We start from the raw sequence: 57,671 nt of genomic DNA, 5'->3' as shown, positions 1-57,671 counted from the left end.
GGATCTCACCGGAATTTTTGTCCAAGGTGCGCAAGCGGTTGGCCGGAGGATGATTTTTAGCCGATGTGCAACGATTCAGAAATGGCAATTATAATCTCTTTACGAAAATATTGGTGGATGGTGGCGATCGCATTCGTGACGGCCTGCGAGAAAAAACCATATATTGTGGTGAACAAAGTCGTTTTCCATACTTCTGGCTGTTTTGGAAAATGCCCGACATATCATCTGGAAATAAACCGACACCTCACGGTAAGCGTGCATGCCGAAAGGTGTATAAAGAATCTGGAAATATGGAAACCGATTCTTCACGCACAGGTTATTTTGTAGGGAAATTGCGACCGGAAACATTCAGGAAACTGAGCAGGCAACTTTATATGGCCGACCTTGACAATATTACAGCGGATGATAAACTGTGCTGCGACGGATCGGTAAAAACGCTGATCGTATATTACAACGGAAAAAAGAAATACATAAAATCAATGTTTCCGCCAGACGAGCTGCGCGATTTGCTGGCCACCTTATACGGGATTTGCGAAGATGAGAATCTGTTAAGGACAGATAAGCATTTCCGTTTGGAACACTGACGGTAAGGAATCATGCCACCATGCCGGCCCGATCTCGCAACGCGGAACTAGCCCGGATGGAAGCGGATAGCCCGCAGCGGTAAACGCTTCCATTTTTATGCGTGGCGCGGCGACCGAAGGAAGCCGGCGCGACGCATAAAAAAATGGGCGTTGACCGCGAGGACTATTAGCGAACAGCCGGAACAGCTTCAAACCACCTCCATCCCTCGCCTAATTGACCAGTCATCTAATTGACTACCCATCTCATCGACTAATCATCTAATTGACTAATCATCTCATCGACTAATCATCTAATTGACTATCCATCTCATCGAATAATCCTCTCATCGACTAATCATCTCATCAACTAATCATCTCATCGACTAATCATCTAATTGACAAATTCGCTAATTCGCTAATTCGCTAATTAATTTCTTGTCCTAGTTCAATGCCCACGACCCAAATCTGCCGCAACTTTGCCTTGTAAATAAAACGCAACGCAATGGACAGAAAAGATTTTATAAAGAAAGGGCTGATGAGAACCGGAATGTTCGTAGCATCGGCCGCGATGGGCGAAGTGCTCAAGAACGACATCGATGAAATCAAGGAACTCGAACCTGTCGGCTTCAATCATCTGCCGAATACCGAATCTAAAGTCCTTGAAAATACGGTGCTCCACAAAGCCAATACGAGAGGTCACGCAAGCCATGGCTGGCTCGATTCCCATCACACGTTCAGTTTCGCGAATTATCACAATCCCGAGAGAATGCACTTTGGCGTCCTGAGGGTTTTGAACGATGACCGCGTCGATGCCGGGATGGGCTTCGGACGCCATCCTCACGACAACATGGAAATTATTTCAATTCCGCTCGAAGGCGACTTGGAACACCAGGATTCAATGGGCAACACTGCCGTGATCCGCAAAGGTGACATCCAGGTGATGAGCGCCGGGACAGGAATTTTCCACAGCGAATACAATAAGAACAAGGACCGGCTGACGAAGTTTCTTCAGATTTGGGTTTATCCGAACAAGCGCAACGTTACGCCTCGATACGACCAGATCACGCTGAACCAGAGCGACCGTCACAACAAACTCCAGCAAATACTGTCGCCCAATTCCGACGATGAGGGTGTTTGGATCAATCAGGATGCCTGGTTCCATTTGGGCACTTTCGACAAGGACGCTAATGCGGAATATTCGCTCAAAAAATCCGGAAACGGCATTTATGCGTTCGTGATCAAAGGCGATTTTTCGATCGGCAACATTGCGCTCAACGAACGCGACGGGCTCGGCATTTGGGACACTTCGGCGATCGACATCACCGCCAACTCCCAAGACGCCGAAATCCTGCTCATGGAAGTTCCGATGTCGCTCAAATAAACACTAAACAAGTAAATTCAAAAATTCGCCAATTCGCCAATTCGCTAATTCGCTAATTCGCTAATTGACTAATTATCTAATCATCTAATTCAAATATTATGTCAACAACAAAATGGGTCCTCGACCCTACACATTCAGAAATCGGATTTAAAGTAAAACACATGATGTTTACCAACGTATCCGGAAAATTTGACAATGTCGAAGCTACCATAGAGACGGATGGAGACGATTTCACCACGGCTCAAATCGCATTCTCGGCAGAAACCGCTTCGATCAACACCGGCAACGCAGACCGCGATACTCATTTGCGCAGCGCTGATTTTTTTGACGCCGAACAATTCCCTAAACTTTCATTCAAGGCCGGCGGATTTGTGAAAAAATCGGGTGACGATTATACCCTTACCGGCGATCTGACGTTGCACGGCCTCACGAAGCCCGTCACCCTCGACGCGGAATACGGCGGATTGTTGCAGGATCCGTGGGGAAATACGAAGGCTGCGTTTTCGATCACGGGAAAAGTGAATCGCAAAGACTGGGGATTGACCTGGAACGCCGCGTTGGAATCGGGCGGACTTTTGGTAAGCGAGGAAGTTCGCTTTGCGATCGAGCTGCAGTTCGTTAAGCAATAATACTTTCCGGGCAATCCGGAGATTTGATTGATTGGTGCTTTTAGGCCCGGCATATGCGAATTTGTCGGGTCTAAATTTTTAAGGAAATAAAATTGGAAACTATGATCAAGATATTGTATGTCGGCCGCCACGCGGAAATCACCGAAACCGTACTGCGCCTGATCAACGCCAGGGAAAACTGGCTCGGGCTCGGCGCCGCAACCGACTTTGACGCCGTGTCATTGTTCGCCCAAAACGATTTTGACATCGTGCTGCTGGGCTGCGGTTTGCCCGATGAAAGCGAACGAGACTTAAGCGGAATATTTCGCGCGCAAAAGCCGGAAATCATTATCATTCCGCACTACGGAGGCGGAAGCGGACTTTTGGCCAACGAAATCCTCTCGGCGTTAAGCCAATAAAAAAGCCCGTCGAACAACGGGCCTTTTGCAGAAACATAGTATATGAGAAATCTAGTCTTCGTCGGCAATTGCAGTGTTGTCTCTCTCAACCTTGAGCGTAGTGGCAACACCTTGCTCGTTGAGCATCGTCATGTGTAGCGTGTCCAGTTGGGCGAGTTTGCGGGAAACCAGTCCGTTGAACATATTATAGGAAATATTGAGTTCTTTGAGGTTTCTCAACTTCTCAAGATCGAAGGGCACTTGTCCGTCAAATTTATTCTCGAAAAGGCTAAGGTTTTCAAGTGCCGCCAATTTACCCATTTCCGGGCTCAACTTCCCGTTGAGTTTATTGCTGCTCAGCAAAAGCACTTTCAGTGATGTCATCGCATAGAGGCTTGTCGGCAATTCCCCTTCCAATTCATTGTTGTACAGTGAAAGCGTTTGCAGTTTGGACAATTGCCCGATCTCGGCTGGAATCGTTCCGCTAAAACGGTTCATGTACATTTCAAGGCTTTGCAATTGCGAGAGTTGTCCGATGGACGTCGGGATCGCACCCTCGAATTTATTGAAAGCAAGATTCAGGAATTGCAGGTTTTGCAACTGGCCGATCCTGGCCGGAACCTGTCCCGTAAGATTGTTCTTGAACAAGTTAAGTTTTACCAATCCGGTAAGGTTTCCGAGCTCGACCGGCAACGTACCGTTCAAATTATTGTTCGACAGGTCGATCGCTACAACCTGATTGTTCTTAATCGATATGCCGTACCATTGCGTTTCGGGCTTTTTCAAATCCCATTTATTGGTCCACTGGGCGCCGTTCGTGTTTTTGTAAAGTCGGATGAGGGCAATTTTTTCAGCTGCGGGAATGGCTGCCAAAAGCGTCGATGCGGCGAGGATTAGTGCAAGAGTAAATATTTTTTTCATCAGATAATGATTTTGGGAATTTTTGACGTCGTAAAACTAATCGAAACATCGATAATCGACAAATAAAATCGATGAAATGCATAATATTAAGTTATTTTATAAATTTAGTCTTACAAAAACACTACTAAATGCAATCTTTTATCCGCCATTAACGATTGTCTTATTTCCGTACATTTGAGTCTACCAACCAATACATAACATTATGGAAGATTTCAATTTTTGGCCGCTGCTCGTGGCGCCGTTCGCCTCACTTGCGGTAGGCATGATCTGGTACAATCCAAAAGTGTTCGGAACCGTCTGGATGAAAGAAGCGGGCATCACGTTCGACCCTGAGGAAAAGTTCAACATGGTAAAAGTGTTCGGGCTTTGCCTGCTCTATTCGTTTTTCATCTGCTGGATTTTGTACAGCCTGGTTGTCCACCAGGCAGGCGCTTATGGCGCGACTATGGACATCCAGGGCGTGGATCCTTCGGTTTTGGACAATTACATGCAAGCCTACGGCGAGACGTATCGCACTTTCAAACACGGCGCGCTTCATGGCTCGATGGCCGGATTGTTCTTTGCGCTTCCCGTTGTCGGGACGAGCGCGCTTTACGAGAAGCGGAGTTTTAAGTATGTGCTCGTCGCCGGCGGATACTGGGTCGTAACCTGTGCTATCATGGGAGGCATCTTATGTGCCTGGAAATAAGGTCCGAAATCAAATCGTCGAAATCCCGCCAATTTACCCAGCGGGATTTTTTTATTTCCGACGTTAAATTTTTGCTTAAGCCGACTCACGCCATAAGCCGAAACTTTACATTTGGAGTCTCAATTCCGGATGTTGGAAAAAGAATATTCGTTTGCACTTTACGACCGCGTTGACCAGTTGCCCGCCGCTTGGGACGAATTGGCGGCTGCGAATATCTTTCTTTCTTGCGGATATCTCTCGGTTCTTGAGACGTCCGCTCCCCAAAACATGGAATGCCATTTCATCGGAGTTTTCGACGGTAGCGAACTCGTTGCGGCCGCGCTGAGCCAATTCCTCGACTTGAACTCGCTCGAATCTTTCGGCGAACGCGACCGCTGCATCAAAACTTCGGTACGCAACTTTGTCTTCAAGCGGTTCAGCTCCCATGTCATGTTTATCGGAAACAACATGCTTACGGGCCAGAACGCGTTCGTATCGGGCAAAACCGCAGATTATTCGTCGGTTCTCTTCGCGTTGAAGGCCGCTTCAGTCACGTTGGCATCGCAATATCGCAAACGAGGCAAGCCCATACATTTGGTGACGTTCAAGGATTTTTCCGAGTCGAAAGCCGATCGGTTCAAGACTGCCGGATTTTCCGATTATTTTCAATTTTCGACACAGCCCAATATGGTGCTTGAGATCCGCCCCGACTGGAATTCGTTCGATGACTACATCGCTTCCCTTCTCAAAAAATACCGCGACCAGTTCAAACGCGCGCGAAAAAAATCCGATGGGCTTGAGAAACGAAAGATGCATCTCGAGGACATCCTTCAACATGAAAAAACCATAAACGAGCTTTACCATCACGTCGCCCGAAATGCCCCGTTCAATACGTTTTTCCTTGCCGAAAACCATTTCAGGACGCTCAAGGAAAAATTAGGCGGAAACTTCCTTTTTTACGGCTATTTCGACGACGGAAAACTTGTTGGCTTCAGCACGCTGATAAAAAACGGCGATGTTCTCGATACCTATTTTCTCGGCTACGACGAAAGCGTCCAACGCGAAAAAATGCTTTACCTGAACATGCTATACGACATGATCGCATTCGGGATCAATAAAGGATTTCGGGAAATCGTGTTCGCCCGGACCGCTCTTGAGATAAAAAGTTCGGTTGGGGCGCAACCTGTAGAAATGATAGGGTTCATGAAGCACCGCAACCGGCTCATCAACAAAAAACTCGACCGTGTCTTCGATTACCTCGAGCCCAAAACCGAGTGGCAGCAACGGCATCCGTTCAAGTAATCACTTCGGGATCGCAACTTTCATTTGCTTGGGAAGAATAGACATTTCGAGGTTGGATTCTTCTCCGAAATATTCCCCGTCGATCTGGAAATGAACAGGGACACTCGTGGTCACCTTGGCCTTTTCTGTAGAAAATATCTCGACTTCGCCCGTGTCCAACGGCATATTCCCCGTGACGATCTTGCTGATGAGGACGAGATCAAGATTTTTCAGTATGACAATTTCGAACTTGCCGTCGTCCATCTTTCCGACCGGATTTATGGTCACTCCGGTGCCGTATTTTTGTGAATTGGCGAACACGATCATGCGGGCTTCGGTTTCGACGGTTTGCCCGTTGACCTCAATCGTGGCCGAAAAAGGATCATCCTGTTCCTGTAAAGTGGCGATGCTTTGGAGCGCATATCCGATCTTGCCCCTGACGGAACTGTTCTCATAGTTCTTCACCAGGTTCGCATTTAGCCCGATGTCGCTCAGGTGCAGGCTTTTTTCGCCGTTGATGCACACCATGTCGATTTCCATGGCCTCGTTGTGGAAGGCAATATTGAGAATTTCGTCGATATCGGTCGGAAAATTGAGATCTACCGATAGCCCGTTGGCCGATCCCGCCGGCAAAATACCCAGGATCACGTCTTGGTGCTCGACGGCTTCCGCCACCATTTTGATCGTGCCATCGCCTCCGGCCACTAGAATGCGGTCAGGTTTGTGTTGTTCGTATAACGCGAGCACTGCTTTTTCGTCCTCATTCCCGGTAGTTTCGTAAGTGGTGATGGCGATGCCTTCGGATTTGGCGAACGTTTCTACCTGCGAAAGGATTTCGGCTTTGTCGAGGTCGCCCGATATCGGGTTTACGACGAAAAGGTAAGTCTTGGTAGTTTCCATAACCTAAAATTGCGTGATTTTTCGTAATTTGAAATAAGGTTTAACAAGGAATTCGCTTTCCCGACATTTCGAGTCGGATGAACACGGTTTCCCACCCAAATTTATAGATTTTCATGAAGCCGATTTTGAAATTGTACCGAGGTTATGCAAACGAAGAAGAACTCATCGTAATGGGCCATGTCTTTCGTCCGACAACAAAAGAAGAATACAACTTTCAGAAAAAACGCTTCCGCAACGCAAAATGGGTCATCCGGATGTTTCGCATTAAAACGCAAAAGAACGCCGACGTCTATCTGCATTGGAACGACCAGAAAATCCATACCAAGACCCTTGACGACGGTTATTTCAAATTTTCCATCCCGTTAAAGAAAGAAACCGAATACGGTTGGATGGACTACCGTGTGAGTATCGTACACGAAGGAGAAGAAATCGTGACCAAGAGCAGTTTCGTGCGGCCGCATGAAGGAAACCTGGGTTTTATCTCTGATATCGACGACACCTTTTTAGTTTCCCACACCAGGAACGCATTCAAAAAGTTGTACATCCTCCTGTTCCGCAACGTCAACGATAGAAAAGTTTTCGAAGGCGTCGTACCGCATTATCAGGCGCTGAGCACGGCCGGACGCAACAAAAAGAACGAACAGAACGCCTTTTTTTACGTATCGAGCAGCGAGTGGAACCTCTATCGTTTCATCGTCGATTTTACGCAATTGCACGAACTGCCGCGCGCCGTCTTGCTGTTAAAGGATATCAAGACGAGCCTGATGGACTTCTTTATAACAGGAAGGGGCGATCACAACCATAAGTTTGAAAAAATCAAGCACATTTTGGAATTCTACCCGCATTTGCAATACACGCTGTTGGGCGACGATTCCCAACACGACCCTTATCTGTATGAGGCCATCTGCAAAATATTTCCCGTTACCGTGAAGGCGGTGTACATTCGCCAGACGGGAAGAGAGAAAAAACCGAAAGCCGACGCCGCCGTGAAGAATATGGAAGCGATGAATGTGGCGTGCTGTTATTTTCGCGATAGCGAGGAGGCGATCGCGCATTCCAAAAGAATCGGGCTCATTTCGTGAGAGAATACTTTAACAAAAAAGGAATAAAAACTGTAAGTGCGCGAAAAAAATGTTGCCGAACTTTGCCAGACCTAACAGATTTTAAAAATCTGTTAGGTCTCCGATCGCCAATCGCAATTTATAAGTTTCGGTATCACCAAGCTTTCGCCAAAACTTCAAAAAAATTGCCGCCAAAACTAATGGTTGTACGATCGTCAAGCCTCCAACTCTTCCTGTATCTGCTCCCAATTTGCCATTAATTTCTCCAATTCTTCTTTTTTGCGGTTGTAGGCTACGAAAAAATTGGCATCTTCAATGTGCTTGTCATAGTTGGATTCCAATGCCTTGTCATCTTTTCGGATATCTTCTTCGAGCTGTTGTATCTGGCTTTCCACTTTTGAAAGCTTGTTCTGCAACTGTTTGCTTTTCTTTTGGTCTTCGGACGATTTCGGAGCCTCTTTCGCCTCTTTTTTGGCAACATCCCTTTTTTCGACCTCACGCATATTTTCGACATTGCGCTGTTCGAGGAAGAAATTGATGTCGCCCAGATATTCCTTGATCTTATGGTCGCGGAACTCGTAAACGACATTCGATAACCCTTGCAAAAAGTCACGGTCGTGGGAAACCAGCAATAATGTGCCTTCGTATTTTTGCAAAGCAGCCTTCAAAACATTCTTGGATTTGATGTCGAGGTGATTCGTCGGTTCGTCCATGAGCAAGACGTTGATAGGCTGCAGCAACAGTTTACACAACGCAAGGCGGTTTCGCTCGCCTCCCGAAAGCACTTTGACTTTTTTCTCGACATCGTCCCCACGAAACAGGAATGCGCCAAGCATGTCGCGCACTTTCGATCGATTGGAGTCGGTGGCGGCATTGGTCATGGTTTCGAGAAGCGTAATTTCCCCATCGAGATACTCGGCCTGGTTCTGGGCGAAGTAACCCAGTTCAACGTTGTGTCCGAGCTTGATCGTTCCCGTGTAGTCGATATCGTTCACGATTGCTTTTATGAACGTCGATTTCCCTTGCCCGTTCTGGCCGACGAACGCCATTTTGGAACCGCGCTCAACAAGTAACGAAACGTCCCTGAAGATATTCTTATCGCCGTAATCCTTTGTGACGTTTTCCGCCTCGATTACGACGCGTCCGGGCGTTTTGGACACCGGAAAGGAAATATTCATGACCGAGGTATCCTCCTCGTCAACTTCTATGCGTTCGACTTTGTCCAATTTCTTGATGAGCGACTGCGCCATCGATGCCTTTGAAGCCTTCGCGCGAAATTTCTCGATGAGTTTTTCGGTCTCTTCGATCTTCTTTTGCTGATTCTTTTGGGTAGCTAATTGCTTTTCCCGTATTTCCTGCCGAAGTTCGAGATATTGTGAATACGGCTTTGCGAAATCATAAGCCTTTCCCAATGATATTTCGATGGTGCGATTCGTCACGTTATCGAGGAACATTTTATCGTGGGAAACAATGACGACGACGCCGGGAAACGTCCTTAGAAAACTTTCGAGCCAAATGATGGACTCGATGTCGAGGTGGTTCGTCGGCTCATCGAGGAGCAAAATATCGTTGTTTTGAAGGAGCAGTTTGGCGAGTTCGATACGCATTCTCCATCCGCCGGAAAACGTGTCGGTTTGATTGTTGAATTCCTCTCGTTTAAAACCAAGCCCAAGCAGGATTTTTTCGGTATTCCCGATGTAGTCGTACCCGCCGAGCAATTCGTACCGATGCGTAAAGTCCGACAAGTCTTCGATGAGTTTGGAGTAACCGTCCGATTCGTAATCGGTTCGCGTCGCCAGATCGTGGTTGATTTTTTCTAGCTTTCGCTCCACGTCCTGGATCTCCTCAAACGCCTGATATGCCTCTTCAAGAACGGTTCGGCCCTGTTCGAAGTCGATGTCCTGACGCAAAAACCCGATGCTGACTTCCTTTTCGGTGGCGATCACGCCAGAATCCGGTGCGAAATCCCTTGCCAAAATCTTTAGCATGGTCGATTTTCCTGCACCATTTTTACCGACGAGACCTACGCGGTCGCCGGCCCCGAGACGGAACGTTACTTCTTCAAACAGATACGTGCCGCCGAACGACACCGAGAGATTGTGGATATTGAGCATTTTGTGCGATTTTTTACGGAACCGAATCCGTAATTTTGCAGTGAATCGCGAGTTCGGAATGCTCCCGCGAAAATTTTTGCAAATGTTAAAAAAAGGTAGCAAACTCTATAGCATTTTAACAGGAACTTGTCCGAAATGCAACAGCGACAAAATGTTCGTGAATCCGAACCCGTACAATATCGGGCAAAACCTGAAAATGCACACGAGGTGTCGCAAATGCGGATTCGTATACAAAATGGAAACTTCCTTCTTTTTTGGGGCGATGTACGTCAGTTACGGTTTGGCCGTATTCCTGGGAATGGTGATTTTTGGGATCGCATATGCACTTGGCGCCGGTTTGCTTACGGCTTTCGGTTGGATTTTCTTCTTGCTGTTTGCACTGATGCCGGTCATAACAAGGGTTTCCCGCGCAATTTACATCAACCTTTTCGTCAACTACGACGCAAATGCCGTCAAGCGATACGAGGAAAACGCGTGATGTTCACATTTGACGGAATCTGCGCTCCGTTTTCGATGTTCTCATAGAGCAGTTTCGCCATTGTCGGGCCAAGCATGACGCCTCGCGTTCCAAGTCCGTTGAGGATATGGAGATTTGGATAAGTCGGATGTGTTCCGACCATTGGTTTGCGATCTTTTACCGTCGGGCGGATTCCGGCCCTGTGGTCGATGATTTCAAAATCTACACTGACGATTTCCTTTAGTTTCTCAATCAACTCCTGCTTGCCGGATTCAGAAGGGATTTCAGTTTTGTCATGCCATTCGTAGGTCGCGCCGACTTTGTACGTGCCGCCTCCAATGGGCAGTATGAAAACGCCTCCTTTTACGATCGCCTCAATGTCCAAAGCGGCCTTGATCACGATAACCTCGCCTTTCGTTCCTTCGAGCGGCAAATAGTTGAAATATGGATTGGACTTAATTCCGAAGCCTTCGCAAAAGACAACGTGCCTGGCTTGAACATCTCCAAATTGCACAAAACCGTCTTTCTGATCCAATCTCGAATAGTCGAAACTTTGTTCGCGATAAAACCCGCATGCCTTTAGAAATTGCCTGAAATCGGCCAGGAACGCCTGTGTGTCGACGAATCCGGTTTGTTGGACAAGCCCGAAGTCGAATGGCGAATCAATTCCCGGGAATTTGTCGCGGACGAGCTTGGTGGATAGAAATGGAGAAAGCCCATCTTTCTCGGATGCGATGAACCAATTGTTTTGCTCTTCGACAGATGCAAAACGGCGTAATATCGGCATATCGATATTGTACTTTTTGCCGATACGCGATGCTATGTCGGTATAAAACTCCCTTACCGAATCAAGTTGTTGCTGCGCATCCTGCAAGCTACTGAAGCGCTTTAGGATAACCGGATTGTAAACTCCGGCGGCCGTTTGGGACGAATGCTGGGAATCGTTTTCAAAAACGACAATGGACTTGTCATGCTTTAACGCGGTTTGTGCGAAAGCAAGCCCGGCGAGCCCGGCACCAACGATGATATAATCTGTCATGGTGTAAAAGTACGGATTGTGCGTGAGGGATGGAAGTGGCAGCCCGCAGATGGGCAAGCTGGTTTTTGGAGGTTTTGGGGCGACCGGAGGGAGCCCGCAAAACATCCAAAAAAAACCGCTTGCACAGCGAGGACTATAACGGACAGCCCGACGGCGGCGATTGCGTATTCCGCATTACACCAGATAGTTTTCGCCGCCGGCACGCCCAAAATAAAAAAACCCTCACGAAAAGCGAGGGTTTCTATTGATTCGAGGATTTTAGTAATTCCACATATCTTGTTCGAAATCGCGGATCTTGTCTTTGATGCGCTCCGACTCCAAAAGTTGCATTTGAGCGTTGTCCTTCATATAGTCTGCAATTTGGCGGTCACCGTAAACGTTTTCTTCTTTGTAGATTTCTCCGCTGAAACGGCGGGAGTTCAACAAGTGGTCAAACGAAATTGGCATGGCCGAGTTGCGCTCGTTGAATGCTTTGTGCTCGTGCAATACTTCGCGAATCGAAGGGAAATACACCCAGAAAAGCTCGATTGGCTCAGCCTTTTCCTTTCCGATGTCACGTGCCTCGATAGCCGTAGGACAGATCGCCAACATTCGATATTTCATCTCGCCTTGACGCTTGTCGAAATACCAATATCCTTTGATCTTATATCCTTTGACATCTTGAGGTGTCAACTCGGTTTTGTTGATGTACTGCGGATCCAATTGCCTTTGGGCAGGAACAGTTCCACCTGGAGTAGACGAAATGACGCGTCCTTTCTTATCTTTTTTTACCACCGCTTTCGTTTCGCGTGGAAAATAAAGATCGCGGTTGTTGTTCAATTCGTCACGTCCTGAATCAAGAGTGTCGATGTATGTGAAAACGGATTCCATGTCTTTCAACGTCTTTTTGGTGTTGAAATACTCGTCTGCATAGACTTCGGTAATCCTACCGCTTTGGATATTCGCCAACAAAACATTGAACAAAGAACGTCTGTCTTTACCGATGTTGGCCGTGTCGACCGGATAATACATCGGAAAGTTCACACGCTGATCGAGATCGACGTATTCCCAGACCGTTTTTCCCATCAGTACGTCGCGATCGTGCACATATCCGTATGGCAATGGTTTGTCATTATCGGAAATCATCTGTGCAGGCGTCTTTTTGCCGATTTCGTCCGGAGTCTTCGCATTGAGCAAATTGGACTGCGCAAACGATTGGCTTGCAGCCGCTGCACACACTATTACTATAAGGTTTCTAAGTTTCATGTTTTAACTGTTAAGTTATGTAGGTTAACGAATAACTTAAATTCTTATTGTATTTCGTAAAGGACAGGTGAACATTTCTTTGTCGTGATGTTCGGAGCTCCCTCGATTACTGTTTTAATATCAGAGATAGTAACGACGTCTCCACGAGTAGCACGAGCCAAGGCCGCTTTACAACGTGAGTCAACGCGATCACCATTTACAACTACCGCAGCCTGTCCAGGAACTTTAAAAGTAAACTGGGTAACGCGGAAGTTCAAGTCGTAAAGGAAGTCATCGAGTTTCGCAGATACCTGAGAAACCTCAAGACGGGATTTCGCTCCTTTTGTGTCTCCGATTACACCACCGATCGCACCTTGAGGTCCAGGGATGTTCTTGATACGGAACACTTTTTTGTCAGTCACAGATTTTCCATCAGGCAACTTTCCGTTCACACTGACAACAACTTCAGTTCCACCACCCGGATTCAGGTTGTATTTTCCTTTGCCTGAGCTTGACAAACCTGGAGCAGATGCCTTGACATCGCTGTCAGCAATACCTGCGATAGAGATCGTCATAGGGTTAGGAAGACCACGGTAAACCACGTTCATCTTATCTGCAGAGATGTTAGCTCCTGAAGGACGTGGAACAACCACGTATTTTCCTTCGAAAGGAAGTGGTACAGTCTTACCATCTTCAAGGAAGGTAAACTTACCAGCAATCTTCTGCTCACCAACAGCACCAGCCGTCATATCAATGACCGCCTGACCGCTTGCAGGGTCGATTCTACCAGGACCAGCAAAAGATGTCGGCTTCGTGTTAGAGTCGTAACGACCCAGAACAACTTTACCCGTAACTTTCTCTCCTTGGAAATACGCGTTTTTATCAAGCACCACAATCGCGGTGTACTTGTTCATCGAAGTAGCTTCAAGAGCCGCTTTTCCAAGGGCGATGTTGTAGATATTCGCTTCAAGTACTTTGACATTGTTTTGCATTGCTGACAATTTTGTCAATGACGCAATCGACGGAAAGCCTTTGTAATGATAATCAAGATACTTCTTGGTTACGCCTTCACCATCTTTAACATCTGCAGTACTAAACTTGTTGTCGATCTCGGCAGCTACAGTTTTGTATTTCACATCGTTACCCAAAGCCGCTTTCATATCAGCTTTATACTTCTCGATTGCAGCTACGATTTCTTTCCCTTTCGGAGAATAACCGTCGCCTTCAAACCAATTTTCATCGATCTTATCACCCTTATCCATTGCTTCGTAAGGAAGTTTCCCACTTTCTTCTTTTTCAATGTCTTTCGTGATATCGCCTTTCAACGTTTCGATGTAGGCATAGAATTGAGACGAAATAGCTTTCGCTTTATCTGAAACTTGTTTTGCAGCAGCAAACGTCGGACTTTCAGCAGCCTTAGCCGTTATCGCCAAATGCATTTGATCATTCGTTTTGGAAGCGTCAACGTTAGACGACTCAAATTGTTCGTTCATCAAACCAAAGGCCGATAGAACTTCTTTTGACATATTCAATGCCAACATCGCGATGAAAACCAAATACATCAGGTTAATCATCTTCTGTCTAGGGGTTAATTTTCCTCCTGCCATTTTTTTGTATTAGCTAGTTAAAATTAAAAAAATGATCAGGAATTAGTTTCTTCCCATTGCAGACAACATTCCTCCGTAAACATTGTTCAATGAAGACAAGTTCGAAGTAAGCGATTGCATTTGATCTTTAAGTTTAAGGTTGTTTTCAGCAACTTCCTGGTTGATTTGAGCGTTACGTGAAGCGCTTTCCAACTGTACTTTGTACAAGCTGTTCAACGACTCAAGTTGTGCGGCAGCCATAGTAAGCTCCTCGCTGTATTTCTTTTGTGAAGAGATTGCATCAACTGTAGGGGAAATTCCTTTAGCGGCAGATTCGAAATTTTTGATGCTGTTGCCCAAGCTAGCCATAAGCTCGCCATCGATTTTAGCCTCTTTAAGCAAGTTGTCCAACTTTTGGGAAAGCAAACCTTGTGCTTCAGCCGGGTTTTCAGCTTTTTTGTCTCTAGCTTTAGCTTCTCCTCCAGCCAATTCCGGATATACCAAAGACCAGTCAAGCTCTTTAGCAACAGGATCGAATGCAGACAGACCGAAAATCAACGCCTCAGTTCCAAGACCGATGATCAACATCGCGCTCGCAAAAGGCCAGTGCATAAGCTTGAAAAGTGCTCCGATGATTACAACAGCCGCTCCCATACCGTAGCAGAAATTCATTACTTTAGGACTCAATAATGCCATAATAATAATTTTTAGTTAGTTAAGTTAATTTAAAATAATAGTGGTTAATAATTAAGGTTCTTATCTTTTTGGAGCTTTGCCGGTTACTTGCAAGCCCATGTAATCCTGAACTGTACGGAAGCCGATATAACTTCTTGCAGTGTCAGCATATTCAAAGTCACGGGTAGAATTCTGAAGGAAATAGGCCACATCCTTCCAAGACCCTCCACGGACCACTTTACGCATATTACCCAAGTCACCGACAGTAGGGTTCATCGTAGAAACATATTCGTAAGCAGCAGGATCGTAAGACGAATCCGTCCACTCAGCTACGTTACCGGCCATGTTGTAAAGATTGAATCCGTTCGGCTCGTAAGATTTAGCCTCGACGGTATACAATGCCTGGTCAGCTGCGTAATCCCCACGGTTCGGCTTAAAGTTAGCCAAATAACATCCGCGGTCGTTTTTCGTATAAGGGCCGCCCCAAGGGTAGCTTCCTGATTCAAGACCACCTCTGGCAGAATATTCCCACTCCGCTTCCGTCGGCAAACGGAACGAGTTGATCAAATCCCTGCCTTTTTTCGTCTTGATGTAAGCGTTTTTGTTCAAAGTTCTCCATGCGCAGAATGCCTTGGCCTGTTTCCAGGTAACACCTACAACCGGATATTGGCTATACGCCTGGTGCCAGAAATAGTCGTTGTGCATAGGCTCGTTGTAAGAGTAAGCAAAATCCTTGATCCACACAGTCGTATCAGGATATACCTTTACCTTTTCAGTCTTGATGAACTGGCTGCGTTTCCCGACTTTAGCCTTGGCAGCAGCCTGGATGTCCATCCAAGAGTAACGGAACTGCAACTTGTTGACATCAATCGTACGCAAACCATTGTACGATTCCGCAACGGGCAGATACATACTGTCCATGACTTCCGTGTAATATTCATCAGGATACTTGCTCGTATCGTTGATCAACTTTACCTTTTTGTTAAGACGTCTTCCCGCATAAGGATCATCAGTCGTACCGACACTATAGTAATTCTCGTACATATACTTGTCGTAAGGCGTCATTTTCTCAGGATTCACATCGTTAAAGGCAAAATCGCTGATGCCTTTTCCGTTGCTCTTCCCGCCACCGCCACCGGCCGTGCTTCCGCCACCGACTTCATCGGCAAGGATAGCCAAGCGAACACGGATCGTAGAGTCTTTTACCCATTCGACGAACTGGCGATATTCGCTGTTGGTGATCTCAGTTTCATCCATATAGAACGAACGAACCGTCACCGTTTTAGTAGGCGCGTCCTGAATATTCGCCAAATCATCATCTGATTTACCCATGATGAATGACCCTCCAGGAATCAAAACCATTCCGTAAGGTTTCTCCGGATGCCACTTCTTCCCTTTCACTCCTACAAGCTCACCTTTGCCGTTATTCGAACCGCAGCTGGCCAAAAGAGCGAAAAATGCTGTGAATGCAACGAATTTCTTCATATAAATTTGGGTTATGTGTGTTTTCTTTTTTAAGGGCGTAAACCTATTTATAATTTTTTAAAAAAACAATAAATAATTCTAAAATTTAAACCCGGGTTCAAATGTAGAATTAATGTTCAAAACAAAAAAATATTTCATCGATAAAATGCATAAAAATACCGATAAAATACACTAAAACGTTATATCTGTAAAAATATTCCTACGAAAGATGCAAAAATAAGGCTAAACTGACTTTTTATTCCTTACACAATGTTTCGACGTTGCGCTTTCCACCACCTTTCGGGCATTTCCTGGTTGCAGGCACACAGGTATTCCTCATACGAACACGGTAATAACGTGCTTCTCCTTAATTTATTGTTAAGAGTTGCAACAAATGGAATTTCGATCCACCAGCGATCGGTTTTGTCGCTTTTGTAGAAAACGATTTCCTCTCCTTCTGATGCAACAGTGTATTTCAGGTAGCTTTCCCTGCTTCCGAACGGATACTCGTTCGAACGATATTGCACGCCCTCGATGAAATACCAAATCACCTGGGCCATCAGCGGCGCTTCATGACGCGAGCCATGATGTCCGAACAGTCCGAACGAACTCACCTTGTCGCTGATCCCGGCATAACGTGCCAGTGCACAAATCTCTTTTCCGTCGAAACCGTTCGGGACGAAGTGCGCCATATTACCGGACGCCGACGACTTTACCGCCATGAGATCCAGGCTCACGAGATCCGTGTCGCGCAGCACCGGTTCCGCAAGGGCGATATGGTTCGAAATTTCTCCCAGGCGGTAGGCCTCGAAGAACAATTTGTCGATCAGGTCGATTTCCTCCTGGGAATTGTAATAGGTTTGATAACCCAAATTGCCGTAGTTGAAAAGATTGTTCGGTTCGTCCACGATGATTTTGCTCAGATACGAATGAGCCGGAGCCGCGTCCTGGTCGCCTTTGCCAAAATCAAAACGGCTGTCGATCGCGGTCAGGTTCACCATTTGCTCGAGCTCGTCATAAGCGCGATACATCGGATAGGTCAAATCCTGGCTGCCTCCGATGACGATCGGCATGATGCGGCGCTTGAGCAAACCGGCGCACGCCTTCTGCAACGCATAATAGGTGTCGCTTGCCGATTCTCCGGCGTGGATATTTCCCAAATCGGCAATAGAAACGCCCCAGTTTCCGGGAAACAAACTGTAGAGTTCTTTCCTGAAATGAAAAAGGTCCGTTTCAGCTTGTACCGAACCGGACCCTCGATTTTCGTAAACGCCTATGATGGCGATCCGAATTTTGTCGAGGTCAGGAAAATCCTTACGCGAATGAAACGTCACCTTGCTTCCCAAATGCTGGCTCGAAAATTTCCCTACGAAGTCCAGCACCTCCTCCTCAACGGGAGACAGAAAATCAAATTCCATATATTATTTCTTTTTTACCGTAGCTTTTTTGGCGGCCGGCTTTTTTGCAGCTGTTTTGGCCGCAGCCGGTTTCGATGCCGGTTTTTTTGCCGCCGTTTTCTTTGCAGGCGTTTTGGCCGCGATCATTTCCTTGGCCTGGTCAAGCGTCAATGCCTCAACGTCGAAATCCTTTCCGAATTCAATTTTGATTTTGCCCTTGGTCATTACCGATCTTCCCCAACGTGCCTTTTCCACCTTGATGCCTTCGTCTTCCCAATTGTGGATGACCTTGTCGACGTCTTTCTGGAGTTTTTCGACAATCAGGCTTTCGACGTCGGATTGTGACAGCTTGTCGAAGTTGTATTTCTTGTTCACGTTGATGAACATGTTGTTCCATTTGATGAATGGCCCGAATCGACCGACACCTTTCTGCACAGGCAACCCGTCGAACATGGCGATAGGTGCATCGGCTTTGTTCTTCTCGTCGATGAGTTCCGTGGCGCGTTCAAAAGTCACGTCAAGCGGATTTTCACCTTTCGGAAGCGAAATGAACGTCTTGCCGAATCGCACATAAGGACCGAAGCGGCCGTTGTTGACTTCGACTTCTTCTTCTTTGTAATGCCCGAGGCTTTTCGGAAGCAGGAAAAGATCCAATGCTTCTTCAAGCGAGATGTTTCCGATGTTCTGGTCGGACATCAGGCTGGCGAACTGCTTGTTCTCGTCGTCGGCTTCCCCGATTTGCGCCATCGGGCCGAACTTTCCGAGACGGACGCTCACCTGTTTACCTGATTTCGGGTCGACTCCGAGGATTCTCTCCCCGCTTTCGCGTTCCGCATTTTCCTCGACTTCTTTGACGTTCGGATGGAATTTGCTGTAGAAATCCTGCATCATCTTGGCCCAATTGCGGTTTCCTTCGGCAATTTCGTCGAAATCTTCCTCGACCTTGGCGGTAAAATTATAATCCATGATGGACTCGAAGTTCTTCACAAGGAAATCGGTCACGATGGTACCGATGTCGGTCGGAACCAATTTCCCTTTGTCCGAACCCGTATTTTCGGTCAACGTCTTTTCGGAAACCTTGCCGGAGTTCAGCGTCAATTGCACGTATTTCCGCTCGACACCCTCCATATTTCCTTTTTCGACATACGTCCTGTTGATGATCGTAGAAATCGTAGGCGCATAAGTAGACGGTCGCCCGATACCAAGTTCCTCCAACTTTTTTACTAGTGACGCCTCCGTGTAGCGAGCCGACGGACGTGTATATTTTTCGGTTGCCGTAATCGACTGGTTCCGCAAGCTCTCGCCTACCCTTAACGCGGGTAGCATTCCTTCTGTCTCTTCTTCCTCATCGTCGTGCCCTTCGAGGTAGACTTTCAAAAAGCCTTCGAATTTGAGGACTTCGCCCGAAGCGATAAAATTATCGGAGTGGTTGTCGGCGGAAATCGTCACGTTCGTGCGCTCCAGTTCCGCATCGCTCATTTGGGAAGCAAGCGTGCGTTTCCAAATCAGGTCGTAAAGACGTGCCTGGTCGCGGTCGCCCGTAATTGTATGACGGGACATATCCGTCGGACGGATCGCTTCGTGTGCTTCCTGTGCGCCTTTTGACTTGGTGACGAAATTCCTCGGTTTAGAAAATTCCTTTCCGTAAGACGAGATGATTTCGTTTTTCGCCGCTTCCGATGCTTCCGCCGAAAGGTTGACGCTATCGGTTCTCATATAGGTGATGAGTCCGGCCTCGTAAAGACGTTGCGCCACCTGCATCGTAATTCCGACCGGCATGTAAAGCTTGCGCGCCGATTCCTGTTGCAACGTCGAGGTCGTGAACGGAGCCGCCGGTGATTTTTTGCCTGGCTTGGTTTCAAGGTCGGCGACTTTGTATTGGGATCCAATGTTTTTTGCAAGGAAATCCTCGGCTTCTTTTTTGGTGCTGAAATTTTTCGGAAGACGCGCCTTTACGGTCTTTCCTGCTTCGTTCGTAAACTCCGCGGCGATAGAAAAGGAGGCCACGGGTTTAAAATTCTGGATGTCGCGTTCGCGTTCCACGATCAATCGCACCGCAACCGACTGGACGCGTCCGGCAGACAAACCGCCTTTGACCTTGCGCCACAGTACGGGCGATAACTCATATCCGACCAAACGATCCAGGACACGTCTTGCCTGCTGGGCATCGACCAGGTCGTAGTTGATGCCGCGCGGATTGTCGATAGCCTTTAGGATCGCCGTTTTGGTGATTTCGTGAAATACGATGCGCTTTGTCTTTGACTTGTCGAGTTTCAACTCTTCCGCCAAGTGCCACGAAATGGCTTCTCCTTCGCGGTCCTCATCGGAAGCCAGCCACACCGTTTCGGCGTTTTTGGACAAATCCTTGAGTTTTTTGACGAGCGCTTTTTTGTCTGGCGAAACTTCGTATTTGGGTTTGAAGCCGTGCTCGACATCGACACCGATTTCCTTTGACGGAAGATCGGCGATGTGCCCGTAGCTGGATTCGACCTGAAAATCCTTCCCTAGGAATTTCTCGATCGTCTTAGCCTTCGCAGGCGACTCCACAATTACTAAGTTCTTTGCCATACCATTTTTCGTTTGCCGCAAAAGTAGGGTAAAATTTTAAATTGGAAGCCGTCACCGGTTTTTTGGATTTCCGACATAAACCAAAAGGAATTTCATACCTATATATATTAAGGTATAAAATGTTGTATAATTTGATGTTAAATCAAAAACTGACATCTTGTCACGAGTAGTAAATTTCACGTATCTTTGCCAACCTATTTACGCCTTATGGAAAAGATTATTGAGGAAAGCAAACAAGGTGAAAGCCTCGTGCTCGAACAAAAGCCGGAGAATACGAAGAAACTTTTTATAGAAAGTTACGGTTGCCAGATGAACTTCAGCGATAGCGAGATCGTCGCATCTATCCTTCACGGACAAGGTTACAACACTACGCAAAATCTCGAAGACGCCGATCTTGTGCTGGTCAATACGTGCTCTATTCGCGACAAGGCAGAACAAACCGTTCGCAAGCGCCTCGAGAAATACAATGCAGTAAAAAGCATCAACCCGGGAATGAAAGTGGGCGTTTTAGGCTGTATGGCCGAACGCCTGAAAGCCAAATTCCTCGAGGAAGAAAAGATCGTCGATCTCGTTGTTGGACCTGACGCTTATAAAGACCTGCCGAACCTGCTCGCCGAAGTCGAAGAAGGACGCGATGCGATCAACGTCATTCTTTCAAAAGAAGAAACATACGGAGACATATCCCCAGTTCGACTCAATAGCAATGGCGTGACTGCCTTCGTGTCGATTACGCGCGGTTGCGACAATATGTGTACGTTTTGCGTCGTACCATTCACACGAGGGCGCGAACGAAGCCGCGATCCTCAAAGCATCATGGACGAAATCGCGGATCTGCATTCCAAAAACTTCAAGGAAATCACGCTCCTCGGCCAAAACGTCGACAGCTACCTTTGGTACGGAGGCGGCCTCAAAAAAGATTACGAGAAAGCCACCGATATGCAAAAAGCGACCGCCGTCGACTTTGCGCAGTTGCTCGACATGGCGGCAACGACGTATCCTAAAATGCGGTTCCGTTTTTCGACGTCGAACCCTCAGGACATGCACGACGATGTGCTCTATGTGATCGCGAAACACCACAATGTCTGTAAATACATCCACTTGCCGGTCCAATCGGGAAGTACGCGTATCCTGAAAGAAATGAACCGACAGCACACGCGCGAAGAATATATGGCCTTGATCGACAAGATCCGGGCGATTATCCCGAACTGCGCGATCTCCCAGGATATGATCACCGGCTTCCCGACCGAAACCGAACAAGATCACCAGGACACGCTTTCACTGATGCAATACGTGAATTACGATTACGGATTCATGTTCGCCTATTCCGAAAGACCGGGAACTTCGGCAGCGAGAAAACTCGAAGACGACATTCCCGAAGCGACCAAAAAACGCCGCCTGGCTGAAATCGTGGCGTTACAGCGTCAACTTTCCCTGAATTGCACCGAGGCTTTTGTCGGGCAGGTCGTGGAAGTCCTGATCGAAAAAGAATCCCACCGTTCCGACCAACATTGGAGCGGACGCAATTCCCAGAACACGGTCGCCGTCTTCCCGAAAGAACATTACAAGCCCGGTGATTTCGTTTTGGTACGCATCGATTCGTGCACGAGCGCGACGTTGATCGGGGAAGCGATCGGCTTTTCGGAAATGAATTAAATTGTTTAAGGTTTAAGGTTTAGGTTGTGCACGAACAGCCTTAAACCTTAAACTTCAAACCTTAAACTAATAAAATGGAATCAGTACAAGCCACAAAACAGCGTTTCGAGATAATCGGCAACGACCCGAAGCTCAACCGCGCGATCGAAAAAGCCATACAAGTAGCTCCTACGGATATCTCGGTTTTGGTCACCGGTGAGAGCGGCGTCGGAAAAGAGAGCATTCCCAAAATCATTCACGCGTTGTCGCATCGCAAACACGGGAAATACATAGCCGTCAACTGCGGCGCGATACCGGAAGGCACGATTGATTCCGAACTTTTCGGACACGAAAAAGGCGCGTTTACCGGAGCTACATCGACGCGGGAAGGCTATTTTGAAGTCGCAGACGGCGGAACCATTTTCCTCGATGAAGTCGGCGAACTCCCGCTGACGACGCAGGTGCGCTTGCTTCGCGTTCTCGAAAACGGGGAATTCATAAAGGTCGGATCGAGCCAGGTACAAAAAACGAATGTCAGGATCGTAGCCGCCACGAACGTAAAAATGGCGGACGCGATCGCGAAAGGAAAGTTCCGGGAAGACTTGTATTATCGTTTGAGCACCGTCGACATTCATTTGCCGCCGTTGCGCGAACGCAATGACGACATCCATCTGTTGTTCCGAAAATTCGCTGCCGATTTCGGGCACAAATACAAAATGCCGCCGATACGACTCGAAGAACAGGCCGTCCAGCTTTTGGTGCGGTATCGATGGGGCGGAAACATCCGTCAGTTGCGCAACATCGCCGAGCAGATCTCTGTCCTGGAAACCACGCGCGACATATCGGCCGCCACGCTTAACTCGTATTTACCGCCGGCTGAAGGTTCGAGCAACCTGCCATCGGTAATTTCCGATAAAAAATCCGACAGCGATTTCTCTACCGAACGCGAAATACTTTACAAAGTGTTGTTCGACATGAAAAACGACCTGAACGACCTCAAGAAACTCACGCTCGAACTGATGAAAGACGGAGGCGCCAAAGTGCAGGAAGACCATCCCGGGCTTATCCGCAAGATTTATGGAGGCGAAAACGAAGACGAATTTGATTTCGAACAGGCCCACGCAGTCTCCTTGATTCCGGTTCCAGGTCGCGGAACGTCGGGTAACAATGCCCAGAAAGCACCTCCACTGACGACCAATCACGAGGAAGATTATGATTTTGCCGAAACCGTCGAAGAGGAAGAACCGCTGCGTCTCGAGCAAAAGGAAATCGAGATGATCAAAAAGGCGTTGCAGCGAAACAAAGGAAAACGCAAGGCCGCCGCAAACGAATTGGGCATTTCGGAAAGGACGCTTTACCGAAAGATAAAACAGTTTGATTTAGAGTAAGTTCGCTACCTTTAGCAGATAACCAACGCCATCTTTTATGAGAGCGACACTACTTTTGTTTTCGATTTTGTTTTTCGCTTCGTGCACGAGTGATGACGCCGGTTCCGCGACAGCGCCGGACCCGACCTTACTGCAAAGAGTAGTATTTTATCCGGAAAATGCGAACACGTCCCAGGTCTGGGATTTCGACCAGCAGGGATTCCTCATGAGCATTTCGAAACCGGATGGCACGATCCTGCAAAACTTCAGTTACGATGCCGGGCACAACCTCACAAGTACGACCTACATGGGCGTAACTTACGAATTTTCTTATGATGCTCAGGACAGGCTGTCGTCCGTAAATGGCTTGGCGGTGTCGTTCGATGAGGCGACCAACACTTATGCCGCTATACTTGGAGAGCCGGATCCGACTTCGGAAGACCCGATTCCGCATAGGCGCGAATGGCATATGGATTCCTCTATGTTGCTAAAAACCGAAGTAGATCACTTCACCTGGGTGCTCGGCGAGGGAACTGACATGCGTTCGCTGGTCACGTATGACGCCACGGGAAACCTGAAAAGCATGAGCGATCTCGACATGATATATGGCGGATTCACACATGATTCCCATACGAATCCGTTACGGCACGCCACCTTGCCGATTACCCGTGCGATGTCGCTTTTGCTGCAGGGATGGTCTCCGGATTTCCGGTTGAAGTTCATTTCGTCCCTTCACAATTCCACAAACAATATTTTATCCGAAGTACACAACCCGGAAGACCCGGAATCCAGCGAATTCGAATATCTTTACAACGCCAACGGATTGCCCCAGTCTTCGATTGCAAAAAGCTACTATTTGGGAAATTTCGAAGGCCAGACCCAACTTGCCCAATATTATTATCAAGGCGACACTTTACCGTAACGCCGCTTTTTATATGAGAAAATCAAGCTTACTTTTTTTATTGCCCGTGTTTTTGCTCTTTAGCGGATGCAAAGTGAATTACAACTTTACGGGAACAGGAAAAATCGACGCCGAATCGTTCCAGGTCAACTACTTCCAGAACACTTCCGAACTCATCGAACCCGGAATCGACCGGACTTTTACGTTGGCGCTACAGGATTTGATCCAGAACCAGACAAACCTCACGCTGACCAATTCCGGTGGGGATTTGCTGTACGAAGGGGAAATCGTCGACTACCGCATTTCGCCAATGACAGCCACAGCCGACCAACGCGCAGCCCAGAACAGGCTTACGATTTCAGTAATGGTCCGTTTCTCGAACAAGAAAAAAGAAGCCGACAATTTCGAGAAACGCTTTTCGTTTTTTTACGATTTCCCGGCGGCTACACAGTTGACGGGACCTACCCTGGCTGCGGCGCTCGATGAGATTTTTACGCGCATCACACAGGATATTTTTAACGAATCCCTTGCGAAGTGGTAGCCAGCAATCGCCGAATTTTACTACTTTCGGAATCTAAACCAACGCATTGAACCTTTCGGATTTCACATATCTGCTCAATCATCCCGAGGCGATCAACGGGAAACGCACGGACGAACTCGACAAGATCGTCGCGGAATTTCCGTATTTCCAGAGTGCGCGAGCGCTCCGTCTCAAGGGATTGTACAACGAAGACAGTTTCCGGTACAATTACGCGCTAAAGGTTACGGCTGCTTTTACGTCCGACCGCAGCGTTTTGTTCGATTTCATCACTTCGGATAATTTTACTTCCGTAGACCGGGCCGCTTATGTCGAAAAACAGGAGCAGTTGCGCGCGATCGAAGTCTCGGACATTCAGGAAGTGACCCAAAAGCCTGAAATCGAGGAACTGACGATGGACGACAGTTTCCGCGCGAGTCTCGACACGGAATTCGTGCGTGCCGAAGAATTGGAAGCGGATCGCCAAATTCCGGAAAACGAAAAAGAACAATCGAATGTTTTACGAGAGCTGGAAGCCGAAGGAAATGAGCTAGCGCCGGCGGAAACCGATCGATCCGAAATAGAAATTCCGGAATCTGAAGTTGGAGAATTTGAAATTGAAGAATCCGAAATTGAGGAAGCTGAAATCGAGGAAGCTGAAGCTAGAGAAGCTGAATTCGATGCAGGGGAATCTGAAATTTCCGAAAAATCGCAAGTCGAACCCGAATATGACGCCGCGACGCGCTCTGTTCTCGATTCCATTAAAGAAGCCGAACAGTATGCGAAAAGCCTTGTCGTTGCCGATGTCGAAGAAGTAAAGACACAACAAGTCCCGGACGTAGCGGTTGCTACCGAAGACGTCGTCGAGATCGAGGAAGTCGCCGCTTCAAAAGAAAATCTCGAGATTGGAAAGCCGCTTGATTTTTCTTCGTCCGAAAAGCATTCTTTCCACGAATGGCTGCAGCTCTCGAAATTTCAACCTATCGAGCGCAAAGAAACCGGACCCGACACTCAGGAAGTTATCGATTCGCAAACTCAAAGCGACGCCTCCGAAGATGATTCCGAGCGACAAAAAAAAAAGGAGCTGATCGATAAATTCATCGAATCGAATCCTAAAATCCCGAAAATAACGCCCGAAGCCAAGTCGCCTTCGTTTATTTTCGAGCCGTCCCAGGCAGACAATTCCTATCTCATGACCGAAACACTGGCGCGGGTTTACCTCGAACAGAAGAAGTACGAGAAAGCGATTCAGGCGTATGAAATTTTAATTTTGAAATATCCGGAAAAAAATAGTTTCTTTGCAGACCGAATTTTAGATATCAGGAATTTACAACAAAATAACAAGTTATAATAATGAGTACGTTTTCTATCTTTTTAGTGTTGATCACCATCGTTTGCTTTTTGCTGATCATCGTAGTGATGGTACAGAACCCGAAAGGCGGCGGTTTGTCTTCTTCCCTTGGAGGCGCGCAAATGATGGGCGGTGTCCAAAAAACCAATGACTTCCTCGATAAGAGTACCTGGACGTTGGCCACTGTATTGATCGTACTCATCATATTGTCAAGCTTGAGCTTCTCAGGATCTATGGCAGATAAGAATTCGGTTTTCGACAAAACGGAAACTGCTGCTCCTGCCACGACGACTCCGGCTGCAACAACTCCGGCTGCGACGACTCCGGCCGCTGCTCCTGCAAATGGAGAGGTCACTCCTGCCGAGACGACGCCAGCCGAACCTGCCAAATAATCTTGGAATCACGATATTTGAAATGCCAGCCTGTCAACGCTGGCATTTTTTTTATGCAAAATTGACAGTCAGCGACCGTTGGCATGTTTTTCGACCGAAGCGCGGCGAACGGAACGCACAAGATGCAATCCGATATTTTTAATAATCTAAAACAATATAACATGGCTTTGAAAATTCAACCTCTTTCAGACCGAGTACTTGTCGAGCCCGTTGCCGCCGAAACACAGACCGCATCGGGTATTTTTATTCCGGACACCGCTAAGGAAAAACCGCAAAAAGGAACCGTCGTAGCCGTTGGCAAAGGCACAAAAGACCACGAAATGACTGTGAAGGTCGGCGATACCGTGCTTTACGGTCGCTCCGCCGGAACAGAACTGAAATTCGAAGGCAAAGATTACCTGATCATGAGCGAATTCGAAATTTTCGCGATTATCTAAACCGTTGTCGGAAGACGATTCGGTATAAGTGATAACTAAATCAAAGATTCAACAAATCAACAATTAACAAAATGGCAAAAGACATAAAATTCGACATTGAAGCCCGCGACGGATTGAAGCGCGGCGTTGACGCATTGGCAAATGCAGTAAAAGTCACGCTTGGCCCTAAAGGCCGAAACGTGATCATCAGCAAATCATTCGGGGCACCGACCGTCACCAAAGACGGTGTTTCGGTTGCGAAAGAAATCGAATTGAAAGACACGCTCGAAAACATGGGCGCTCAAATGGTCAAGGAAGTAGCTTCCAAAACCAACGATTTGGCAGGAGACGGAACCACTACGGCTACGGTTCTCGCGCAAGCCATCGTGAAAGAAGGGCTTAAAAACGTGGCCGCCGGAGCAAATCCAATGGACTTGAAGCGCGGTATCGACAAGGCTGTAGAGGCGATCGTAGGCGATTTGGCCAAACAGTCGAAAGAGGTCGGAAGCGACAACGACAAGATCAAACAAGTCGCTTCGATTTCGGCGAATAACGACGACAAAATCGGCGAATTGATCGCAACGGCGTTCGGAAAAGTCGGTAAGGAAGGCGTCATTACGGTTGAAGAAGCCAAAGGAACCGACACTTACGTGGATGTCGTGGAAGGCATGCAATTCGATCGCGGTTATCTCTCCGCTTATTTCGTGACGAATACCGAAAAAATGGAAGCCGAACTCGAGAACCCATATATTTTGCTGTATGACAAGAAAGTTTCGGTTTTGAAAGAATTGCTTCCGGTTCTTGAACCAGTGGCACAATCGGGCAAACCGCTTTTGATCATTGCAGAAGACGTTGACGGAGAGGCTTTGTCCACTTTGGTGGTAAACAAACTGCGTGGCGCCCTTAAAATCGCTGCGGTAAAAGCACCAGGCTTTGGGGACCGACGCAAAGCGCTTCTGGAAGATATCGCGATACTCACCGGAGGAACCGTAATTTCTGAAGAAAGAGGTTACACGCTTGAAAATGCTTCCCTGGAAATGCTCGGAACTGCAAAACGCGTGTCGATCGACAAAGACAACACCACAATCGTTTCCGGAGCTGGCGAAGCGGATCTCATCAAAAACCGCGTTGCCCAGATCAAAGCCCAAATGGAAGTCACGACGTCCGATTACGACCGTGAAAAATTGCAGGAGCGATTGGCCAAGTTGGCGGGAGGCGTCGCCGTTCTTTATGTCGGAGCCGCATCTGAGGTTGAAATGAAAGAAAAGAAAGACCGTGTCGACGATGCGCTTCACGCCACCCGTGCGGCGGTCGAAGAAGGAATCGTTGCCGGCGGAGGCGTTGCATTATTGCGTGCGAAAGCGGCTTTGAAAGACGTTCACGCTGAAAATGCGGACGAAGCTACGGGAATCCAGATCGTGTCTCGCGCAATCGAATCTCCGTTGCGTACTATCGTTGAGAACGCAGGCCTTGAAGGTTCTGTCGTCGTTTCGAAAGTGGCCGAAGGTCAAGGCGATTTCGGATACAATGCGAAAACCGACGAATACGTGGATATGCTCGCCGCCGGAATTATCGATCCTAAGAAAGTGACGCGCGTGGCCCTTGAGAACGCGGCGTCGGTTGCGGGAATGATCCTGACCACGGAATGTGCGCTTGTCGACATCAAAGAGGAAGGTGCCGGAGGCGGAATGCCGATGGGAGGCGGAATGCCGGGAATGATGTAATTCCATCCTAAATATTTTGAGAAAAGCCATCCGATCCTGGGTGGCTTTTTTTTATATTCGCCGTCTCAAGCACGGCCAAACCCGACGCAATACGTAAGACCAAAACCGATGAACAAACTGCTTTCCCTTATTTTAACGGGCATTGCCGCGTTTTCGCACGCACAACAAACTGCCGTGGCACCAATCGCTTCCCAATCCTCATCGATAGCGAAGTATTTCGAAGCCGACCGGGAAGGCATGCACCTTCACTTCAACAAGGCGGCCTATCTTGCAGGTGAAAGAATCTGGCTCAAAGGCTATGTCGTCAAAAAACAAACGCATTTGCCGTACGGAGAGACTACAAACGCCTACGTTTCCTTATTGGACGCGAAAGGACAAAAGGTCGCGGGCGCGCTTCTTTATTGTGAGAATGCCGTGTTCAGTGGCTTCATCAACACGCCTCAAAACCTGCCTGCCGGTTTGTACTATCTGCAATCGTATACGAATTTCATGAACAATTTTGCCGAAGACGAATCGAGCCTGTATCCGATAACCGTTATCAATGCAAAATCCCGGGAATTTTACGTCCCAAACGCGATAGACTACGCTTCACTCGACATTTCGTTTGCGCCTGAAAGCGGCGTTTTCCTATACGGAACTTCCAACACGGTTGCCTTCAGGATTGCCGACTGCAACGGGAACGGCCTTACCGGGATCGAGGCGAAGGTAAAAAACGCCAGAGGATTGGAAATCGCGTCGGCTACGACCGATGCCGCCGGCTATTCGCGATTCGAGGTCGCCGACACGGACATGGGTCCATACGTGCTTTCGGCAACGATAAAAGGAAAGGAATACCAAAAAACGCTGCCGACGCCGAGCGTATCGGGCGTGACGTTCTCAATCAACAATTATATTTTCCCAGACAAAGCGACGGTCACGGTCAAAACCAACAAAGCGACGCTTGAACAAATAAAAGGGAAACCATTCGACCTGGTGATTCAAAGTTATGGCGCAAGCACGACCGCAAAACTCTCGTTCGACGGCAGCCAGGCCAGACAAGTCCTTTCGATCCCTTCGAACCACTTCTCGGACGGCCTCAACACCGTTTACCTTATTGACGCCAACCAAAATAAGATCGGTGAGCGAATGGTATATCAGGCGTATCGCAAAGCAACTGAGGAAACGCAATTGAGGGTCAGCCAAAAACGCGGCGATTCTATCGTGGTGCAAGGAGGCGGCGGTTTGAAATTAGCAAGTCTGAGTATATCCGTCGTGCCTGTATCCTCCGTAAAATCCCAGGAGGACATTTATACGAGACTCGAACTCGCGACACTTCCGGGTAGCGCAAAGATTAGCGGCCGCAATTATTTTGTCGGGTTCAACCGCAAGAAGCATTACGAGCTCGACAACATGCTCATCACGCAAGTCCAGAAGTACGACTGGACTAAAATAACGGGCATCGCTCCTCAAATACGATACGAATTCGACAAAGGACTTTCTATCAAAGGCGGCCTCAACAACAAGTCAGTCGATAGGGCCAACTCGAAAATCAACCTGAACGCGATGGCTTTCGGCCTAAACGAATTTGCCGAACTCAACGAAAAAAATGAGTTCCAGTTCCAAAATATCATTGCCGAGGATTCCGCACAGGTCTACATTTCATTGTTCAACAAGAAAAACGAACGCAGCCCACTTCAGGTTGCGTCCCATCTTAGCGGAAACAATCGCCCGTTTATAAAGCCGTTCGAGCCGTTGGAAAAAAATTGCCTGCTCAAGCCTGTCGAACTTGGATTTGGGATTCCCGACATGAAAAATAGCATCCGACTCGATTCGGTGACCGTCAGAACGGCCCGAAAACCGAAACTCAGCGAACAGAACACCAGGTTTTACGCCAACAACATGGCAAAAGGGTTTAAAATTACGCCTCAGGATGTCAGCATGTTTTCGACGATCGTCGACTTTATACAAAATAACGGATTCAACGTTTCCCAAGTCGGCGGACGCGTGATCATCAGCAGAACGTATTCAACCTCTTTCGAAGCGCAGAACAGCCCTGTAATTTTCGTAGATGACGTTCTACAGGACGACCACAACCTGCTCACGACATATCGCATGGACATGATCGACGAGGTTTACATCAATAAAAGAGGATATGGAGCCGGATCTTCTGGCGCCAATGGGATAATCAGGATCTACACTAAAAAGGGTCATTTCAACAACTCGACGAAAATCCTTTCCAAGGCGCTGTTGATAAAAGGTGGTTTCCAAAAAGCTACGGAATACGAAAACCCGCAATACGCCGATTACCACAACGACGCGTTCCATACCATGGGTGCCATTCACTGGATTCCAGATGTGGCCACGGACAGCTCAGGAAACTTCCGTTTTTCATTCCCGAATTTCCAACAGGATGCCGTAAAAGTAATCATTGAGGGAATCGCCTCGGACGGAACGCTCATATCTGAAGAGCGGACGATCGAAACAAAGTAAACGAAGATTGTAATCTTATTGCGGACTTCCCGGCACTTCCGGAGTCTTGACCTTTTTGCTGAACTTGATGATTACCGGGACAATCGTAATCAAAACAAGGGAAATTACGATAAGTTCAATGTGTTCCTTAAGGTCGATGGCAAAGCGCTCGAGCAGGAATCCGTAAAGGTAATGGCCGGCGAAAATCAAGCTGAATGACCATATGAATGAGCTCAGTACGTTGTAGAACATGAACCGTTTTTTGTCCATGAGCACGATCCCGGCCACGATTGGCGCAAACGTCCTGAAAATGGGAAGAAACCTCGCGAAAATAATTGCGCGCCCGCCATGCTTTTCAAAAAACTCTTTCGATTGGATCAGGTATTTTTTCTTGAATAAAAAACTGTCTTTTTTGTTGTAAAGATAGTAGCCGCTTTTCGCCCCAAACCAATACCCGACCATATTCCCGAGAATTCCCGCAAGCGCCACGAGCGTAGACAACAACGCCACATTCAGGAAAGCACTGTCGATTTTGACGACGGTCTCAAGCAATTCGCGATTGTAAATTCCGGAAAGGAAAAGCAAGCTGTCGCCGGGAAGAAAAAAGCCCGCGAACAAACCGGTTTCGGCAAAGACAATGAACAGAACGATGTAAAGCCCGACCTTGACGCCATTGATGTCAAAGTGTATATAAAACAATGGATCAATCAGGTCTTTCCAATTAAATTCGTTCATTTGGGCTTGTTGTAAGGTGTTAAAAAACGGTGCGTGAAAGTACGGATTTATTACAAAAGCCGCAATTTCACGCCCCAATTTAAAGTTTTATTAACGGTTATGCCAACGTCCCGAACATCAAGGATTCCTGTCGTATTTGCAACAGCTGTGAAGATTTTCGTAATCGGCTGGTGTCGCCTTGGCCGATCCTGCATCGTGGCCGACTTTAGCGATAGCCGCCTCGACTTTTTCCAGCGAGGTTTTTTCCTCGTTGACGATCAGGCTGAGCCGATGTGATTCGGTATCCCAAACTGCAGATTTGACACCTGCGACCGACAGCGCCGCTTTCTCGATCCGCTTTTTGCATTGGTCGCAATTTCCGTTCACCTCAATGCTGTGTTTTGCATTTTTGTTCTTTTTTTCCTGAGCGTTGGCGGCCATTCCGAACAGCGCGACCAACATGATAAAAACGATTTTTTTCATGGTCATTTGATTTTAAAGCGAAACCCGGCGTAAAACATCTGGCCGAAAACGGGCGCGTATACCACAGACGCGTCGAAATTCTGGCCAAACGGATCGTCGGCTCCCAAAATTGGATTTTTTTGTTTGTAGTTTGTCAGATTTTCCGCTCCCGCATAGACTTCAAAAACCGACGAAAACGTGCGCGTCACCTGAGCGTTCACCACAGAAAATGCCGGCGAACGTTGAGGAAGCACGACTGCCGTGACAGGCAAACGTTGCGTTCCGGTCCAGTTCCAGGTCGCATCAAATTTCCAACGCTGGCCGTTTTCCTTGATGTGGGTGGCATACTCGACGTTCGTGAAAAACCGGTGGCGCGGCGTCAGCGGACGTTCTGCACTTATCTGGCGATAATCCGTAAAGGTGTCGTAATATTTATAGGCAGAGCGAATGTTCAGATGTTTGACCGGTTCGTAATTGAAATCAACCTGCACGCTGTTTACGTAAGACTTCCCTTCGAGATTGTAGAATCCAACCGCATTTCCCGAGGCATACCAATCGACGTACACCTGGTTTTGGAAATCGGTGCGGTAAAGATCGAACCCGGCATCGGCAGGCTGTCCGAAAATAAAAAACTTCTGGTTGAAGCTCAGCCCGTAATTCCACGCGATTTCCGGCTTCATTCCATACGGGCCTTTGAATTCGGATCCCCACGCAATTGCGCGGTTGGTTGCGAATATCTGTTGGTTTTCGGCAAAAATATTCGCCGCCCTCTTCCCTCTTCCGCCGGATATGCGAACTACCGCATCCTTCCAGGGATTGTAACGCAGGTGAAGCCTCGGCGTGAAGAATGCCCCGAGACGGTTGTGGTTGTCCGCACGTATTCCCGCCACGAGGCTGAAGTTGTCAGTATTGTCGTACGTATATTCGAAGAATCCGCCAATGGAGTTATCGACGCGACCCAAATCTGAACCCAGCACGTTTTCATCATACTTGTCGTAGGCGAAATTCAAACCGGTCGCGAATTTGTGCATGGTGTTGCTGATGATCGAGTTGAAAATCAGGTTGGAATAGTAGCTCGTTTGGGCGATATCGTAACGCCGAAAACCGAAATACGAATCCTGGTCGTGATACGTCAACGCATTTTGGAATCCGATGCTTTGGAACGGCATGTCCGGGAAAACATACCCGATTTTTGTCGCCAGGTCGTACCGCTTCGTATTGATCTCCGATCCCCAAAGCTGCCCGCCAAACTTGTCGCGAGACGGGACGTAATCAAGTTGGCCGGTCTGCTTTTCATCGTTCATGAAACGCAGGTTGACGAACCCGACCCAGCCTTTTTCCGCATTGGTATATTGCCAGCGGTTCATCACATTGACTTGGTTTCCCAACGGATTGTCGAGGAAACCATCGTTGTTCATGTCGTTTTTGGTCAAACGCGAATTCCCGTGGAGGAACAGGCTGCTGGCCCATTTATCAGACAGTTTGTGATTCAGGTGGGTGTTGATCTCGAAACGGGCGTCGGTAGAGCCATAAACATTGAGGAAAAACGGGATGTCGTTCGCAGGCTTGAGCAGTTCGGTATTGATTTGGCCGGAAATGCTTTCGTACCCGTTGACGACGGAACCTGCGCCTTTTGTAATTTGTATGCTTTCGATCCAGGTTCCCGGCGTAAAGGTCAAACCGTAAGCCTGGGAAGCGCCGCGAACCGACGGAATGTTCTCTTCGGTGATCATCAGATACGGACTTGTCAATCCCAACATCCTGACTTGTCTGGCGCCGGTCAGCGCATCAGAAAAGTTTACGTCTATGGACGGGTTGGTCTCGAAACTCTCCGCGAGATTGCAGCAAGCGGCCTTGAGCAATTCCTTGCTCGTCATGACCGTGGTATTGGCCGTGACCGACAATGATTTTTTGAGGCTTCGCGAATTCGATTGGACGCTGATCGTCTGCAACGTGTCTTGTGCCGACGTAAAGAGCGCAACGAACAGCAGCAAAGCCGTTAGTAGTAAACGCATAAAGTTGATTTTTTTGTAAGAAATTGGTTGAATCCCAAGTCAGGCAAAAAAATCAGGCGTAAAAAAGATATTGATTGTAAAGTTGGAACAGCGGAGGCGCATTGGCTTCGCAATAATAGGAAGCGGACGGCCTTTTGACAAAAGTGGAAACGGTTTGGCGAGGTGCCGTAATTGGCCGCTCAGAAACCAGCGCCGCTTCGAATGCGAACGAAAACGTTTTGATGACGATGTCGTGCTCCTTGTCGGATTTCACGATTTTCGTCTTGCAGCAACCCATAGGTTCGGATTTCTGCGCGCCACAACAAGAATCGTCCGAAACGAGCAACATCGGCTTGACCGACGCGATCTCGCCTCCGCAATAGTGCACGCTGAACGCAAGACCCGTGTTGGAAGCCAAAACGAGGAAAGCGAGCAGAATGCCTATGGATTTCTTGATTCCCATGCCGCAAAAATAAGCAAAACCGAACGGGAAGCTCTTAAGGAAAGCCTATTTTTTAGATATCCGCTTCTGATAATAGAACGCCGGGACGAACAACAACAGGAATAGAGGCTGGATCAGAAAGCGCCTCGTGTAAAAAATCAGGAAGTTGTTCTGGCTTTGGAAATGCAGTAATGCGAAGAAAGATCCCATCAGCGCGACAAAAAAAACGAGATAGAGCACGGTGGTGAATTTGAGCAGCCCGACGTCCTGGAATAACACGAAAATGATTCCCAGTGATAGCATCGTATTGAGGAAATAGCGAAAACTCAACCCAAAGAAAAGATCAGTGGCGTCGAACGCCGGCAACGGCCCGTTGAGATAATCATTCCTAAAATACGACAGGAACGGATCGTAAAACAGTCGGTCCTCGAACATTCGAACGGCCAGCAACAACACGACGAGCGCCCCGACGGTCAGCGATTTTTGGACGATTTCAGCGCTCTTTGAACCCATGGGATGAGAATTTGTTGACCCAGACGATCCACAGCAGAAAAACCACTCCGTATATGACAGCCGGGAAAATCACGCCGTGCAAAATATGTTCGTGTTCGGGATAGTGTAAAAGCGCGATGCTGAGCAACCCGATCCGCATGATGTTGAGTATGTGGATAACGAACGCGCCAGCCAAGATGAAAAGGATGGTTTTTTTCCAGCTCCCTTTGAAAGCCACCACGAATGCCGAGAAAAGTATGATCACGCTCAATGCGTTGCATCCTTCGACGACGCGTGAGACGTATTTTCCTTCCAGAATAAACATTACGGACGGCTGGGAAACATGAGGTTTTATTTCGGTGAGATAACCCAGGCGATCGGTAAACCATTTGGTTTGTACGGCCACGGATCTTGTGAAGTCGTCGGTTTCAAATCGCGAAACCTCAAACGAATTGAGATAGATTTGATACACCAAAGTCAAACCCGCATAAACTGCGAAAAACTTGACCAGGAAAATAAAAAATGGCGTGTACTGCTTGAGGGCGTCCAAAAATTTTTTTAACAAATTTATATAATTCCTGTGGTGCCGATGGCGTAATTTTGCAGAAAAATCCGAACTATGACATTCGAAGAACTCAGACAGAAAGCAATCGACATACTTAAGAACGATAACGCATTGCGCGACGACAAATTGCTCAAGATTTGCCACTTGCTGCGCGACAACATCGATTATTACGATTGGGTCGGGTTTTATTTCCACAACGGCGACAAACCGGAATTGATACTTGGCCCTTACGCAGGCGAACCAACCGACCATACCGTGATTCCTTTCGGAAAAGGGATTTGCGGACAGGTCGCGATGTCTAACCAAAACTTCGTCGTGCCGGACGTGCATGCCCAGGATAATTATATCGCGTGTTCGATGACGGTAAAATCGGAGGTCGTGGTTCCTTTGTTCGTCAACGGAAAAAATATTGGGCAGATCGACATCGACTCCGAAGTGCTAGATGCTTTCACGGATCTTGATGAGCGTTTCCTCGAGGATTTGAATACGCTGATTTCGAAGTTTTTATTTCAAGACAAGAAGTAAGATTTATCTTTATTTATAAATAGACGTCCGGGAAATCGGGCGTTTTTTTTATAAGGCGGTCGTTCCGACCCTCCCGTCGTAAAATTATGCTGCCTGACAATATCCCCGATACAGAAAAACCTCAAAAATTGTTAAACCGCAATCCTGTTTCATTAACGTTTTAGGCAGATTTTCTGTATTTGATATTCGCTGTTGAACCGTATTTTTGCGACGGGAGGGTCGGAACGACCGTAAAATCGAAGGTCGAACTAGCAAATGCCGTAATTAGTGAATTTCGTAAAAAGAAGAGCTGATTTTCAGAATGATTACCTAGGCAATTCTACCATTTTGTAATTTTTCATTCGCTAATTCGCTAATTAATTTCATTCGCTAATTAAAAAAATGTACTTTTGCACCCGTATCCGAAAAACGGCTACATACATAAAAATCATTTAAACAATATTGGAATGTATCTTACTAAAGAAGTAAAAGCGGAAATTTTCGCAAAACACGGCGGAGACGCTACCAACACAGGAAAATCAGAAAGCCAGATCGCGCTTTTCACTTTCCGTATCAATCACTTGACGGAGCACTTGAAAAAGAACCGCCACGATTTCAACACGGAGCGCTCGCTTGTAAAGCTCGTAGGTAAAAGAAGAAGCCTTCTCGACTACTTGAAGAAGACCGAGATCAACCGCTACCGCGAGATCATCAAAGAATTGAATATTCGTAAATAATCAATCGAAAAGAGGTGCCCGCGCGCCTCTTTTTGTTTTTACGCGTTTAATAAAAGATTGCAGAAAAAAAGTTTTGGTTTTTCATTGGGTTTTAGACAACTACACACGCACACAACAACACAACTACTAAACCCATTGTTTAATCAAGAAATTTGGATTTATGATTCCACAAGTATTTAAGGAAGTTATCGATCTGGGAGATGGAAGAAGCATCTCGATCGAAACTGGAAAACTAGCCAAGCAAGCCGACGGTTCAGTCGTTGTCCGAATGGGCGACGCCATGTTGCTTGGAACGGTAGTTTCCGCAAGAAAAGCCAGTCCGGGTGTTGACTTTTTGCCCCTGACGGTAGATTACCGCGAAAAATTCGCAGCCGCAGGTCGTTTTCCTGGCGGATTCTTCAAACGCGAGGCCCGTCCTTCCGACAAGGAAGTTTTGACGATGCGTCTCGTAGACCGCGTTTTGCGTCCGCTTTTCCCGGATGATTACCACGCTGAAACGCAGGTGATGATCCAGTTGATGTCGCACGACGAAGAAGTCATGCCCGATGCTCTCGCCGGTTTGGCAGCATCTGCAGCTTTGGCACTTTCGGACATTCCGTTCGAAACGCTAATTTCTGAAGTTCGCGTAGCGCGTATCAACGGGGAATTTGTGATCAACCCGAGCATGGCACAATTGGAAGAATCGGACATCGACATGATGATCGGCGCTTCTGAAGATTCCATCGCAATGGTAGAAGGTGAAATGAAGGAAATCTCTGAAGCCGAAATGGTAGAAGCGATCAAATTCGCCCACCAAGCCATCAAAGTACAAATCGCGGCTCAAAAGCGTTTACAGGCTGCGTTCGGAAAGAAGGAAGTCCGCACGTATGACGAAGAAGCGACAAACGAAGACGTTTACCAGAAAATCCGTGCTTTCGCTTACGACAAATGTTACGCGATTGCAAAACAAGGAACTGGCAAACACGAGCGTTCTGAGCAATTTGCAGCTGTAAAAGAAGAATTGAAAGCCGAATTTACCGAAGAAGAACAGCTCGAATTCGGGGAGTTGATCGGAAAATACTTCAAATCCGCACAAAAAGAAGCCGTCCGCAACGTGATCCTCGATTTGGGATTGCGCCTTGACGGAAGAAAGACCGACGAAATCCGTCCGATCTGGTGTGAAGTCGACTATCTTCCATCGGTTCACGGATCGGCATTGTTCACACGAGGCGAAACCCAGGCATTGGCTACAGTGACTTTAGGGACATCGCGTGAGGCGAACATCATCGACGCACCAAGCGAACAAGGTGAAGAAAGATTCTACCTTCACTACAATTTCCCACCGTTCTCGACAGGTGAAGCCAAGCCATTGCGCGGAACTTCACGTCGCGAAGTCGGTCACGGAAACCTGGCGCAGCGTGCGTTGAAAAACATGATTCCTGACGAAAATCCTTATACGATCCGTATCGTTTCTGAGGTTTTGGAGTCGAACGGTTCGTCTTCGATGGCGACGGTTTGCGCCGGAACTTTGGCTTTGATGGATGCGGGTGTCCAGATGACAAAACCGGTTTCAGGTATTGCCATGGGATTGATTTCCGATGACAAAACAGGTCGTTGGGCTGTACTTTCGGACATTTTGGGAGACGAAGATCACCTTGGTGACATGGATTTCAAAGTAACCGGAACCGCAGACGGTATCACCGCTTGCCAAATGGACATAAAAATCGACGGTTTGAACTATGAAATCATGGAACAGGCGTTGAACCAGGCTCGCGACGGACGTTTGCATATCCTCGGGAAATTGCTTGAAGTCCAGGCTGCACCTCGCGCCGGAGTCAAGGCGAAAGCACCGAAGATCATCATGACGACGATCCCGGGAGCATTCATCGGAGCCCTTATCGGACCTGGCGGAAAAGTCATCCAGGAACTTCAAAAAGCTACGAAAACGACCATCGTCATCAACGAAGTCAACGAAGAAGGCGTTGTCGAAATCTTGGGTACAGACCAGGACGGAATCGACGCGGTACTTCGCAAGATCGACTCGCTTACGTTCAAGCCGGTTATCGGGGAATCGTACAAAGTCAAAGTCATCAAGATCATGGATTTCGGCGCTGTCGTAGAATATCAGGACGCTCCAGGAAACGAAATCTTGCTTCACGTTTCTGAACTCGCATGGGAAAGAACAGAGAACGTAACCGACCTTGTGAACATGGGCGATGAGTTCGACGTGAAATACATGGGAATCGACCCTAAGACACGCAAGGAACGCGTTTCGAAAAAGGCGTTGACGCCACGTCCTCCAAGAGACGAAAACGCCCCACGTCCTGAAAGACGCGACGGCGACCGTCCTAGAGGAGACCGCAATGACCGCGGGCCAAGACGTGATGATCGCGGACCGAGACGTGACGACCGTCCGCGTGACGACCGTCCGCGCGAAGACCGTGCACCTCGTGAAGATCGCGAGCCGCGCAACGACGCTCCTCAAACCGAAGAGTAAGAACCACTGCTTTATAGTTAAAATCCCGATAATCAAACGTTATCGGGATTTTTTTGTTTTGTCCCTTAAATTTCTATTAAAAATTTTCCTACATTCGAATTTCCTATCCCTTGAATCAAAAATAAAACATGATCGGTTGCGACAAACATTTCGTTTTCGCGTGCGTTTGTCTTGCGTTTTTAGGTATTGAGGCGCGCTCCCAAAAAGCCGCCGATATCTACAACGCTTACGACGCGGCGACGGGGCTTGAAAACCTCAACATCAACAACGGCAGAGCCTATCCGAATCCTTATAAGGTAAAAAACGGCAACCACCAGTTTTATGACAGGGACGATTATGTGTCGGGCAGCGTCGTCTACAACGGCCAACCCTACTTCGACGTCTCGTTGCGGTATGATATTTACCACGACATCCTCGTGTTGCGTCCCAAGAATATTTCGAACAATATCGGCACGATCCTCGAGAAGAATTTCGTCGACTCTTTCGCCATCGGAAGTGCTACTTTCGTCAACCTTGGCAATCTTACCGCTAAACCGGATTTCGTCTCGGGATATTATGAGAAGGTCGAAGGCAAGAGTTTTACGTTGTACGCCAAACACCACAAATTCCGGCGCGAAAGACACGATGGCAGCGTTACGTACGAGGAATTTTCCCAAGATCCGAATTTCATCGTCGAAAGGAACGGCACCTTTTCAAAAGCCAATTCGAAAAATGACGTGATCGCGTTATTTCCGGACCAAAAGCAACGCATACGCGATTTTTACCAAAAAGAACGCGAGCTCTTCAAAAAGACACCTGTCCAATTCATGAAAAAACTGCTTCAGCACATCGACAATTTTAACGTTTACGGCTCATGAGAAAACTATTGCTCTTATTGATGCTGTCGATGCAATCGATGCTTTTCGCCCAGCAAAAAATCAGCGTTTCGTTTACCGATGTTTCCGTTGCCGACGCTATCCAGAAAATCGAAGCTGCTTCGTCCCTCACTTTCTATTTCGACGAGACTTGGTTCAAGCAAGCCGAACCTGTTTCGGCCAGTTTTACCAATACCGATGCGAACACGGTCCTCGAAGCCGTTTTCGCACAGACCAACCTGAACTTCTACCAAGACGGCAACCGCGTAATCCTGACCCGGAACAGCGTGATTTATGACGATTTGCCAGAAAATTACTTTAACGGAAAAACCGACGGCAAACCCGTTGTCTCATCAGACAAACCGGTATTTTTTAAGGAAGGCGGAAGTTCGGGTGAAGAAACGGTCGCTTTGGTAGGCAAGGAAAAAAGTTCCGCCGAAAAAACCGCCACGATTACAGGTTATGTGCGCGATGCCGTAACCGGAGAAGCCGTTCCCGGTGTTTTGTTAAGCGTCAAAGGTTCGAACCTCGATGCCGTCACGGACGATCGCGGCTTTTACGCGTTAAAAGTCCCGTCGGGCCAGCATACGATAGAAATCAAGTCGTTGAACTATACGCAGGCTTCGCGCAAAGTCATGGCCTATTCCAACGGCCGCCTTGACTTTCGCGTGACCGAGAACCCTAACGTGCTCAAGGAGGTCATCGTCCATATGAACGAAAAACAGAACTTCAGGACAGCCGTAACAGGCGTCACCAACATCGACGTTGAAAACATCAAGAACATACCGCTGGTTTTAGGCGAGCGCGACATTTTTCGCGTAGCTACGACGCTTCCGGGCATCAAAACTACGGGCGAAGGCTCAGCTGGATTCAACGTGCGCGGCGGTAAAGAAGACCAGAACCTTATCTTGCTTGACGACGCCGTTTTGTACAATCCGTCTCACTTTTTGGGCTTCTTCTCGGCCGTGAACCCGTTTACGACAGGAGACGTCATGATCTACAAGGGAAGTATTCCGGCTGAGTTCGGCGGGCGGCTTTCCTCGGTTTTTGACATTACCACCAAGAAAGCCAACACGGAGAAACTTTCCGGCGAAGGAAACCTCGGCCCCGTAACGAGCAATCTCATGCTCAATATTCCGGTCGTTAAAGGCAAAAGCGGTTTGGTAATTGGCGGACGGGCGACCTATTCCGGATGGATCTTACGCTCGTTGAAAAATTCCGACCTTCAAAACAGCCGCGCTTCGTTTTACGATGCCAATCTCAAGTACACGCACAAACTCGGCGAAAACGACGATATCGAGCTCATGGGTTATTACAGCCATGACGATTTCAGCATCACGTCGGATTCCCTTTATAAATACGACAACCGACTCGCTTCGGTAAGATGGAACCACAAATTCAACAACAAGCACAGAGGAACTTTGTCGCTCACAAACAGCCAGTATAAGTTCGACATCGAGTATGACGCCGGAAACTCATCGTCTTTCGACCTCGGCTATACGATAAATGAAACGCAGGCAGCTTTCAAATTCCGGTACAGCCTTGGCGAAAAACACAAAATCAATTACGGGATCAACAGCAAATTGTACCAAATCGAGCCCGGTCACATCGACCCTTTGGGCGCGGAATCCTTCATAGAGTCGCTCGAGATCCAAAGAGAAAAAGGGCTTGAATCGGGAGCGTTTATCAGCGACGATTTCGAGATTACCGAGAAATGGCTCGTCAGCGTTGGCGTTCGCTATTCGAGTTACCTTGCAATGGGTGCTTCGACGGTGCGCACGTACCAACCTGGAGTTCCCATTTCCGACGGATCGGTCACCGGCGAGAAGACGTACGGAAAAAACGAAGTCATGAAATCGTTCGGCGGTTTCGAGCCTCGAGTATCGGCGCGTTACATGATAGCCGAAGATTTTTCCGTCAAGGCCGGTTTCGACCAAACCTATCAGTACATTCACATGCTTTCGAGCAATACGACGCAGTCTCCGACGGCGACCTGGAAGTTGTCCGACCTGAACGTCGACCCTCAAATGTCGCGTCAGTTTTCGCTCGGCTTTTATAAAAATCTCAAAGACGATATGTTCGAAGTGAGCCTCGAAGGATATTACAAACGCTCGCAAAACATACTCGATTACAAAGTGGGCGCTCAGTTGTTGCTAAACGAGAACGTCGAAACCGAATTGTTGCAGGGAGAAGGCAAAAGCTATGGCGTGGAATTCCTCATCAAGAAAAATTCGGGACGCTTGAACGGATGGCTCGGATATACGTATTCGCGTACGTTTCTCAAGCTCGACAGCCGGTTTTCGGACGAACGCGTGAACAACGGGGAATATTTTCCATCCAATTTTGACAAACCGCACGACTTCAGCGCCGTTTTAAATTATAAATTTACGAAGCGATACAGTTTTTCGGCCAACTTCATTTACCAGACCGGCCGTCCGATAACGTATCCCATCGGTTCATACATGTATAACGGAATGGAATTTACGTTGTACAGCGATCGGAACGAATTCCGCATTCCCGATTATTTCCGCCTTGACATTGGCGTGAACATCGAAGGAAACCACAAGATCAAGAAGCTGGCACACAGTTTCTGGAATTTCTCGATTTACAATGTGTTGGGTCGAAACAATCCGTACTCAGTGTTTTTCGTAACGGAAGCAGGACAGGTCAAGGCTTACAAAACCTCTATCTTTTCGATTCCCGTACCGACGCTTACCTATAATTTCAAGTTCTAGGTCGATGAAAACCTCGCATTTAGTCGCTGTAACGAGCCTTCTGTCGTTTATTTTCGGATGCACCGAGCCCTATGCTTTGCAAACGCGCAATTTCGAGAGTGCGCTTGTGATAGAAGCCTCGATGACGAACGAATTGAAAAACCACGCGTTCAAGATTTCGCGTGCCTATCGGTTTGAAGACGCTCAAACATTTGAAAATGGGGCGACAGTTTATGTAGAGGATGACGCTGGAAATATGATACCGTTCTCCCAACAGGATTCGATGTATGTGTCGGACGATGCGTTTTTGCCAGATCCGCAGCGCAATTACCGGCTTCACGTGACGACCGCTGACGGAAAAACGTATTCGTCCACGCCCCAGAAGCAAACATCGGTCAATCCTATAGAGAGCCTGAATCCTATCGTGACCAATCTCGGGACGCAGCGAGGTGTCAGCATTTGCGTCAATGCCTACGACCCGACCGGTTCTTCTCGTTATTATAGGTATGAGTTTGAAGATGCGGGCCGGTTCCGTACACCGCTTTATTCGGAAAACGAAATCATCATCGCCCCGGATGGTGGCGACAGCGATCCCCATCCCGACATCATTTTACAACCGCGAACCGAACAGGCACAGGTTTGTTACAAAAAAGGGAGATCGAAAAATATAGTACTCGCCTCCACGAGAGACCTCAGCGAAGATCGTATCGATAATTTCCCGATGCGTTTCATAGCAGATACAGCTTACGTTATCAACGACAGGTATGCGATCAAGGTGAGGCAATACGTGCAGAATTTGGAATCCTATACGTTTTACGAGACGCTGCGCGACCTCTCGTCTACCGGTAATATCCTCTCCCAGACCCAACCTGGATTTTTCTACGGAAATGTTCGGTCAGATAGTGACGCAAGTGAAAAGGTTTTTGGCTTTTTTGAAGTTTCGACGGTCTCGGAAGCCATACTGAGATTTGATTATGACGAAATTTTCCCCGATAATTTACCAACACCCTGGCCTTACGAATGCACCCAAAAGTCACTGAATCCTACAGATTGGACACTTTCACCCAAAGGAGACGCCTGGGACATCGTCGAGCTGGTCAACAACAACCAGATGTATTTCTTTTACTGGGGCGAAGGCGATTTTTACATTTTGGCCAGTGACCAATGTGTAGACTGCCGCAGGACAGGGTCAAACGTACCACCGCCATTTTGGCAAGATTGACAACATCATGATGAACACAAAAAACTATAAATATTTAAAGTATTTCCGATTAGCCGCAATTGCGACATTGCTCGTATCAGTGGGTTGTACTGATCCCTACGCTTTACAGACACGCAATTTCGAGAGCGCGATCGTCATCGAAGCCACGCTTACCAATGAGATGAAGCAGCATGCGTTCAAGATTTCGCGCACCTACCGTTTCAACGAAGAGCAGCCGTTCGAAAGCGACGCGGACGTTTATGTGGAAGACGACGCCGGAAACGTCATTCAGTTTGAGCAACAGGACACGATGTACGTTTCACAGAACGCTTTCTTACCTGACCCGGAACGCAGCTACACCCTTCACGTTACGACGTCTGACGGCAAATCCTATTCGTCGACACCGGAAAAACAAACCGCGGTAACTTCTATCGGGAGCCTGAGTACGCAGGTGATGAACATGGGCGAACAACAGGGCGTACAAATTTCGGTCAACTCGAGCGACCCAACCGGTTTATCCAAATATTACCGTTACGAATATGAAGAGGCCGGGCGGTTCAGGACGCCGTTGTATTCCGAAAGCCAGGTCGTGATTGGCCAAGACGATTCGGACGACGATGATTTTAAAGAAATTTACCTTTGGCCCCGTACGGTTAACGTGCAGACATGTTACCGCATCAATAAATCGAACCGGATCATACTGACTTCTACCAATGAACTAAGTTCGGACAATGTGCAGAATTTTCCCGTTCGGTTCATCCCTGACACAAGCTACATCCTGAACGACCGCTATGCAATCAAGGTAAGGCAATACGTCCAGAACTTGCCGTCCTATACGTTTTACAAAACGCTCAGTGAGATTTCGTCGACCGGCAATATTTTGTCGCAGACACAACCCGGGTTTTTCTTCGGAAACATACGATCTGACCAAAATCCCGAAGAAAAGGTCATTGGGTTTTTCCAGGTGTGCTCGGTGTCCGAAGCTGTGGTACGGTTCAGTTACAACGAGATTTTCCCGAACAATTTGCCAATTCCGTGGCCTTACGAATGCAGCCAACGGACGCTCGATCAAAACAATTGGAGTTATCCGCGCCCGTTAGGCGATGCCCATGTGATCATTGACCTTACCGAAGTGGGCAGCATGGAATTTTACAGCTTTTCCCCACAAGGATTTTACATTCTTGCCAGTGATCAGTGCGTCGATTGCACGATAACCGGGAAACTCGAACCGCCGGCCTATTGGGAAAACTGAATTGATCTGAATCGTTAACAAGCAACAACAATCCGCGACATGTCCGCAAAAATAACAAAGATAACTACAACGCTTTTCCTGATGTTTTCAGGACTGATAATCGCTCAGCAAAGCCTCGGAAACGCGTTTTCGACTACCGAAAAAATCGTTCTGCACACCAATGCCACGACGCTCGTCAGTGGGGAAACGCTGTACTACAAATTGTACTGCCAGGACGCTCAAAACAAGCCGGGCCAACTGAGCAAAATTGCTTATGTATGCCTCGTCGATTCTCAGCGAAATACGGTCTTCATCCAGAAACTCTATCTTGAGAACGGCGTTGCACAAGGTGACTTTTTCGTTCCATCTTCCCTGACTTCCGGTTCGTATAAACTCGTCGGATACACCAAGTGGATGACAGGCCAGCCCAAAGTAAACTATCCTCAACTCGACGTGGCCATCGTCAACCCGTTCGCACCCGCCGACAAGGCCGGCTCCGAGCTATCGTTCAAAACCATGCGACTCTCTTCGGCAAAGGCTGCGATCGCTCCCAAAAAATCATCGTGGGCAACCCGTGAAAAAGTCGAGCTTGGCATTTCCGTTCCTTCCAAAGGCCATTATTCGCTTTCGGTAAGGCGTAAGGATTCGCTGTTCATGCTTTTTCCGGAAATGTCCGCCTCCGCCCAAAACACGTTCGTATTATCCGAAAGCACTGTATTACCGGAACTTCGCGGAGAATCCATTAGCGGTAAGGTTAGCTCAAAAAGCGGCAACAGCGTGAAGGGCGTAACTGTCAGTCTCTCGTTCCCAGGTAAGGATTTCACGACAAAAGTCATCGATACGCGGCCGGACGGATCGTTCACGTTCACGCTCGACAAACCCTATTTCCAACAAGATGCCATCGTGCAGGTTGGAGGCGCGAACCGCCAGGACTACTTGCTGGTACTCGATAAACTCCCGCAACCCGACTTTTCGCGCTTTGAATTTCAGGCATTTCCGGTAACGGCATCGGCCAAAAATGCGATTGCGCAGCGAGCCGTTGCTACCCAGATTGAAAATGCCTATTTCGCTCGTAAAAAAGACAGCATTCCGGCGTTTGCTTCGAAAAGCGCTTTCTACGCGCCGTCCGGAACTGTTTTTAAACTCGATGAGTACACGCGTTTCCCTACGTTTGCCGAAACGCTGACGGAAGTTGTCGAGGGCACGTTTTACACGAAGAACGGCGACAAATATTCGGTGAGCGTACGTGAGAATATCCTCGGGTACGATCCTGTCGGCGGATCGATGGTGATCGTAGACGGGATATGGCTGCCAGACCCAACCGAATTGTTTGACTATCCGGCAAAAAACATCGATAGGATTACCGCTATCCCGGGTACATATTATTTGGGCTCCCAAGGATTTAACGGCTTGGTCAGCGTCCAAACGAAGGACGGCAACTACGAGCCCAAATCCAAAGGCGACTTTATCCGCAACGAAAAACTGCCGCGACCGTTTCCTGCAAAACGGTACTTTGCTCCGGATCACGCCGCTCCCACAGATCGCCGCATTCCCGATTACCGTTACCAATTGGCGTGGATTCCTGATTTTTCGGGAGACGAACCTACAATCGGCTTTTATGCTTCAGATGTGAAAGGCGTGTTCGAGGCCGTTCTCGAAGGTGTCTCGGAAGAGGGAACACCAGTGTTCGCCACCGCGGAATTCGAGGTCAAATAACGAGTCCTTCCACTACCAATTCCCTTTATCGTACGTCATTTCCTCCAGGTATATTTTCCTGTACACCAACGGATTGTAATAGGACTTCCTTTCGATGCGTCGGTCTGTTCCTGCTTTGCCGAATCCCATCCGGAAACCCGTGCGCGGATTGTCGTGCAACAGGACGAGGTTCCCGAAGGAATCGATTTTACCGAAATGAAGCTGGTCCGAACCGCCTCCGATATCGGAATACAACTGGATACGGACGAGCGAATCCTTCAAATGGAAATAACCGACAATCCCTCGGTCCGGATCGTTGACCTCATTAATTTTTGGAAAAGTCTTGGTACTCTGCAATTTCACGCGGCCGTCGGCGTAAAACCTCAGGTAGCGATCGTTGACTTTGTAAGCGTCGGAATCCCGGTAAAAATTCGCATCCGAAAGGTAATACACCGCATTGGTATCAATGATCGTGGGATTTCCCAGCGGTTTGACTTTCTTCCGATACGTAAATTTATAGTGCTTTGGCGGGCGGATATAGCCGGCCTCATTGATGATGTAGTGCGAACACGACACCAGTAAAAGAATCGGGATCAGCAGCATTTTGGTCGTTGTTTTCATTGTATTTGCAGATTAGTTTTTTGTGCATTTGAAGCGGTATTCCTGTTTGTCGGACCCTCCGCCTGCCATCATCAGGATCATTCCCGTACGATTGTAATAATGCTGTACGACAAGCGTGGAATCAGCTTCGAGCCGGAATCGCAGCCGTTCGACGTGCGTCACCCAGTAAAACGGCGGTATTCCTTTGTGGCTGTTGTGTTTATGATAGTCATAAGAGCGTTTGCGGAATTTACCCGCATAACCGTAACTGCTCGGTCGGCCAATTTTATCCTTGTAATCGATATGCAGTTTATTCGCCTCGTCAAACCGAACCGTAACTCGATCTACCGTCGACTCGAGTATGCCGAACAGTCCCGTTAGCGTGGTTTGCGGTGAGGCGTTGTCCTTTTTTATACTGTAATTTTCAAATGTGAGCTTTGCTGTCTTGGGCAACGCCTGGCGGGATTTTTCTTTGGCCTTCGAACTTGCACATGCGGCCAGCGTCAACATGGCGACTAAACACAATACGGTTTTTTTCATGATCCTTCTTTTTTGGTTGAATCAAATCTATTGCGATAAAAGCAAACCAATTTGCAGAAGCCGCACTACTTAAAATTGTAAATTTGTGAAAATCGCAAAAATGAGCCAACAGGAGGTATTGCTTTCGGTCATCAGAAAAAAAATAAAGTCAGGATCGCTGATCGACGCGGTAGCCGTGGCGCTGGGCATCAGTTACGACGCGGCCCACCGGCGGGTAGCTTCCAAGAGCAAATTTTCGATAGACGAGGCCGTGACGTTGTGCCGGCATTACAAGATTTCGATAGACGCCGTATTGACCGGTTCGAACTCACTTGTTGTCGAGAAAACCATGGAAATCGAACATGCGGCTGACCTCGCGAAATACTTTAGCGAATCTGCCGGTTACATCGAAAAGTTCACAACGCTCGACGACGTTTCGTTGTTCTACGCCGCCAAAGACATTCCGCTGTTTTACACGATAAGCGGGACGTTGCTTTCCAAATTCAAACTTTACGTATGGACGCATTTGCTATCCGCGGACGACGCTCATCTGCCGTTCGAGCACTTCCGGTCACCCGAAAATCTCCAGCATCATGCCGCCCGTATAAAATCGGCTTATGAAAAGGCTTCGGTATACGAAATCTGGAACGATACGACGATCAACAGCACACTTCAGCAAATCGATTACTTTTTTGAATCAGGTATGCTGACGAGGTCGAATGCGGTATTATTGTACGAAGATGTGCGGTCGATCCTGCGTCAGGTCGAGGCAAAGTCGGAAGCAAAGGAATCAAAATTCCATCTTTACTTCCACGAGCTGATCATACTCAACAACAATGTGATTTTTTCTTCGGGCGAACACAAGACGATGTTCGTTCCGTACACGGCCCTTGGCTATTTCATCACCGAGGACGAGATTACCTGCCAAAAGGCCCACTCCTATTTCGAGCGTCAGATGAAGAGCGCGAAATCGCTGAATTTGTCCGGGACGCGCGATCGGAAAGTCTTTTTTAACAAGGCCGGACGCAAGATCGACTTCTACGCCGGAAAACTCGACGAGCCAGAAGAATTGCTGCTGTAAATCATTCGGGAGTCAAGGTTCAGGATCGATTTCCCAAACGTTGACTCCCGATTGAACCAAAGCTGTCTGTGTGCGTTACGCTTTTTTCAACAGCACTTTTTCCTGGGTAAACTGATAAGCCGCTTCGAGAAAATCGACCATTTTGGGCCAGTTCGAATTCGGTTCGTAATAATTGGTGTAATATTTATTGGTTTTGATGACGAGTTGGTTGCCCTCGACCCTTGCCGAACTCACAAAACCGCCCGTGGCGTTGGTCACGTTCTTGTTCAGTTTTTCGAGCCCTTGTACGGAATAGCCCGCCGGTATATCGAACGCGACCTCGTTTTCAAAACTGCGCGGAAATCCCATATAGACATCGAGTTTGCGGTCTTTCTCCTTTTGGTTGACCTCGACCTGTCCGGAGATGACCTTTCCGATTTCGACCACATAATTGCTTCCCGCCTTTTTCACGAAACTGTTCTCCATATCGAATTCCTCGTCGTAAACAAATGCTTCGTTCTTGCCGAATCGACCCGTGTTCTTAACAGAATACTCGTATTTCTCGATTTTGAGGTTGTCGAATTCCTGAGCCACCGATTTCTTGAAATTCTCCTTTTGCTTTTCCTTGTATTTCGAGATCAGCGCGTCATATTCTTTCTTGTATTGCTCCTGTTTCTTGTCACTGCGGACTTTGTCAAGCACAGGTTCGGTTTCGAATTTTTGGTGATCTTCGTTGACGTAATCAAAAAAATAAAGGCGGTCCTTTTGTTCGTCTTCCTTCAAATGCCCCGACAAAGACGACTGTCGGTTCACTTTAAGCCCCGTCATCGCGGCGTCCAGCGAAACTTTTGAAAAAACCTTGGACGTATTGTCCTTGTAAGTAGACGACGGAAGACGCACCTGCTCCACATCGGTCACTTTCTTTCGCTTGAACACGTTGAGCGCATAGGCATCGGAATTTTCAAGCTCCGAGGCGATCTGGTCCGCATTTGTGAACGGCGAAAAATATTGCAGGTAAACCGGCTCCGGCGTCGTATTGACGCGCAACATCACCTCGAGATTCGGCGAAAGCAGTATTTCGTCGAGTTTCCCATTGTAACGGGCCGTTGCCACGACGATGTCATAATCGATTTTATTGTCCTTCAAAAATGCCATGAAATGGTTGATGAATTCCGTTTCGTTGTCGAGGAAAATCGGCTTTTTGTAAAGCTCGAAAGGATTGAAGATTTTCGCTTCGTTGATAGCGAATGCCTCTATGAATTGGGTGTAATAATAATGACGCGTAAAATAATATACCTGACGCACTTTATCGGCGTCGTTTTCAAACGTTTTTTTCTTTAGGAACCGTTCGATGTGGACCATGTCGCCATACGGGCGATAGCGATCCTGGTAGGCGAACATCATGTCCTCCTGGGTCAGGTTTTTCTTGACTTTCCCGTTCGCAACTTCCTTGTCCGGTTTGCCAAACGGTTTGTTGCTCACCTGCCATTTGTAACACGGCAAGGCCACCATAGGATAGAGCCAGCGGCCGGTTTCAATCTTCGGGATATCGCTTCCGCGGATTTCGAGCCTGCGATCGCCTTTTCTTCCCGGCGGAAGATCCGCAAATTCGGGAGCGCCATTGTACGAATTGAGGTTGATGAACAGCTTCTTGTCCAATTGTAGTTCAACGCGCAGGCTCAAAGTCGGATAGACATCGGCCAACGTAGCTTCCTGGGTGTCGAAAATACTGTTGATGTTCGTGACTATGGCGTAAAAATAATAGTCGATGATGTCGCCCACTTCAAGGCCTGGAATCGCAAGAATCTTATCGTTGTCGACCTGCTTGAATTCTCTTTCCGTATCCACTTCGATCACTTTCCCGTCCGGCTTGATGATGCGTACGCCGAGAGAATTCTTGTCGACGTCTCGGCTGCGTTTCGACATTTCCTTCAGTGAAAATTCCGAAAACTCCTTTACTGCCGCTGCATCCTGAAGTTTGATGCGCTTCCTGACGCCCTGTTTCGGATAAAACATCGGATAGTAATAATAATCGTATTCGTACAAAATTACGGCCGACTCATTTTTGTAACGGTCGGGAACGGCCACGACGTCATCGCCCTGATCTTTGGTTTCCCAAAACATTTTTCGGACTTCCTCCTTGTCCTGGGCCGAAGCCAGTGCTGCGATAAACAGCAAAATAGTGGTAATGCTTTTCTTCATGTTACGGTTTGGAAAAAACGATTTGTTGGTTATAAATGGCGTTCAGGTTTTTCATGAATTCGTTCCACGCCGGAAATTCCGTGGCTTTTATCACGCCGTTCTTGAACGTGAAATTCTTTTTGCAGACGATTTCCTTTTGCGTCTGGGAAAACGTGATCGCTACAGTGTAATCCTTTCCCGCCACCGAAAGGTTTTCCGGAAGCTTGGCTACCTTATATCCGGCCGGGATCTCGAGTGCCACTGACGATTGATAATCCGTTTTATAATCGAATTCATAATCGGTTTTTCGTTCCTTGAAATCGAAACTGCCAAACTCCCTTACAAAATCGAGGTCGACGTAAATCTCTTCGTCAAAACTCGACACCTTGTTGTTGACGGACACTTCGTAATCGATCTTGAGCTGCTGCTCGCGATTGGCGAGGTCGGACGTCACGACGTTGGAGACCAGGATATTTTTGTCGTGTTGGGACAGGAAATTCTGGAGCGCGTCCTGTTTGCGTTCAGATCCGAATCTGTTGTAACCGTAAAGGAATTCAGAAACGCTTTCGCCCAGGAATGTTTTGCTGCACTTTCCTTTGAGCATCGCATCGGCAATAGACAAACGGATCGCAAGCGTTTCCTTGTTCGATTCGATGCCGTTTGACGGAATTTTGTCGATGATGAATTTGTCGCCATCCTCGATCATGACTTCTTTGCCTTGGATACGCTCGGCATTAAGGCCGAATGCGCCGAATTTTTCGGTTCCGTCGAGGTAATATTTCCTGCCTTTGTAGAAAAGCGTGCAGATCATGTGGTTGTCTACCGCCAACGACGGAACGGTGTAGTCGTACGAAATGTGCTTCGTCCCGATCCACGTCAGCCTGGCGTCGAAGCCAGCCGTCTTGAGCATTTGCTTGATCAGGTTGGCCATGCCTTTGCAGTCGCCATAGCGTTTGCTGAACACGTTTTGGGATTCGTCGGGTTTGAAGCCGGCGATTCCGTCCTCGAACGCGATATAGCGGATATTGTCCTGTACCCAATAATAGATGTTGCGGATTTTTTCCTCGTCCGATTTCGCATTGGCGGTCAGCTCGTCTACTTTGCCCTTGAAAGAAGAAGGGTCGTCCTTAACCATGTCCACGAGCGACTTGTACCACGCGTAAAGATCGGCGGAGTTCGAAAACAGGCGGTTTTCCTTTCCGTTTTTGCTGAACGATTTCGCCAAGACTAAAATGTGCGGATACACATACGTCCGGCCGGGAGCGTTGTCGTCCTTGAAGATGGCCGGAACGCCGTCCATGTTATAGGTGTAGATGATGTCGCCGTTGCCTGCAGTGGTTTGGCTTTTCGAAATGTTTTTTCCTTCAAAATTGAATTCGCGCAGTTCGGCATTGAGCCACTTCGGAACGGTAATCACGATTTTTTTGTCGAGCACCGGAAACTCTTCGTTGAAATAAAGCGAGGTAAAGTACTTCACGTCCTTATACGATTTGTCCATTTCGTAATTGTAAATGTAACCCTGGACCGGGAAGTCGACGGCCATGTGTTTTACGCGCGCATCGTTGTAGAACAGGTCGTTGTCGCGATAAAATTCGTCAGTAACACTGAAATTCGCATTCTTTTCGTTCCGATAGCGCACGTTGAAATGCTCGATTTTGGACTCGCTGTCGTAGAACTCATATTTGTGGATGTCCGCGCGATGGCCGATGTTCATTAGCTTTTCGCGGATTTTGCTCAGTACGGTCACTTTCGATCCGTCATCACTGATCCCAAACAAAACCCTGTCCATGCTCTCGAGGATCACAACATCGTCTTTGGTATATTGCGCGCGAAGTTTTTTCGCCAACTCGATATCTTCGGGAGTCGGATCGATATTCTTTTGTGCGGACGCCATTCCGACGCAAAAAATTAACAGGATTTTGACAAGATTTTTCATAAAGAAAATTTTGCGAAATATAGTAAAATCGGCGTGTAAAAAAACTTGTCGACTTTTTTTTACTCGATTGTAACTTTTTGCGGCAACCAACCGTATAAGAACCGTATCTTCTTAAAAAAAGGGAATCATTTCATGAGACAACTTAAAATTACGAAGCAGGTAACCAACCGGGAAACTGCCTCACTAGACAAGTACCTACAGGAAATCGGGAAAGTCGACCTCATTACCGCCGACGAAGAGGTGGAACTCGCACAAAGAATTAAAGCAGGAGACCAGAGAGCACTTGAAAAGCTTACAAAAGCAAACTTGCGCTTCGTGGTTTCGGTTGCAAAACAATACCAAAACCAGGGTTTGACCCTTCCCGATTTGATTAACGAAGGAAACCTTGGACTCATTAAAGCCGCTCAACGTTTCGATGAAACACGCGGATTCAAATTCATCTCTTATGCTGTTTGGTGGATTCGCCAGTCTATTCTTCAGGCTTTGGCCGAACAGTCGCGTATCGTGCGTTTGCCTTTGAATAAAATCGGATCGATCAATAAGATCAACAAGATGTACGCCTTGCTCGAGCAATCGAACGAGCGCCCGCCAAGTGCCGAAGAAATTGCAAAGGAACTCGACATGACGGTAAACGACGTGAAAGAGTCCATGAAAAACTCGGGCCGTCACCTTTCTATGGATGCGCCTTTGGTTGAAGGAGAAGATTCCAACCTTTACGACGTTTTGCGTTCAGGTGAATCGCCTAACCCGGATCGCGAGCTGATCCACGAGTCGCTTCGCACGGAAATCGAGCGTTCGTTGGAGACGTTGACGCCTCGTGAAGCGGATGTCGTGCGTCTTTATTTCGGATTGGGTGACCAGCATCCTATGACGCTTGAAGAAATTGGCGAGACTTTTGATCTGACGCGTGAGCGAGTACGCCAAATCAAGGAAAAAGCGATCCGTAGGTTGAAGCATACCTCGAGAAGTAAAATATTAAAGACTTATTTGGGATAATTTCCCGACAAAGCCGATTTAATTGAAGTACAGTGATAGTAATCCTGAAACAGTTAAATTTAATATTGAAACTTAAATTTCCAAAATAATTAGTATGTTTGGAAAAGAAACAATGACAAAACTCCGCAAGGAATTTTATAGTAACAACAGTCTGATTAACTGTTCGTTTTTTGATTGATGATTGAAACTCCGGCTGATTACCGGAGTTTTTTATTTTATTGGCATAAAAAACTCCAGTCAGTTCGCGCAATGCGCTCGGGTTTCCGGAGTTTTTTATTTTATTGGCATAAAAAACTCCGGTCAGTTCGCGCAATGCGCTCGGGTTTCCGGAGTTTTTTATTTTATGGGCATAAAAACTCCGGTCAGTTCGCGCAATGCGCTCGGGTTTCCGGAGTTTTTTATTTTATTGGCATAAAAAACTCCAGTCAGTTCGCGCAATGCGCTCGGGTTTCCGGAGTTTTTTATTTTATTGGCATAAAAAACTCCGGTCAGTTCGCGCAATGCGCTCGGGTTTCCGGAGTTTTTTATTTATCAAAGGATCATAGTGCGGAGGTTTCGCAAGGCGTTTGTCAGACCTTTGTGTGCGTGCCTTCGCTGTAAATATCTGGCTTGACAATTGGCGTTTCGATTCGGAGATCGAGAAATTTCAGATATCTATCCGATCATGAGCTTTTAAAAACTTTGCCGATTCTAAAGGTTTTCGTGACTGCGTGAATGGTCGGGGTGCTTAACATTTTTGATAGAAAATCTGTAATGGAGATTTCGTGGGAATCCTAAATTTAGGTTGGCGGGTGGGGCGCAATGTCTCAGATTCACGATAGATACAATTCTTGTGCACTCATAAGACATTCGCCCAAATAAAAAAAACAAAAAGGCATCCGCACAGTATTCTCAATGCGATTTCAAATCGAATTTGAAACGCTCTTACTTCGCTCCGTTCGAAATACATTATCATCGGCTCGATTGCCATGCTGACATTCCATCGCCCAAACAAATCATCGCGATACGACTACACAGATTCTGCAATTTTTAAATACAGTATACTCCAAAAGGTTGCCCAAAAGCTTATTTTTACACAAATAACACAACATGAACAACACAATCATAGCACCATCTGTGCTGGCGGCAGACTTCGCCAATCTCCAAAAGGAAATCGAAATGGTCAACGCTTCACAAGCGGATTGGTTCCACATCGATATCATGGACGGCGTCTTCGTCCCGAATATTTCGTTCGGGATGCCCGTTCTCGAAGCTATTGCCAAACACGCCAAAAAACCGCTTGACGTCCATTTGATGATTGTCGATCCGGATCGCTACGTCAAGACTTTCGCCGATTTGGGAGCGAATAACCTCACCGTCCATTACGAAGCCTGTACCCATTTGCACCGCACGCTACAAGCGATCAAAGCTGAGGGCATGAAAGCCGGAGTCGCGTTGAATCCGCATACGCCGGTAGCGCTTTTGGCAGACGTCGTCCAGAATGTAGATTTAGTCTGCCTGATGAGCGTCAACCCGGGTTTTGGCGGCCAGTCGTTTATCGAACATACTTATAAAAAGATCCGTCAGCTCAAAACGATGATAGATGAGGCCGGTGCTACCACGCTGATCGAAATCGACGGTGGTGTGAACGGAAACAACGCCCTGGCGCTTACCGAGGCTGGAGCCGACGTGTTGGTAGCCGGAAATTTTGTATTTCGGGCCGAAAATCCGACGCAAACCATTGCCGATCTCAGGAAGTTATTGTCGTAAACAAAAAAATCCCCTAGTGTTGCTAAGGGATTTTTTTTGCGCTATGGAAATGAAACGATTAGTTGCGTTCCAAAACCAGGTAATCTGACGGGCCGTCGTCGTCGAGATCCTGAAGTTCGATGCGCGTCTCGGAATAGGTCGCGATGTCCCAATCTTCATTTAGCGGACGGAAACTCGCCGGTTCCTGGAAGAAAATATTGAAATCGAGGTTGGAATCTTCCGGAACATCGAAATCGTCGTCTGACACGATCGACCAACTTCCCGTGATAGTTTGACCGTTGCCGTCGACGGCAATTACATTTTCGTTGTTGAACGTAAAGTTGAACCCGGCATAATCGGCAGTCTTGTCGATGCCGTTATCTTCAAAATTGGTAATTCGCCAGGTTCCCTGTGTCGCTACCGCTATTGCCGGCGCCGGATCCTGGTTGGGGCGCGGCCCGTCGTCGTCGCTGCTGCACGATGTCGAAAATAAAGCTGCCGAAGCGATTACTGCTGATAGAAGGAGATTTTTCATGGTCTTAATTTTAAAATTTGGATTTCTGATTCGATTTTGCGAAACGCTGCAGTCGTCCCGTTGGCGATAATGCCGTATTTTTGATGTACGACCATAGAATCCCGACATCGCAAAAAACCCTACCTCAAAAATATTTTTATTCCCGGTAGGGTTTTGCTGTCGTTCAGGGTTAGCTAAGAACAAACGGAAAAATTATGCCCGAAACATGCGAAACATGCGAGCCTAACCTCTTCGCTACATTTTTTAAAAGCCACGAACGACACCTTCGTAACTTCCTGTATTACAAATTCGGGAGTGAGGAACAAGCCAACGACATTGCTCAGGAAGCCTTTATCAAATTGTGGCAGAATTGCGAACGAATTCCTATCGAAAAGGCCAAGTCCTATTTATACACGGTCGCTTTTAAGAAGTCACTTAAGGCAATCGCCCACGAAAAGGTCGTATTGCGTTACGCCAAATCCAAAGCAATGCCCATCGGAACCATTGAAAACCCGGAATTCTTAATGGAGGAAGACCAATTCAAAAACAAATTGCTCTCGGCCATAGAAAATTTGAACGAAACCCAACGCGTTGCCTTCCTGATGCACCGCATTGACAAACTCAAATATGCCGAGATTGCCGAAAAACTTGGAATTTCGGTCAAAGCTGTAGAAAAACGCATCCACCAAGCGATGCAATCCCTGAAACGACAGGTCGAATATCTTAGATAATCTGCTATGAAAAGAGAACATCACCTCGCCCATTTCCTCAACGGGGATTTAAGCGAATCCGAATTGGCCCAAATGAAACAATCGGGCGAACTGGACATCTACCAAAAGATCGCGCTTTATACCGAAGACCTTGAGACACCGTTGTCCGAGAGGCCCGAAATGCTTGACGCCGTACTTTCGGCTCCGAAAAAACAAACCCGGGTTATCCCGATACGACAAACGATGGTCTGGCTATCGGCCGCGGCCTGCATCGCGGTTTTGCTTGGCGTCGGA

The 57,671-nt window shown here is 47.5% G+C and carries 52 protein-coding genes (2 of these 52 cut by a window edge); 31 read left to right on the top strand and 21 right to left on the bottom strand.

Features of this window, described 5'->3' with window-relative positions; genetic code table 11:
- From HC229_RS12560 to HC229_RS12540, 5 genes are all read left to right on the top strand, one after another.
- Positions 1–53: the 3' end of a Crp/Fnr family transcriptional regulator gene (locus HC229_RS12560; protein WP_191020845.1), read on the top strand. 529 nt of this gene lie to the left of the window's left edge; only the last 53 of its 582 coding nucleotides appear in the window; its start codon lies beyond the left edge, outside the window; the stop codon is at positions 51–53.
- Between the two features lie 237 nt (positions 54–290).
- Positions 291–584 (top strand): hypothetical protein, encoded by a 294-nt coding sequence (locus HC229_RS12555; RefSeq protein WP_191020844.1) that lies wholly within the window; start codon positions 291–293, stop codon positions 582–584.
- A gap of 481 nt (positions 585–1,065) precedes the next feature.
- Positions 1,066–1,944 (top strand): pirin family protein, encoded by an 879-nt coding sequence (locus HC229_RS12550; RefSeq protein WP_191020843.1) that lies wholly within the window; start codon positions 1,066–1,068, stop codon positions 1,942–1,944.
- 98 nt (positions 1,945–2,042) lie between these two features.
- Positions 2,043–2,573 carry a YceI family protein gene (locus HC229_RS12545; RefSeq protein ID WP_191020842.1) on the top strand — a complete coding sequence of 177 codons (531 nt, stop codon included), beginning with the start codon at positions 2,043–2,045 and terminating at the stop codon, positions 2,571–2,573.
- A 101-nt stretch (positions 2,574–2,674) separates the two neighbouring features.
- Complete coding sequence (locus tag HC229_RS12540; RefSeq protein WP_191020841.1) at positions 2,675–2,971, top strand: response regulator; 297 nt, start codon at positions 2,675–2,677, stop codon at positions 2,969–2,971.
- A gap of 51 nt (positions 2,972–3,022) precedes the next feature.
- Here the strand turns inward: HC229_RS12540 and HC229_RS12535 are convergent, their stop codons facing one another.
- Positions 3,023–3,871, bottom strand: coding sequence for a leucine-rich repeat domain-containing protein (locus tag HC229_RS12535; RefSeq protein ID WP_191020840.1), 849 nt, complete (start codon positions 3,869–3,871; stop codon positions 3,023–3,025).
- A 202-nt stretch (positions 3,872–4,073) separates the two neighbouring features.
- Between HC229_RS12535 and HC229_RS12530 the strand changes: the two genes are divergently transcribed.
- Positions 4,074–4,559 (top strand): DUF1761 domain-containing protein, encoded by a 486-nt coding sequence (locus HC229_RS12530; RefSeq protein WP_191020839.1) that lies wholly within the window; start codon positions 4,074–4,076, stop codon positions 4,557–4,559.
- A 129-nt stretch (positions 4,560–4,688) separates the two neighbouring features.
- On the top strand, positions 4,689–5,840 hold the full coding sequence (locus HC229_RS12525) for a GNAT family N-acetyltransferase (RefSeq protein WP_332871650.1): 1,152 nt from the start codon (positions 4,689–4,691) through the stop codon (positions 5,838–5,840).
- Here HC229_RS12525 and HC229_RS12520 read toward each other — a convergent pair whose 3' ends face one another.
- Positions 5,841–6,719: a YegS/Rv2252/BmrU family lipid kinase gene (locus HC229_RS12520; protein ID WP_191020838.1), complete on the bottom strand. Its 879-nt coding sequence runs from the start codon at positions 6,717–6,719 to the stop codon at positions 5,841–5,843.
- 113 nt (positions 6,720–6,832) lie between these two features.
- Between HC229_RS12520 and HC229_RS12515 the strand changes: the two genes are divergently transcribed.
- Positions 6,833–7,801 (top strand): App1 family protein, encoded by a 969-nt coding sequence (locus tag HC229_RS12515; protein WP_191020837.1) that lies wholly within the window; start codon positions 6,833–6,835, stop codon positions 7,799–7,801.
- Positions 7,802–7,995: 194 nt separating this feature from the next.
- Here the strand turns inward: HC229_RS12515 and HC229_RS12510 are convergent, their stop codons facing one another.
- Complete coding sequence (locus HC229_RS12510) at positions 7,996–9,894, bottom strand: ATP-binding cassette domain-containing protein (protein ID WP_191020836.1); 1,899 nt, start codon at positions 9,892–9,894, stop codon at positions 7,996–7,998.
- Between the two features lie 82 nt (positions 9,895–9,976).
- Here HC229_RS12510 and HC229_RS12505 point away from each other — a divergent pair, with 82 nt between their 5' ends.
- Positions 9,977–10,372: a DUF983 domain-containing protein gene (locus tag HC229_RS12505; protein ID WP_191020835.1), complete on the top strand. Its 396-nt coding sequence runs from the start codon at positions 9,977–9,979 to the stop codon at positions 10,370–10,372.
- Here HC229_RS12505 and HC229_RS12500 read toward each other — a convergent pair.
- The 7 genes from HC229_RS12500 to topA form a co-directional block, all read right to left on the bottom strand.
- Positions 10,347–11,390, bottom strand: a complete 1,044-nt coding sequence (locus HC229_RS12500; protein WP_191020834.1) for an NAD(P)/FAD-dependent oxidoreductase — start codon at positions 11,388–11,390, stop codon at positions 10,347–10,349. The two genes, HC229_RS12505 and HC229_RS12500, sit on opposite strands and share 26 nt — an antisense overlap.
- Before the next feature lie 258 nt (positions 11,391–11,648).
- Entirely contained in the window at positions 11,649–12,635 is a 987-nt protein-coding gene (gene porN, locus HC229_RS12495; RefSeq protein WP_191020833.1) for a type IX secretion system ring subunit PorN/GldN, read from the bottom strand.
- Between the two features lie 44 nt (positions 12,636–12,679).
- Positions 12,680–14,221 carry a type IX secretion system motor protein PorM/GldM gene (gene porM / locus HC229_RS12490; protein WP_191020832.1) on the bottom strand — a complete coding sequence of 514 codons (1,542 nt, stop codon included), beginning with the start codon at positions 14,219–14,221 and terminating at the stop codon, positions 12,680–12,682.
- Between the two features lie 42 nt (positions 14,222–14,263).
- Complete coding sequence (gene porL, locus HC229_RS12485) at positions 14,264–14,896, bottom strand: type IX secretion system motor protein PorL/GldL (protein WP_191020831.1); 633 nt, start codon at positions 14,894–14,896, stop codon at positions 14,264–14,266.
- 60 nt (positions 14,897–14,956) lie between these two features.
- Complete coding sequence (gene porK, locus HC229_RS12480; protein WP_191020830.1) at positions 14,957–16,360, bottom strand: T9SS ring complex lipoprotein PorK/GldK; 1,404 nt, start codon at positions 16,358–16,360, stop codon at positions 14,957–14,959.
- Between the two features lie 242 nt (positions 16,361–16,602).
- Positions 16,603–17,757, bottom strand: a complete 1,155-nt coding sequence (locus HC229_RS12475) for a formimidoylglutamase (protein WP_191020829.1) — start codon at positions 17,755–17,757, stop codon at positions 16,603–16,605.
- Between the two features lie 3 nt (positions 17,758–17,760).
- Positions 17,761–20,304 (bottom strand): type I DNA topoisomerase, encoded by a 2,544-nt coding sequence (topA, locus tag HC229_RS12470; protein WP_191020828.1) that lies wholly within the window; start codon positions 20,302–20,304, stop codon positions 17,761–17,763.
- A 207-nt stretch (positions 20,305–20,511) separates the two neighbouring features.
- On the opposite strand from topA, the gene miaB reads away from it, so the two are divergent.
- The 9 genes from miaB (at position 20,512) to HC229_RS12425 (ending at position 31,073) form a co-directional block, all read left to right on the top strand.
- Entirely contained in the window at positions 20,512–21,957 is a 1,446-nt protein-coding gene (miaB, locus tag HC229_RS12465) for a tRNA (N6-isopentenyl adenosine(37)-C2)-methylthiotransferase MiaB (protein WP_191020827.1), read from the top strand.
- 74 nt (positions 21,958–22,031) lie between these two features.
- Complete coding sequence (locus HC229_RS12460) at positions 22,032–23,324, top strand: sigma-54 interaction domain-containing protein (protein ID WP_191020826.1); 1,293 nt, start codon at positions 22,032–22,034, stop codon at positions 23,322–23,324.
- Positions 23,325–23,361: 37 nt separating this feature from the next.
- Positions 23,362–24,225 (top strand): RHS repeat domain-containing protein, encoded by an 864-nt coding sequence (locus tag HC229_RS12455; RefSeq protein WP_191020825.1) that lies wholly within the window; start codon positions 23,362–23,364, stop codon positions 24,223–24,225.
- A 13-nt stretch (positions 24,226–24,238) separates the two neighbouring features.
- A complete protein-coding gene (locus tag HC229_RS12450) occupies positions 24,239–24,745 on the top strand; it encodes an LptE family protein (RefSeq protein WP_191020824.1) in 507 nt (168 codons plus the stop codon).
- A gap of 46 nt (positions 24,746–24,791) precedes the next feature.
- Positions 24,792–26,072, top strand: coding sequence for a tetratricopeptide repeat protein (locus HC229_RS12445; RefSeq protein ID WP_191020823.1), 1,281 nt, complete (start codon positions 24,792–24,794; stop codon positions 26,070–26,072).
- A 2-nt stretch (positions 26,073–26,074) separates the two neighbouring features.
- On the top strand, positions 26,075–26,464 hold the full coding sequence (gene secG, locus HC229_RS12440) for a preprotein translocase subunit SecG (RefSeq protein ID WP_191020822.1): 390 nt from the start codon (positions 26,075–26,077) through the stop codon (positions 26,462–26,464).
- 161 nt (positions 26,465–26,625) lie between these two features.
- Entirely contained in the window at positions 26,626–26,901 is a 276-nt protein-coding gene (locus HC229_RS12435; protein WP_191020821.1) for a co-chaperone GroES, read from the top strand.
- 71 nt (positions 26,902–26,972) lie between these two features.
- Complete coding sequence (gene groL, locus HC229_RS12430; RefSeq protein WP_191020820.1) at positions 26,973–28,604, top strand: chaperonin GroEL; 1,632 nt, start codon at positions 26,973–26,975, stop codon at positions 28,602–28,604.
- Positions 28,605–28,712: 108 nt separating this feature from the next.
- Positions 28,713–31,073: a hypothetical protein gene (locus HC229_RS12425; RefSeq protein WP_191020819.1), complete on the top strand. Its 2,361-nt coding sequence runs from the start codon at positions 28,713–28,715 to the stop codon at positions 31,071–31,073.
- Between the two features lie 15 nt (positions 31,074–31,088).
- Here the strand turns inward: HC229_RS12425 and HC229_RS12420 are convergent, their stop codons facing one another.
- The 6 genes from HC229_RS12420 to xrtF all read right to left on the bottom strand — a co-directional run bounded on the left by HC229_RS12420 (position 31,089) and on the right by xrtF (position 35,706).
- The gene (locus tag HC229_RS12420; protein ID WP_191020818.1) at positions 31,089–31,787 is read right to left on the bottom strand and encodes a DedA family protein; all 699 of its coding nucleotides are present in this window, start codon (positions 31,785–31,787) and stop codon (positions 31,089–31,091) included.
- Positions 31,788–31,904: 117 nt separating this feature from the next.
- Positions 31,905–32,249 carry a heavy-metal-associated domain-containing protein gene (locus HC229_RS12415; protein ID WP_191020817.1) on the bottom strand — a complete coding sequence of 115 codons (345 nt, stop codon included), beginning with the start codon at positions 32,247–32,249 and terminating at the stop codon, positions 31,905–31,907.
- Between the two features lie 2 nt (positions 32,250–32,251).
- Positions 32,252–34,243 (bottom strand): TonB-dependent receptor plug domain-containing protein, encoded by a 1,992-nt coding sequence (locus tag HC229_RS12410; protein ID WP_191020816.1) that lies wholly within the window; start codon positions 34,241–34,243, stop codon positions 32,252–32,254.
- A gap of 52 nt (positions 34,244–34,295) precedes the next feature.
- Positions 34,296–34,685, bottom strand: coding sequence for an HYC_CC_PP family protein (locus tag HC229_RS12405; RefSeq protein ID WP_191020815.1), 390 nt, complete (start codon positions 34,683–34,685; stop codon positions 34,296–34,298).
- Between the two features lie 45 nt (positions 34,686–34,730).
- The gene (locus HC229_RS12400; protein WP_191020814.1) at positions 34,731–35,177 is read right to left on the bottom strand and encodes an exosortase F system-associated membrane protein; all 447 of its coding nucleotides are present in this window, start codon (positions 35,175–35,177) and stop codon (positions 34,731–34,733) included.
- Entirely contained in the window at positions 35,158–35,706 is a 549-nt protein-coding gene (xrtF, locus tag HC229_RS12395) for an exosortase family protein XrtF (RefSeq protein ID WP_223845602.1), read from the bottom strand. Before xrtF ends, HC229_RS12400 begins: the two co-directional genes overlap by 20 nt.
- 69 nt (positions 35,707–35,775) lie before the next feature.
- Between xrtF and HC229_RS12390 the strand changes: the two genes are divergently transcribed.
- The 8 genes from HC229_RS12390 to HC229_RS12355 all read left to right on the top strand — a co-directional run bounded on the left by HC229_RS12390 (position 35,776) and on the right by HC229_RS12355 (position 47,154).
- On the top strand, positions 35,776–36,246 hold the full coding sequence (locus HC229_RS12390; RefSeq protein WP_191020812.1) for a GAF domain-containing protein: 471 nt from the start codon (positions 35,776–35,778) through the stop codon (positions 36,244–36,246).
- 446 nt (positions 36,247–36,692) lie between these two features.
- Positions 36,693–36,962: a 30S ribosomal protein S15 gene (gene rpsO, locus HC229_RS12385; RefSeq protein WP_191020811.1), complete on the top strand. Its 270-nt coding sequence runs from the start codon at positions 36,693–36,695 to the stop codon at positions 36,960–36,962.
- Between the two features lie 160 nt (positions 36,963–37,122).
- Positions 37,123–39,438 carry a polyribonucleotide nucleotidyltransferase gene (locus HC229_RS12380; protein WP_191020810.1) on the top strand — a complete coding sequence of 772 codons (2,316 nt, stop codon included), beginning with the start codon at positions 37,123–37,125 and terminating at the stop codon, positions 39,436–39,438.
- Positions 39,439–39,566: 128 nt separating this feature from the next.
- Entirely contained in the window at positions 39,567–40,295 is a 729-nt protein-coding gene (locus HC229_RS12375; RefSeq protein ID WP_191020809.1) for a hypothetical protein, read from the top strand.
- The gene (locus HC229_RS12370) at positions 40,292–43,027 is read left to right on the top strand and encodes a TonB-dependent receptor (RefSeq protein WP_191020808.1); all 2,736 of its coding nucleotides are present in this window, start codon (positions 40,292–40,294) and stop codon (positions 43,025–43,027) included. Before HC229_RS12375 ends, HC229_RS12370 begins: the two co-directional genes overlap by 4 nt.
- A 4-nt stretch (positions 43,028–43,031) precedes the next feature.
- The gene (locus HC229_RS12365; protein ID WP_191020807.1) at positions 43,032–44,228 is read left to right on the top strand and encodes a DUF4249 domain-containing protein; all 1,197 of its coding nucleotides are present in this window, start codon (positions 43,032–43,034) and stop codon (positions 44,226–44,228) included.
- Positions 44,229–44,235: 7 nt separating this feature from the next.
- Positions 44,236–45,459 carry a DUF4249 domain-containing protein gene (locus tag HC229_RS12360; RefSeq protein WP_191020806.1) on the top strand — a complete coding sequence of 408 codons (1,224 nt, stop codon included), beginning with the start codon at positions 44,236–44,238 and terminating at the stop codon, positions 45,457–45,459.
- Positions 45,460–45,498: 39 nt separating this feature from the next.
- On the top strand, positions 45,499–47,154 hold the full coding sequence (locus tag HC229_RS12355) for a carboxypeptidase-like regulatory domain-containing protein (RefSeq protein ID WP_191020805.1): 1,656 nt from the start codon (positions 45,499–45,501) through the stop codon (positions 47,152–47,154).
- Positions 47,155–47,166: 12 nt separating this feature from the next.
- Here the strand turns inward: HC229_RS12355 and HC229_RS12350 are convergent, their stop codons facing one another.
- Positions 47,167–47,754, bottom strand: coding sequence for a hypothetical protein (locus HC229_RS12350; RefSeq protein WP_191020804.1), 588 nt, complete (start codon positions 47,752–47,754; stop codon positions 47,167–47,169).
- 12 nt (positions 47,755–47,766) lie between these two features.
- Positions 47,767–48,273 carry a putative periplasmic lipoprotein gene (locus tag HC229_RS12345; RefSeq protein ID WP_191020803.1) on the bottom strand — a complete coding sequence of 169 codons (507 nt, stop codon included), beginning with the start codon at positions 48,271–48,273 and terminating at the stop codon, positions 47,767–47,769.
- An 85-nt stretch (positions 48,274–48,358) separates the two neighbouring features.
- Here HC229_RS12345 and HC229_RS12340 point away from each other — a divergent pair, with 85 nt between their 5' ends.
- Positions 48,359–49,333, top strand: coding sequence for a hypothetical protein (locus HC229_RS12340; protein WP_332871649.1), 975 nt, complete (start codon positions 48,359–48,361; stop codon positions 49,331–49,333).
- A 75-nt stretch (positions 49,334–49,408) separates the two neighbouring features.
- Here the strand turns inward: HC229_RS12340 and HC229_RS12335 are convergent, their stop codons facing one another.
- Together HC229_RS12335 and HC229_RS12330 are read right to left on the bottom strand one after the other, a co-directional pair.
- Positions 49,409–51,514 (bottom strand): DUF3857 domain-containing protein, encoded by a 2,106-nt coding sequence (locus HC229_RS12335; RefSeq protein ID WP_191020802.1) that lies wholly within the window; start codon positions 51,512–51,514, stop codon positions 49,409–49,411.
- Between the two features lies 1 nt (position 51,515).
- Complete coding sequence (locus HC229_RS12330; RefSeq protein WP_191020801.1) at positions 51,516–53,429, bottom strand: transglutaminase domain-containing protein; 1,914 nt, start codon at positions 53,427–53,429, stop codon at positions 51,516–51,518.
- Between the two features lie 132 nt (positions 53,430–53,561).
- Here HC229_RS12330 and HC229_RS12325 point away from each other — a divergent pair, with 132 nt between their 5' ends.
- Both HC229_RS12325 and rpe read left to right on the top strand, forming a co-directional pair.
- A complete protein-coding gene (locus HC229_RS12325; protein ID WP_007804760.1) occupies positions 53,562–54,425 on the top strand; it encodes a sigma-70 family RNA polymerase sigma factor in 864 nt (287 codons plus the stop codon).
- A 1,089-nt stretch (positions 54,426–55,514) separates the two neighbouring features.
- On the top strand, positions 55,515–56,174 hold the full coding sequence (gene rpe, locus HC229_RS12320) for a ribulose-phosphate 3-epimerase (RefSeq protein WP_191020800.1): 660 nt from the start codon (positions 55,515–55,517) through the stop codon (positions 56,172–56,174).
- A 58-nt stretch (positions 56,175–56,232) separates the two neighbouring features.
- On the opposite strand, the gene HC229_RS12315 is transcribed toward rpe, so the two are convergent.
- Complete coding sequence (locus HC229_RS12315) at positions 56,233–56,688, bottom strand: hypothetical protein (RefSeq protein ID WP_191020799.1); 456 nt, start codon at positions 56,686–56,688, stop codon at positions 56,233–56,235.
- Positions 56,689–56,882: 194 nt separating this feature from the next.
- Between HC229_RS12315 and HC229_RS12310 the strand changes: the two genes are divergently transcribed.
- Together HC229_RS12310 and HC229_RS12305 are read left to right on the top strand one after the other, a co-directional pair.
- The gene (locus HC229_RS12310; protein ID WP_191020798.1) at positions 56,883–57,398 is read left to right on the top strand and encodes an RNA polymerase sigma factor; all 516 of its coding nucleotides are present in this window, start codon (positions 56,883–56,885) and stop codon (positions 57,396–57,398) included.
- A 6-nt stretch (positions 57,399–57,404) separates the two neighbouring features.
- Positions 57,405–57,671, top strand: the beginning of a protein-coding gene (locus tag HC229_RS12305; RefSeq protein ID WP_191020797.1) for a FecR family protein. It continues 633 nt past the right edge of the window; only the first 267 of its 900 coding nucleotides appear in the window; it begins with the start codon at positions 57,405–57,407; its stop codon lies off the right edge, out of view.

The organism is Flavobacterium selenitireducens (assembly GCF_014748335.1).
Classification (GTDB): domain Bacteria; phylum Bacteroidota; class Bacteroidia; order Flavobacteriales; family Flavobacteriaceae; genus Flavobacterium; species Flavobacterium selenitireducens.
This window is presented reverse-complemented; position numbering and strand designations above follow the sequence as displayed.

Excerpts from the sequence above, each read along its gene's own strand:
- HC229_RS12555 (WP_191020844.1), top strand. The coding sequence starts at position 291 with ATGGAAACCGATTCTTCACGCACAGGTTATTTTGTAGGGAAATTGCGA.
- HC229_RS12550 (WP_191020843.1), top strand. The coding sequence starts at position 1,066 with ATGGACAGAAAAGATTTTATAAAGAAAGGGCTGATGAGAACCGGAATG.
- HC229_RS12545 (WP_191020842.1), top strand. The coding sequence starts at position 2,043 with ATGTCAACAACAAAATGGGTCCTCGACCCTACACATTCAGAAATCGGA.
- HC229_RS12540 (WP_191020841.1), top strand. The coding sequence starts at position 2,675 with ATGATCAAGATATTGTATGTCGGCCGCCACGCGGAAATCACCGAAACC.
- HC229_RS12535 (WP_191020840.1), bottom strand. The coding sequence starts at position 3,871 with ATGAAAAAAATATTTACTCTTGCACTAATCCTCGCCGCATCGACGCTT.
- HC229_RS12530 (WP_191020839.1), top strand. The coding sequence starts at position 4,074 with ATGGAAGATTTCAATTTTTGGCCGCTGCTCGTGGCGCCGTTCGCCTCA.
- HC229_RS12525 (WP_332871650.1), top strand. The coding sequence starts at position 4,689 with ATGTTGGAAAAAGAATATTCGTTTGCACTTTACGACCGCGTTGACCAG.
- HC229_RS12520 (WP_191020838.1), bottom strand. The coding sequence starts at position 6,719 with ATGGAAACTACCAAGACTTACCTTTTCGTCGTAAACCCGATATCGGGC.
- HC229_RS12515 (WP_191020837.1), top strand. The coding sequence starts at position 6,833 with ATGAAGCCGATTTTGAAATTGTACCGAGGTTATGCAAACGAAGAAGAA.
- HC229_RS12510 (WP_191020836.1), bottom strand. The coding sequence starts at position 9,894 with ATGCTCAATATCCACAATCTCTCGGTGTCGTTCGGCGGCACGTATCTG.
- HC229_RS12505 (WP_191020835.1), top strand. The coding sequence starts at position 9,977 with ATGTTAAAAAAAGGTAGCAAACTCTATAGCATTTTAACAGGAACTTGT.
- HC229_RS12500 (WP_191020834.1), bottom strand. The coding sequence starts at position 11,390 with ATGACAGATTATATCATCGTTGGTGCCGGGCTCGCCGGGCTTGCTTTC.
- porN (WP_191020833.1), bottom strand. The coding sequence starts at position 12,635 with ATGAAACTTAGAAACCTTATAGTAATAGTGTGTGCAGCGGCTGCAAGC.
- porM (WP_191020832.1), bottom strand. The coding sequence starts at position 14,221 with ATGGCAGGAGGAAAATTAACCCCTAGACAGAAGATGATTAACCTGATG.
- porL (WP_191020831.1), bottom strand. The coding sequence starts at position 14,896 with ATGGCATTATTGAGTCCTAAAGTAATGAATTTCTGCTACGGTATGGGA.
- porK (WP_191020830.1), bottom strand. The coding sequence starts at position 16,360 with ATGAAGAAATTCGTTGCATTCACAGCATTTTTCGCTCTTTTGGCCAGC.
- HC229_RS12475 (WP_191020829.1), bottom strand. The coding sequence starts at position 17,757 with ATGGAATTTGATTTTCTGTCTCCCGTTGAGGAGGAGGTGCTGGACTTC.
- topA (WP_191020828.1), bottom strand. The coding sequence starts at position 20,304 with ATGGCAAAGAACTTAGTAATTGTGGAGTCGCCTGCGAAGGCTAAGACG.
- miaB (WP_191020827.1), top strand. The coding sequence starts at position 20,512 with ATGGAAAAGATTATTGAGGAAAGCAAACAAGGTGAAAGCCTCGTGCTC.
- HC229_RS12460 (WP_191020826.1), top strand. The coding sequence starts at position 22,032 with ATGGAATCAGTACAAGCCACAAAACAGCGTTTCGAGATAATCGGCAAC.
- HC229_RS12455 (WP_191020825.1), top strand. The coding sequence starts at position 23,362 with ATGAGAGCGACACTACTTTTGTTTTCGATTTTGTTTTTCGCTTCGTGC.
- HC229_RS12450 (WP_191020824.1), top strand. The coding sequence starts at position 24,239 with ATGAGAAAATCAAGCTTACTTTTTTTATTGCCCGTGTTTTTGCTCTTT.
- secG (WP_191020822.1), top strand. The coding sequence starts at position 26,075 with ATGAGTACGTTTTCTATCTTTTTAGTGTTGATCACCATCGTTTGCTTT.
- HC229_RS12435 (WP_191020821.1), top strand. The coding sequence starts at position 26,626 with ATGGCTTTGAAAATTCAACCTCTTTCAGACCGAGTACTTGTCGAGCCC.
- groL (WP_191020820.1), top strand. The coding sequence starts at position 26,973 with ATGGCAAAAGACATAAAATTCGACATTGAAGCCCGCGACGGATTGAAG.
- HC229_RS12425 (WP_191020819.1), top strand. The coding sequence starts at position 28,713 with ATGAACAAACTGCTTTCCCTTATTTTAACGGGCATTGCCGCGTTTTCG.
- HC229_RS12420 (WP_191020818.1), bottom strand. The coding sequence starts at position 31,787 with ATGAACGAATTTAATTGGAAAGACCTGATTGATCCATTGTTTTATATA.
- HC229_RS12415 (WP_191020817.1), bottom strand. The coding sequence starts at position 32,249 with ATGAAAAAAATCGTTTTTATCATGTTGGTCGCGCTGTTCGGAATGGCC.
- HC229_RS12410 (WP_191020816.1), bottom strand. The coding sequence starts at position 34,243 with ATGCGTTTACTACTAACGGCTTTGCTGCTGTTCGTTGCGCTCTTTACG.
- HC229_RS12405 (WP_191020815.1), bottom strand. The coding sequence starts at position 34,685 with ATGGGAATCAAGAAATCCATAGGCATTCTGCTCGCTTTCCTCGTTTTG.
- HC229_RS12400 (WP_191020814.1), bottom strand. The coding sequence starts at position 35,177 with ATGGGTTCAAAGAGCGCTGAAATCGTCCAAAAATCGCTGACCGTCGGG.
- HC229_RS12390 (WP_191020812.1), top strand. The coding sequence starts at position 35,776 with ATGACATTCGAAGAACTCAGACAGAAAGCAATCGACATACTTAAGAAC.
- rpsO (WP_191020811.1), top strand. The coding sequence starts at position 36,693 with ATGTATCTTACTAAAGAAGTAAAAGCGGAAATTTTCGCAAAACACGGC.
- HC229_RS12380 (WP_191020810.1), top strand. The coding sequence starts at position 37,123 with ATGATTCCACAAGTATTTAAGGAAGTTATCGATCTGGGAGATGGAAGA.
- HC229_RS12375 (WP_191020809.1), top strand. The coding sequence starts at position 39,567 with ATGATCGGTTGCGACAAACATTTCGTTTTCGCGTGCGTTTGTCTTGCG.
- HC229_RS12370 (WP_191020808.1), top strand. The coding sequence starts at position 40,292 with ATGAGAAAACTATTGCTCTTATTGATGCTGTCGATGCAATCGATGCTT.
- HC229_RS12365 (WP_191020807.1), top strand. The coding sequence starts at position 43,032 with ATGAAAACCTCGCATTTAGTCGCTGTAACGAGCCTTCTGTCGTTTATT.
- HC229_RS12360 (WP_191020806.1), top strand. The coding sequence starts at position 44,236 with ATGATGAACACAAAAAACTATAAATATTTAAAGTATTTCCGATTAGCC.
- HC229_RS12355 (WP_191020805.1), top strand. The coding sequence starts at position 45,499 with ATGTCCGCAAAAATAACAAAGATAACTACAACGCTTTTCCTGATGTTT.
- HC229_RS12350 (WP_191020804.1), bottom strand. The coding sequence starts at position 47,754 with ATGAAAACAACGACCAAAATGCTGCTGATCCCGATTCTTTTACTGGTG.
- HC229_RS12345 (WP_191020803.1), bottom strand. The coding sequence starts at position 48,273 with ATGAAAAAAACCGTATTGTGTTTAGTCGCCATGTTGACGCTGGCCGCA.
- HC229_RS12335 (WP_191020802.1), bottom strand. The coding sequence starts at position 51,514 with ATGAAGAAAAGCATTACCACTATTTTGCTGTTTATCGCAGCACTGGCT.
- HC229_RS12330 (WP_191020801.1), bottom strand. The coding sequence starts at position 53,429 with ATGAAAAATCTTGTCAAAATCCTGTTAATTTTTTGCGTCGGAATGGCG.
- HC229_RS12325 (WP_007804760.1), top strand. The coding sequence starts at position 53,562 with ATGAGACAACTTAAAATTACGAAGCAGGTAACCAACCGGGAAACTGCC.
- rpe (WP_191020800.1), top strand. The coding sequence starts at position 55,515 with ATGAACAACACAATCATAGCACCATCTGTGCTGGCGGCAGACTTCGCC.
- HC229_RS12315 (WP_191020799.1), bottom strand. The coding sequence starts at position 56,688 with ATGAAAAATCTCCTTCTATCAGCAGTAATCGCTTCGGCAGCTTTATTT.
- HC229_RS12310 (WP_191020798.1), top strand. The coding sequence starts at position 56,883 with ATGCCCGAAACATGCGAAACATGCGAGCCTAACCTCTTCGCTACATTT.